This is a genomic window from Pseudonocardia adelaidensis (assembly GCF_039543345.1).
GTDB lineage: Bacteria > Actinomycetota > Actinomycetes > Mycobacteriales > Pseudonocardiaceae > Pseudonocardia > Pseudonocardia adelaidensis.
This window is the reverse complement of record NZ_BAABJO010000033.1, coordinates 1-54,269: the sequence shown is the minus strand read 5'-3', so window position 1 is coordinate 54,269 and position 54,269 is coordinate 1. Positions and strand designations below refer to the sequence as shown.

The window sequence follows — 54,269 nt, the reverse complement described above, 5'->3', positions numbered from 1 at the left end:
GCTGGGGCCCGGTCGTGCTGGGTCACCGCCACCCCGCCGTCACGACCGCGGTCCACGACCAGCTCGACCGCGGCGACTGCCTCGACGGCACCAGCCCCGTCGCGGTCGAGTTCGCCGAACTGCTGGTGGACACGATCCCGTCCGCGGACTGGGCGATGTTCTGCAAGAACGGCTCGGACGCCACCACCACCTGCGTCACGATCGCGCGGGCCGCGACCGGGAAGCGGAAGCTGCTGGTCGCCCACGGCGCCTACCACGGCGCGGTGCCGTGGTGCTCGCTGCGCGGTTCCGGCGTGACCGCCGAGGACCAGGCGCACCTGGTGCACTACGAGTACAACGACCTCGCATCGGCCGAGGCCGCCGCGGCCGAGGCGGGCGACGACCTGGCCGCGATCGTCGTCTGCCCCATGCGCCACGACATCAAGCGCGACCAGGAGCTCGTCGACCCCGCGTTCGCCCACGGCCTGCGCGCGCTCGCCGACCGCACCGGCGCCGTCCTCGTCCTCGACGACGTCCGCTGCGGGTTCCGCCTCGACCTCGGCGGCAGCTGGGAGCCCCTCGGCGTCCGGCCGGACCTGTCGGCCTGGTCGAAGGCGATCGCCAACGGGCAGGCGCTCGGCGCCGTCACCGGCGTCGACGCGCTGCGCGACGCCGTCCGGTCGATCTACGTCACCGGTTCGTTCTGGACGGCGGCGGTGCCGCTCGCCGCGGGCCTGGCGACCCTGACCGAGCTGCGCAAGGGTGTGGCGCTGCCGGACATGGCCCGCACCGGCGCCCGGCTGCGCGAGGGGCTCGCCGCGCAGGCCGCCGCGCACGGGTTCGAGATCAACCAGACCGGGCCGGTGCAGATGCCGATGCTCTCGTTCGCGGGCGACGAAGACTTCCGGCTGGTGACGGCGTTCGCCGAGTCCGCCGTCCAGCGGGGCGTCTACCTGCACCCCTGGCACAACTGGTTCCTGTCCGCCGCACACACCGATGAGGACATCGACGCGATCCTCGCGCGCACCGACGACGCGTTCGCCGCCGTGAGGGGATGACGCCGGGGCCGCGCGGCGCCGCCGGCCTCTGCGTCCGGACATCGACTGCAGTAGCGTCGGGGGCAGCGCGTGGTTGCGCCTAGGGTTCCGCTCGCCGCCCGCCCCGACGACCACAACCAGGGCGGCGAGGGCTGGACCGAGCGGCGCCAGCACCCCACCGGTTCCGGTGGGGCCCACACCTGACGGGACAAAAGCCCTGAGGGCTCCTGATCCGACGCGTCCGCATCCGCGGACCGGCCCCGGGGAGCCCGCCCATGATGTTGTCCGCGCCCGTCACCACACCGTCTCTCGGCCCGTTCATGATCGCCGCGGTGCTCGCGGCCGCCGTCCTGCACGCCGCCTGGAACTCGATCGCCCACGGTATCGGGGACCGGCTGACCGGGTTCGCCATGATCGGGGTCGTCGACGTCGTGGGCGGCGGCGCGGTCGCCGCGTTCGCGGGTCTGCCGCCCGCCGGCGCGTGGCCCTACATCGTCGCATCGGCCGTCGTGCACATCGGGTACAACCTCCTGCTGCTCGCCAGCTACCAGCTCGGCGAGTTCAGCCAGACCTACCCGCTCGCGCGGGGCACCGCGCCGTTGGTCGTCGCGCTGGCCTCCGTCCTGCTGCTCCACCGGCCGCTGGCCGCGCCGGACCTCGCCGGCATCCTCGCCGTCTCCACCGGGCTCATCGGGCTCGTGCTCGCCGGCGGCCTCCCCGGGCGCAAGGAGCTGCCCGCCGTGGCGGCGGCGGTCGGCACCGGCCTGCTGATCGCCCTCTACACCGTGATCGACGGCCTGGGCGTGGCGGAGGGCCCGGTGCCGGCCTACATCGGCTGGATGTTCTTCCTGCAGGGACCGGCGCTCCCCGTGCTTGCCGTGCTGCGCCGGGGCAGGAGGATGCCCGCGCTGCTGCGCCGCCACGCCGCGGCGGGACTCGCGGGCGGCGTGATCTCGCTCGCCGCCTATTCGATCGTGCTCTGGGCCCAGACCTCCGGGGCGCTCGCCCCGATCGCCGCGCTGCGCGAGAGCAGCATCGTGTTCGGGGCCCTCATCGGCGCGGTGTTCCTGCGCGAGCCGCTCGGGCACCGGCGCACGATGGCGGCGGTGGTCGTCCTGACCGGGGTGCTGCTGCTGAGCCTCTAGGCTAGGCCCCGTGCAGGCGGTCGACGGCACCCTCGCCGTAGCGCTCCAGCACGCGCCGCCGCATGACGGGGTCGGTGCGCGGCACGGGTTCGAGGAACACCTCCTGCAGGTCGGGGAACCGTTCGTGCAGCTCGGCGTCGATGGCGACGCAGGCGCGCTCCAGCTGGGCGACGCCGATCGCATCCGCGAAGTCGATGCGCGCGCACAGCAGCACCTGGTCGGTGCCGACGGTCATGGTGAGCAGGTCGACGACCTGGTCCACCTCCGGCCGGGCGGCGAGGGCGTCGCGCAGCGCGAGGACGGTGGCCCGGTCGGCCTGGCGCCCCACCAGCAGGCCCATGTTGGTGCGGCCGAGGATGTACGCGACGCCCGTGAGCAGCAGCCCCACCAGCAGCGACGCGAGCCCGTCCCAGAACGAGGAGCCGGTGAGCTGGTGCAGCCCGACGCCGCCGAACGCCAGCAACAACCCGACGAGCGCGGCGCTGTCCTCGAAGAACACGCTGCGCACCGTCGGGTCGTCGGTGGCGCGCAGCCAGCGCAGCGGTGTCGTGGACTCGGCCCGGGCCGCGTCGCGCACCTGCCGGACGGCCTGCATCCAGGAGATGCCCTCGAGCACGAAGGACACCGCCAGCACCGCATAGGCGACCCAGGCGAGCGTCTGCTCGACCTCCTCGCCGACGATCGTCCGGACGCCCTCGACGATCGCGAAGACCGCACCGGAGACGAAGATGCTCACGGCCGCGATCAGCGCCCAGAAGAACCGCTCCTTGCCGTACCCGAACGGGTGCCGGCGGTCCGGCCTGCGGGCGGAGCGCCGCAGCGCGGTGAGCAGGAGCAGCTCCGTTGCGGTGTCGGCGACGCTGTGCGCACCCTCGGCGTACATCGCCGCCGAGCCCGTGAAGATCGCGGCCGTGAACTTGAGAACGGCGATCGCCGCGTTCGCGCCGGTGGCCACCAGCACCGTGAGCGTGCTCTCCCCGGACTCCCGCTCCGCCACCCCGGCGAGGCTAGAACCAGTCGACCGGACGCGCCCGGCGGACACCCGCGAGATCGGGTGGCGCCGACCGGACGAGTCAGATCGAGGCCGCCCCCCGGGGGAGCACAGCGTCGCTGAACCCGGCCGGGACGATCACGTCCCCGCGGCCCAGCTCGGCCACCGAGCGGCGGCCCAGCCCGAGCAGGGCCGAGTCGATGCCGCCGCGCAGGATGTCGAGGACGTTCTCCACGCCCGCCTGCCCCGCGGCGGCGAGGCCCCACAGGTACGCGCGGCCGATCAGCACGGCGCGGGCGCCCAGCGCCAGCGCCTTCACCACGTCGCTGCCGCGGCGGATGCCACCGTCGAGCAGTACCTCGACCTGGTCGCCCACGGCGTCGGCGATCGCCGGGAGGGCCCGGATCGTGGCGGGCGTGCCGTCCAGGTTGTTGCCGCCGTGGTTGGACACCGAGATGGCGCTGACGCCCGCATCGACGGCGCGCTTGGCCTCGTCCGGCCGGAACACCCCCTTGAGCAGGAAGGGCCCGTCCCACTGCTCGCGCAGCCAGCGCACGTCCTCCCAGCTGGGCGGCGGGGTCTGCATCCACTGGCCGTACGCGCCGAAGAACGTGACCGGCGGGAAGCCGGGATCGGACATGTTCGGCACGGTGAGGTCCGGCAGCTGCCGGCGGCGGCCCCAGTCGAGCAGCCACCGCGGGTGCGTGATCCCCTCCGGCGCGAAGCGGAGCGCCTCCCGGAAGGACAGCCGCTCGGGGATGTGCGGGCTGCCCCAGTCGCGGCCGTGGGAGAACGACCAGTCGGGCGTGAGGATCAGCCCGACGGCACCCGCGGCGCGCGCCCGCTCGACGCGCCGCGCGATGTCGTCCCTGCTGCCGCACCAGTAGATCTGGAAGAGCGTCCGTGGGTTGGCCGCGACGACCTCCTCCACCGGCTTGCTCGCGAACGACGACAGCCCCATGGCGGTGCCCCGCGCCGCCGCCGCGCGCGCCACGGCGACCTCGCCGTCCGGGTGCACCGCCTGCACGCCCGTGGGCGAGATCAGGACCGGCAGGGACACCTGCTGCCCGAGCACGGTGGTGCCCAGCTCGCGCTCGCCCGAGAACCCGGCCGTGCGGGGGGCGAACCCCAGCTCGTCGAACGCGGCCTGGTTGTCCTGCAGGGTGAGGCCCTTCTCCGAGCCCGCCACCAGCGCGCCGTACACCGACGGCGGCAGCCGCTTCCGCGCGCGCCGCTGCGCCTCGGCCACCGTCTCGAACCACGCCCCGCCCATGACCAGCCCTTCGTCGGACTTTTCGACATGCAGTGTCGAATTTGGGGGGACGATAGCGTCGCACCGTGACGGGAACAAGACCGGCGCGTCGCGGCCGCCCCCGGGGCACGAGCACGCGCGAGCTCGAGCTGATCGCGCTGCGCCTGTTCACCGAGCAGGGCTTCCACGAGACCACGATCGAGCAGATCGCCGCGGCCGCGGGCGTCAGCACCCGCACCTTCTTCCGCTACTTCGACGCCAAGGCCAGCGTGCTGTGGCAGACGTTCGACACCGAGGTCGAGGCGATCCGCAGCGCCCTCGCCGACGCCCCCGACGACCTGCCCGTGATGGAGGCCGTCCGCCACGCCGTCCTCGCCGCCAACCACTACCGCGCCGCCGACGTGCCCGAGCTGCGCATGCGCATGACGCTCGTCGGCACCGTGCCCGAGATCGCCGCCAGCGCCAGCGTGCGGTACGACGCGTGGGAGCGCGCCATCAGCGAGTTCGTCGCACGGCGCGTCGGGCAGCCGGCCGACGCGCTGTTCCCGCACGTGGTCGGCCGCGCCACGCTCGCGGCCTGCCGCGCCGCCTACGAGCGGTGGGCCGCCCGGGCCGACGCCGACCTCACCGTCTACCTCGACGCCGCGCTGCGCGCGCTGGCCGGCGGGTTCCGCGAGCCGCTCACGGAGCCGGGCTCCGGCTAAGAGGCCGTGACGACGACGCCGTGGCTACGAGGCCGTGACGACGACGCCGTGACGACGGACGCAGCGACTACGACGCAGCGACTACGACGCGGAGATCGCGCGCTCCGGGCAGCTGTCCACGCCGAGCCGCGCGTCCGCCTCCAGCTCCGGCGGTACCGGGTCGGTCCGGACGATCGAGTGCCCGTCGTCCTCGGCGAGGTCGAAGACGTCGGGGGCGCTCATGTGGCAGATGCCGTGGCCCTGGCACGCCCCCAGGTCGACGTTGACGCGCATCGTTCTCCCTCCGGGCACCATTGACAGACGCAAACCAGGATCAGCATTATCACATCTAGGCCGTCCGAGAGAAAGTCGAGGAGACCGCATGAGCGCGGAGCAACGTTGCCCCGTCGTCCACTTCGACCACCACTCCCAAGCGCACGCCGAGGACACCGTCGGCGGCTACCGGGCGGTGCGCCGGACGCATCCCGTCGCGTGGACGGAGGCGCACGGCGGCTTCTGGGTGCTCTCGGACTACGACTCGGTCTTCGAGGCGGCCCGCGACGACGACGTCTTCTCCTCGCAGCGGCTCGACCAGTACGGCGGGCCGGGGCTGTCGGTCGTCATCCCGAAGACACCGATGCACGAGCACATCCCGATCGAGCTCGACCCGCCGCGGTTCCGCAGCTACCGCAAGATCGTCAACCCGATCGCGTCCCCCGCCGCGGTCGAGAAGGTCGCGGACCGGATCGAGAAGTGGACCACCTGGTTCATCGACGAGATCATCGAGTCCGGCCGCGCCGACCTCGCGCAGGTGATCGGCGTGCCGTCAATCGTCACCATCGACTGGCTCGGCCTGCCGGTCGAGGACTGGCACCGCTACTCGCGCGCCCACCACGCCACGCTCGCCGAGGAGACGACCAGCGCGGCCTACCAACAGGCCGTGCAGGTCGACCTGCCGTGGTGCACCGAGCAGATGCGCGAGGTGATCGCCGCGCGCGCGGAGCAGCCGCGCGACGACGTCATCAGCTACCTCCTGCAGCAGGAGGTGGACGGGCGGCCGATCACGCAGGCGGAGGTCTTCTCCATCGTCGAGCTGCTCATCGCCGGGGGCGTGGGCACCACGGCGTCGCTGGTGAGCCAGACCCTCGTCTGGCTCCACGAGCACCCGGACGTCCGCCGGGAGCTGATCGACGACCCGGCGCTCCTGCCCCGGGCCCTCGAGGAGTTCCTGCGCTACTTCTCCCCCACCCAGGCGCTCGCCCGCACCGTGCTCGAGGAGACCGAGTTCCACGGCTGCTCGCTCGAGGTGGGCGACCGCGCGTTGCTGGCGTGGTCGTCGGCCAACCGGGACGAGAAGGCGTTCGAGAACCCCGACGAGATCGACATCCACCGCTGGCCGAACCGGCACCTGGCCTTCGGGGTGGGCATCCACCGCTGCGCGGGCTCGCACCTGGGCAAGCGGATGGCCCTGTCCATGCTCGGCCAGGTGCTCGAGCGGATGCCCGACTACGTCGTGGACCTCGACGCCCTCGAGCGCTACCCGCGCCAGGGCGTGAACAAGGGGTGGCAGCGCATCCCCGCCACGTTCACCCCTGGCGAGCGCAGGCTTCCGCCCGGTGCCGTACCGGCCGGCGTCACCGCCGCGTCCCACGTCTGAGCGGGGGACGCCATGACCGGACGAATGGACGGCAAGGTCGCCTTCATCACCGGGGCCGCCCGCGGGCAGGGCCGCAGCCACGCGGTGCGCCTGGCCGAGGAGGGCGCCGACATCGTCGCCGTGGACATCTGCGCCGACATCGACACCGTCACGCCGTTCTACCCGCTGGCCACCGAGGAGGAGCTGGCCGAGACGGTGCGCGCGGTCGAGGCCCTCGACCGGCGGATCGTCGCCCGCCGCGCCGACGTGCGCGACCTCGACGGGCTGCAGTCCGCCTTCGACGAGGGGCTCGCCGAGCTGGGCCGGATCGACACCGTGGTGGCCAACGCCGGCATCGCCACCTACGGCCGGGCCTGGGAGCTCACGGCCGAGCAGTGGCGGGACATGATCGACGTCAACCTGACCGGCGTCTTCCACACGGCCAAGGTCGCGATCCCGGCCATGATCGATGCAGGCCGGGGTGGCTCGATCCTGTTCACCAGCTCGATCGGCGGGCTCAAGGGCATCCAGCACGTCGCCCACTACGTGGCCGCCAAGCACGGGATCGTCGGGCTGATGCGGACGCTGGCCAACGAGCTGGCCCCGTACTCGATCCGCGTCAACACGATCCACCCCACCAACGTCGACACGATCATGATCCAGAACCCGGGCACGTGGGGGATGTTCGCTCCCGGTGACCCGGAGCCGACGGTCGAGAAGGCCATGCCCGGGTTCCGGTCGCTGAACGGGCTGCCGGTGCCGTGGGTCGAGCCGCGCGACATCAGCAACGCGGTCCTGTTCCTCGCCAGCGACGAGGCCCGCTACGTCACCGGGGCGACCTTCCCGGTCGACGCAGGCGCGTACGTCAAGTGAATCCCCCCGTCCCCCAGGAGTCGCCGTGTCCGACCGAGGTGAGATCGAGAACGTCCTGAACCGCTACTCCATCGCCTACGACGACAACGACATGGCCGAGATGGCCGACACCTTCACCGACGACGCCGTGCTCACCATGCGGATCGCCGACGGCGACCTGATCGGCCCGTTCGAGGGCAAGGAGGCGATCATGAAGCTGATGGTCGACTCGCTCGCCTCGCAGACCGACCAGCGCCGCCACGTCACCACCAACCTCGCGGTGCGCCGCGAGGACGGGCGGTCCGCCGCCGTCAGCTCCTACCTCACGCTGATCTCGGTCGAGAACGGCGCGGCCCGGGTGCTGTCCACCGCCCGCTACGACGACGAGCTGCGCCGCGAGGACGACGGTGCCTGGCGGTTCACGAAGCGGCACATCCAGCTGGACCTCCCCTACTGAGATGAACCAGGGCCTCATCCCCGCCAAGTGGGCCGCGCTCACCCCGCGCGCCCAGGCGGTCTACGACGTGCCGAACGACCGCCGGGTGAACTGGGCGGACTTCGACGCCATGGTGCGCAGGGCGGCGAACGGGCTGCGCGGCCTCGGACTACAGGCGGGCGACCGGTTCGCGGTGCTGTCCCGCAACTGCGTCGAGTACCAGGCGCTGTACTTCGCCGCGGGCCGTGCCGGGCTGGTGCTGCAGCCGCTGAACTGGCGCCTCGCCGGGCCGGAGCTCGCCGCGATCGTCGCCGACGCGGCGCCGCGGGCCGTGATCAGCAGCGCCGAGTGGTCCGAGACGGTGGAGCAGCTGCAGCGCGACGTGGAGGTCGAGCACTGGCTGCAGTTCGGCGAGAAGGGCGACGGGAGCCTCGAGCGCCTGCTGGGGTCGGCACCGGACGAGGAGCCGGTGTGGGCGGGGCAGGTGCACGACGACGACCCGTTCTTCATCCTCTACACCGGCGGCACGACGGGCCGCTCCAAGGGAGCGGTGCACTCGCACCGCAGCGCGGCGGCCGGGATGCTGAACCAGACGGTGGCCGAGCGGGTCGTGCCGACCGACGTCTACATGCTCACCGGGCAGATGTACCACATCCCGATCGTGCTCGCGATGAACTACATGAAGCACGGCTGCCCGCTCGTGCTGGTCAACTTCGAGGCGATGCAGGCCCTCGAGATCATCGAGGCCGAGCGGGTGTCGGCCTTCCTCGGCATCACCACGATGCTCAACTGGATGATGGCCGTGCCGGGCTTCTCCTCGTTCGACCTGTCGAGCCTGCGCAACATCCAGTACGGCGGCGGTCCGATGCCGTCGTCGGTGGTGCGGGCGGCGCTGGACTCGTTCCCGTGCACGCTGATCCAGGGCTACGGGCAGACCGAGGGCACCACGATGACCTTCCTGTCCCAGGAGGACCACGCGAAGGCCGTGCGCGGGATCGACGCGCAGCGGCTGCGCTCCTGCGGCCGAGAGGGCTTCGTGACGTCGGTGCGGGTGGTCGACCCGGACGGTCACGACGTGCCCCGCGACGCGCGCACGCCGGGGCAGATCATCGTGCGGTCCGAGGCGAACATGCTCGGCTACCTCAACCAGCCCGAGCTCACGGCGCAGACGCTGCGCGACGGCTGGATGTGGACCGGTGACATCGCCACCTGGGACGAGGACCGCTACGTGTTCATCGTCGACCGCGCCAAGGACATGATCATCTCCGGCGGGGAGAACATCTACAGCGTGCAGGTCGAGGAGGCGATCAACCAGCACCCCGCGGTTCTGGAGTGCGCGGTGATCGGCGTGCCCGACGAGGAGTGGGGCGAGTCGGTGAAGGCCGTCGTGGTGCTCAAGCCCGGCCGCACCGCCACCGAGCAGGAGATCATCGACGAGGCGCGCGAGCACCTGGCTGGCTACCAGAAGCCGCGGTCGGTCGACTTCGTCGCCGCACTCCCGAAGGCGCCGACCGGGAAGATCCTCAAGCGGGAGCTGCGCGCGCCCTACTGGGCGGACGCGGAGCGGAACGTCTGAATGCCCTTCACGGAGGACGAGCTGGCGGCGCAGGTGGGCCGGGAGTTCCCGGGCGGCACCTACACGATCGAGCCGTGGCGGGCCTGGCTGGTCGCCGACGCCGTGCTGGCGGAGCCGCCGTCGCTGAAGGATGCGGACGGCCGGGTGGCGCACCCGCTGTTCGCCTGGCTCGCGGCCACGGGCGCGATGGGGATCACCTGGGACGAGCTGTTCTCCTGGTTCGGGGCCACGGCGGCGGACGGGCCGGTGTTCGGCGAGCACGAGACCACGCTGCACCGGCCGCTCCGGATCGGCGCCACGTACCGGGTGAGCGGCCGGATCGTCTCGGCCGAGCGCAAGGTGGGCCGGCGCACCGGCCCGTTCGACGTCGTCGGGTACGCGCTGGACCTGCACGACGCGGATGGCGCCGTCGCGACCTGCTGGAACTCGATCGTCCTCCCGCGGAGGGAGCCATGAGGGTGGGTAGCGAGCTGCCGGTGTGGGAGGTGGAGTCGGTGAGCGCCGAGAAGATGAAGACGACGGCGGCGCTGCTGGCCGATCCCACCCCGATCCACTTCGACACCGAGACCGTGCGCGGGCTCGGGTTGGGCGACCGCCCGGTCAACCAGGGCCCGCTGAACATGGGCTACGTGATGAACGCGGTGACGGCCTGGGCGGGCGGGCCGGAGCGGCTGCGCCGGCTGCGGGTGCGCTTCCGCGGGCCGGTGCTGGCCGGTGACCACGTGCGGGTGCGCGGCAGCGTCACCGCGCTGCGGGAGGAGGACGGCGTGCGGCTCGCGGACTGCGAGGTGGTGCTCGAGGTGGTCGGCGGCGAGCCGGCCGTCACGGGGACGGCGACGGTGGTGGTCCCGTGAGAGAGCTGTCGTTCCGGCTGTCCTACGGCGACTGCGATGCGGTGGGCATCGCCTACTTCGCCATCTACTACCGCTGGATGGAGCGCGCGTACAGCGGCTGGCTCTACGATCACGGCCTGCGCTCGGGCGAGCTGCAGGAGTCGCTCGGCGTCCTGACGGTCGGGGTGCACTCGGAGTGCACCTACCAGCGGATGGTGCGGGTGTTCGACGAGCTGACGATCCGGCTCGTGCTGGACCGCATCGGCACGACCTCCTACACCGTCGGGTTCGACTTCGTCCGCGACGGGGAGGTGGTCACGCACGGCGCCATGACGTTCGGCTGCCGCGACCCGGAGAGCGGCGGCAAGGCCGGGATCCCCGAGCGCCTGCTCACCGTGCTGCGCACGCTGCCGGAGCAGGCGCGGGCATGACGCTCGACCTGCCCGCGGTGACCGCCGCGCTCACCACCGTGCCCGCGCTGCCCGACGGGGACACCGCGGCGCTCGCGGCCGCCGTGCGCACCCAGGCCGACCGGCAGGCGATCCAGGACCTCTGCGCGCTCTACGCCCGCGCCGTGGACGACCACGACATCGACGCCCTCGTCGCCATGTACGCCGCCGACGGCGTGTTCGAGCGGCGCGGGGTGCCCGCCGCCGGGTCGGACGCGATCCGCGCCGCGTACGTCGCGAGCTTCGACAGCTACCGCACGATGCTGCACACCCCGCACCCCGGCGTGGTGGCGCTGCACGGGGACGGCACGGCGAGCGGCTGGTCGCACGGGCACGCCGAGCTCGCCACCCGCAGCACGCTGGTGCTGGCCTCCTACCGGTACGAGGACGCCTACCGGTGCGCGGAAGGGCGCTGGCGCTTCGCGCGGCGCTCGATCACGTTCATGTACGCGGTACCCGCCGACCGGCTCGCCACCAGCTTCGGCGGCACCGACCGGATCCGCTGGCCCCGCACGTCCCCCGAGCCCGCCGACTACCCCGAAACCGCCCCCACCTGGGACAGCTACCACCGCTGAAGGAGATCCACATGTACCGGCTCGTCGTCAACTACCACCACCCCGCCGACCCCGACGCGTTCATGGAGCACTACCGGTCGGTGCACGCCCCGCTCGCGAAGCGGATGCCCGACCTGGCCGCGTACACCTACGGCGTCTGCGAGAGCCTCGACGGCTCGAAGCCCGAGTACTTCCTCACCGCCGTGCTCGACTGGCCCACCAAGGAGGCCGCGCTCGCCTCCCTCGGCTCGCCGCAGGGCCAGGAGGGCACCGGGGACCTGGCGAACTTCGCCCAGGCCGGGGTCGCGATCGTCACCTACGAGACCGAGACCGTGATCTGACCGTCCCGCCGGTCCGCCGGTTCAGGACGCCGGTTCACGCGACCGTGGACAGGTAGGCCTCGGCCTTCTCCGGATCCATGAACCAGTGCCGGAAGTCGGACGGGTCGCTGAAGCCGTTGACGAACCGGCGGGCCACGGTCTCGTTGCCCTGCGCCACCCCGAGGATCTTCACCACGTGTTCCGGGGGCGGCTGGAGGAGCGCGTTGGTCCAGTTCGTCACGTGCTGTGCGTAGTCCCAGTACCGCTCGAAGGTCGAGGTCATCCACTCGCGGTCGAACGGCCCGTCACCGTGGTCCAGGATGCTGTGGAGGTACATCTCCGCGCACTTGGCCGCGTTGTTCGAGCCCTGGCCCGTGATCGGGTCGTTGGCCACCACGACGTCGGCCATGCCCAGCACCGCACCGCCCGAGGGCAGCTCCCCGACGGGCAGCCGCACCACGGGGGTGTACCCGCCGCTCAGGGTGGCGCGCGGGTCGGTCAGCTCCACCGCCCCCGCCCGCTCGTACTCCCAGGGCACGAACCGCTGCATCAGCCCGAGCATCCGCTCGAGGAACTCCTCCGGGCCGGGCCGGTCGGTCCAGCAGTCCAGCGGCCCGCCCGGGATCCCCTCGAAGAAGAGGATCTCGCAGTTGCCGCTCAGCGTGTACGCGGGGATCACGAAGAGCTCGCCGACCCCCGGGATGATGTTGAACCGCACCGCGGAGAACTCCGGGTGCTCCGGCCGCGGCGCGAGCCCGTGCACGTAGGCCACCGAGAGGGCGCGCTGCGGCCGGGTGAACGGGGACCGCTCGGGGTTGCGGTCGAACAGCTGCACCAGCTCGCCCTTGCCGGCGGCGACGATGACCAGGTCGTAGAGGTCGGTGAGCTTGTCGAGATCGGCGGTGGTGACGCCGTGGATGACGACCTTGCCACCGCGCTGCTCGAGCAGCTCCAGCCAGCCCGCCATCTTCACCCGCTGGTCCACCGACTGGGCGTGGTGGTCGAGCCGGCACACCCAGTCCAGCGCCCTGCTCGAGTCGGGGGCCGCGATCGAGACGCCGAGCCCCTCGATGCGGACCGCGTCGGCCTCCCACAGGTTCAGCCCGTGTTCGCGTTCGATCTGCAGCGCGTCCTGGAACATGCCCTGCGTGGACATCACCCAGCCGCGGCGGATCTCGTCCGGGGTGCGCGCGGACATGAGGGTGACGTCGTAGTCGTGCTCCCGCAAGGTCAGCGCGAGCTGGAGGCCGGACTGACCCGCGCCGACGATGAGGACCTTAGGCATGTGCGCGCACCCTTCCTGGCGGTGAGAGCTCCCCGAGTGACATGACGTGCGTGACGAGCCGCCGCAGGGTCTCGACCGTCGACGACCGCTCACGGGCGTCGCAGGTGATCAGCGGGACGTCGGCGGGCAGGGCGAGCGCGTCGCGCACCTCGTCGAGGTCGTGGTGCAGCTCCCCGTGGAACTTGTTGACCGCCACCACGAACGGCAGGTCCGAGTCGTTCTCGAAGTAGTTGATCGCGGCGAACGACTGGTCCAGCTTGCGGGTGTCGACGAGCACGACGGCCCCGAGGGCACCCCGCGTCAGGTCGTCCCAGAGGAACCAGAACCGCGGCTGCCCGGGCGTGCCGAACAGGTAGAGCAGCAGGTCGGGGTGCAGCGTGATGCGCCCGAAGTCCATCGCCACCGTCGTGGTCGACTTGCCGACGTCGACGGGTTCGTCCACACCGGTGCCGGCCTCGGTCATCCACGCCTCGGTGTTCAGCGGCGGGACCTCCGACACCGATCCTACGAAGGTCGTCTTGCCGACGCCGAAACCCCCGGCGACGACGATCTTCGCCGAGACCGTGAGCAGCCCGTCGGGCTCGCGTACCTCCTCGGACGTCACGGCCCGCGGCTCAGATCCGTAGCCGCTCGAGTCCATCGAGGATCCTCCCGAGCATCTCGCGGTCGTGGTGGTGGGCGTGCGCAGTGGGGTGGATGTACACCGCCCCCTGGGCGGCGAGGTCGCTGATCAGGACCCGCACGACGCCGAGCGGCATCGAGAGCGCCACGGACAGCTCGGCGATCGACACGCGGGTGCGGGCCCGCTCGTAGAGCGCGCGCGACTCGGGCATCAACGAGTCGGGCAGGCCCGGGTCGTACCGCGGCACCGAGACCAGGGCCTCGACCAGCAGCTCGTGGCGGGGCCGGGTCCGGCCACCGGTGAGCGCGTAGGGCCGGATCCGCTTGCTGCGCATCTTCCGGTTCTCCCCGGGCTCTCCCGACATGGTGGTCACCTCCGAGGGACTCCTCACGCGGGTGCCCGCCGCGCGGAGAGCACCCGGCGCAGGTCGGCGCGAACCTGCGGCGTCAGCGCGTGGCCCGTGTTGCGCACGAACTGGGTCATCTCGTAGGCCACGACCTTCATGTCGCAGTCCGGCCCGGTCAGCACCGCGAGGCCGGCACCGGAGCCGATGCCCATGAACAGGAACCAGCCGTACGTCATGCGGATCATGATCTGCTCGCACGTGCCCTTGTCGAACAGCGAGGCGCTGTTGCGGGCCAGGCTCAGCAGCCCGCTCGCGATCGCGGCGAGCTGCTCGGCGTCGTCCCGCGCGACGCTGTGCGACGCGGTCAGCGGGAACCCGTCGGACGACATGATCAGCGCGTGCGTGACGCCGTGCACGCGGCCGACGAAGTCGTTCACCAACCAGCCGAAGTCCTGGGGTGATCCTCGGCCCTCCGTCGTCACTTCGGCTCCCCGTCGGCGTTCCCATCAGCGTCCCCGTCGGCGTGCTCGGCACGCGCGGCCTGCTCCCCGTCGGTGAAGTCGCCCAGGTCGGCCAGGAACTTGTCGTGGTCGTCGGGATCGGCAGCGCCCTCCGGCTCGTCGACCGCGGTGGCGTCCTTGATGCTGCGCGACACGCGGCGAGGCAGCCCGCTGGCCGTGGTGCCGCTGATCGTCGGCGCCGGCGGGCGGGGTGCGGGTGAGGGCGGAGACGCGGGCGGGCTGCGCCGGGGCAGGCCGGACGGCGGTGTGGCCGTGGGCGCGTCCGCTCCTCCGCCGGTGGCCGGCACGGGGGCGGCCTCGCGGGGCTCCGGCACCGGGTGCCACTGGCCGTTGCCGTTGGCCGGGACGGTCCGGGCGCCCGTCCACCCCTCCTCCGGCAGCTCCGTCACCAGCGCAGGCGGGACGAGCACGGTGGCGGTGGTGCCGTTCGGCAGCCTGCGGTGCAATGCCACGCGCAGGTCGTGCCGCTCGGCGAGCCGTCCGACGACCGACAGGCCCATGTGGCGCACGGCGTCGTCGTCGAGCCGCAGCGCCTGGGAGAGCCGGCGGTTGAGGTCGGCGAGGCGGTCCGCGGGGAGCCCGATGCCGCCGTCCTCGATCCGGATCAGCACGCTGCCCTGCTCGGTGAGGTGGGCGCTGACCCGGACCGGCTCGCTCGGCGGGGAGTGGTTGGCGGCGTTGTCGAGCAGCTCCGCGAGCACCCGGGAGAGGTCGTCGGCGGCGAAGCCCACCACGCCCAGCGACACCATGCGGCCGATCCCGATCCGGGCGTACTGGTCGATCGAGGACATCGCCCCGCGGACGGTGTCGAGGATCGAGGTGGTCTCCCCACCGCTCGCCCCTGCGTCCCGGTCGGCGAGCACCCGCAGGTTCTCGGCGTTGCGGCGCAGGCGGGCGGCCAGGTGGTCCAGCCGGTAGAGCTGGCCCAGCCGCGTGCTGTCGTCCTCCTTGCGCTCCATCTCCTCGAGCTCGGCCAGGAGCGTGTCGATCAGGTTGAGATCGCGCAGCGCGATGCTCGCGCAGGCGTCGACGAGCGACTCGTTGCGCGCGGCCTCGGCCCACGCGCTCGGCGCGGCCTCGATGGCCCTCGGCGCGGGATGCCGGGGCGGGTCCAGCAGCTGCGCCGCCACCACGCGCGAGCGGTCGAGCAGTACACGTGATCGATCGAATATCTCACGAGCGCGCGCCCGCGTCGCCATGCGGTCCACCTCGGCATTCGGTGCGACTTTCGGTGACGGTCGGTTCCGGATCGGTCACTCTCCCGGGACCGCGGGCTATGCAAGCAGAGTCGGCCGAGCTTGTCGACTGCCCCGTCCAGATGATCCGGATGGCCTGCACGGACCAACAGCGCGTTCGCGCAGCTCCGCCTCGCGCGCCCACCGAAACGATCACGTTCCGTGAGTCGCGATGTCATCCGAATGGGCGCGGCGCGCCCGGAAGGCCCTGACGGCGGCGCGGTGTTCCGGGGTGCCGAACAACAGCGCGGTGGCCTCCACGGACTCGGCGAACCCGCCGACCGCGTCCCGGTTGACGAACGCCTTGCCCACCTGCACGGCCAGCGGCGGGAGGGCGGCGATCTCGGCGGCCAGCGCCACGGCGGCCGGCAGCAGGTCGGGGTCGGGGTGCACCTCCTGCACCAGGCCTGCCCGCTCGGCCCGGGAGGGGTCGATCTCGCGGCCCGTGAGTGCGAGGTAGCGCGTCCAGTGCCTGCCGAGCACCTCGGGGCCGCGCACGATCCCGTAGCCCGGGCTCAGCCCGACCGTCGGCTCCTTGAACGCGAACCGCGCCGACTCACCGGCCAGCACGATGTCGCAGGCGAGCGCCAGCTCGGTGCCGCCGCCGTAGGCCAGCCCGTTCACGGCGGCGATCACCGGGACGGCGCAGCGCTCCACCGCGTGGAACGCGTCGTAGACCCGTCGCAGGTGCGGGCGGACGCGGACGACGTCGCCGTCGAGGTCGGCGAACATGTCGATGTCCCCACCCGCGGAGAACGCCCGGCCCTCGCCCGTGAGCACGACGGCGCGCACCCCGTCCTCGACCCCGAGCGCGGCCATGAGCTCGGTCAGCTCGGCGAACCAGAGCCGGTCCATCGCGTTCAGCTTCTGCGGACGGCACATGGTCAGCAGGACGACGCCCGGCGCCGGCTCGGCGCGCGCGAACCGGGTCATGCCGGTGCCTCCCGGTCCCACGTGTCCGGGGTCAGCCCCTCGGCGCGCAGCTCGTACTTCTCCACGCGCTGGCTCGGCGTGAGCGGCAGCGCGTCCAGCGCGCGGACGTAGCGGGGCACGGCGAAGGCGGTGAGGCCCCGCGGCAGTGCTCGACGAGCTCGGCGGGATCGATCTGCCTGCCCGCCGCCGGGACCACGGCAACCGCAACCTCCTCCTCGGACAGCTCCGACGGCACCCCGTGCCGGACCGGGTTGTCCGCGTCATCCGGCCGCGGCGGGCGCTTGTGGAGGATCGACATCATCGCGCCCTGGTAGTTGAACGCGGTGATCCGGTGCCGGCGGCAGGTGTCCCAGAACCCGCTCGCCGAGAACGTGCGGTCGAGCACGAGGTCGGCGGCTGCCTCGGCCGCGGCCATCACGCTGCAGCAGCGGGCGTTCGAGTGGAACAGCGGCAAGACGCTGTGGAGCCGGTCGTCGGGTGTGTAACCGAGCAGGGCGGCGGTGTGCCGCGCGATGTCCCGATCGACGGCGCCGCCATGCACTCATTCCTACCGGATCCCTGCATAAGATGACAAGCTTTTCTCCATGAGGGACCCCCGGCTCGGCGTCGAGGACATCGAGGACCTGCGCGGCACCGGCCTGGCCGCGGCCGACCTGGCCGAGCTCTACGAGCTCGCCACCGAGTGCACGGTGGCCTACCACTCGCGCACCGGCTGGCCCTTCGGCGTGCGCATGAGCTACCTGCGCCACGACGGCCGTTTCTGGCTGACCGCCGTGTCCGGGCGCGAGCACGTCGAGTCGCTGCGCGCCGACCCGCGACTCACGCTCGTGGTCGACAACAGCGGCACGGGCCTGCCCGGCCGCCGGATGGTGGCGGTACGGGCCAGGACCACGCTGCACGCGGACCGCGACGTGAAGGACTGGTTCTACCCGGCGTTCGCCGCGCGCCTGGGGGTGGCCGACCCCGCCGCGTTCGTCCGCCTGCTCGACAGCCCGGGCCGGGTGGTGCTCGAGGCCGTCCCCACCGGGCGGCAGGTCAGCCACGACAGCAGGCGCATCGGCGGCGACGGACGCGGCGGCTCCTGAGAAACCCTTGTCAGGTTTAACACGATGCACCTATTTTCGACACGACTCTCCCGACACCGCGGTCGGAAAGGCGGATCATGGCCCTGGATGAGGCGACGACAGCCCTGATGGCACAGCTGGCCGAGAGCGGCGGCAAGCCCATCCACGAGATGACCCCGGCGGAGGCGCGCGACCTGACCGCGGCGCTCGCCGAGATGTACGGGACCGGACCGGAGGTGCACCGGGCCACCGACACGAGCGCACCGGCCCCGGACGGGCACGCGATCCCGCTGCGCGTCCTCGTCCCGGACGAGCGCCCGCGCGGCGTGGTCGTCTACTACCACGGCGGTGGCTGGGTGATCGGCGCCCTCCCCGAGTTCGAGACGCTCGCGCGCACCCTCGCCGTCCGCACCGGGTGCGCCGTGGTGCTGGTCGACTACCGGATGGCCCCGGAGAACCGCTACCCCGCCGCGGCCGACGACTCGTGGACCGCACTGCGGTGGGTCGACGCCCACCTGGAGGAGATCGCCGGGGCGCGGGTGCCGCTCGTCGTCGCCGGGGACAGCGCGGGCGGCAACCTCGCCACGATCATGGCGCTCAAGGCGCGCGAAGCCGGCGGCCCGGCGATCGCGATGCAGGTCCTCGTCTACCCCGTCACCGACTGCGACCTGGACAACGCCACCTACGTCGACCCGGCCAACCAGCTGCTGCTCAGCCGCGACTCGATGATCTGGTTCTGGAACCACTACGCACCCGAGCCCGCCTCCCGGCAGAACCTCGACGCCTGCCCGGCGAAGGCCACCGACCTGTCGGGTCTGCCGCCCGCTGTCGTCCTCACCGCCGAGCACGACGTGCTGCGCCAGGAGGGCGAGGCCTACGCCGACGCGCTGCGCGCAGCGGGGGTGGAGGTGCGCTCCCGGCGCTTCGAGGGGCAGATGCACGGCTTCTTCACCATGGTCAACGTCCTGCCCGGCAGCGCGGCCGGGATCGACTACGTCGCCGAGGCGGTCGACCGCCTGCTCACCGTCCAGCCGGCCTGAGGGGCTCCCGAGATGAGCAGGACGGTGGACGCGGTCGTCGTCGGCGCCGGGATGTCCGGGATGTACATGCTGCACAAGCTGCGCGGCATGGGCCTCACGGTGCAGGTCTTCGAGGCCGGCGACGGCGTGGGCGGCACCTGGTACTGGAACCGGTACCCCGGCGCCCGCGTCGACGTGAAGAGCATGGACTACAGCTTCTCCTTCGACCCCGAGCTCGAGCAGGAATGGGAGTGGACGGAGAAGTACCCGCCGCAGGAGGAGCTGCGCCGCTACCTGAACCACGTCGCCGACCGCTTCGACCTGCGCCGCGACATCCAGCTCGAGACGCGGGTGACCGAGGCCGGCTACCAGGAGGACGCGCAGCGCTGGCTGGTGCGCACCGACCGGGGTGACGAGGTGTCCGCGCAGTACGTCGTGATGGCCACCGGATGCCTGTCGGCGTCGAAGGTGCCGGAGGTGCCGGGCCTGGAGGACTTCCAGGGGGACTGGTACCACACCGGGCACTGGCCCGAGGAGGGCGTGGACTTCACCGGGCAGCGCCTCGGCGTGGTCGGCACCGGGTCGAGTGGGGTGCAGGCCATCCCGCTGCTCGCGCATCAGGCCGCCGACCTCACGGTCTTCCAGCGCACGCCGAACTTCGTCGTCCCCGCGCACAACCACCCGATCGACCCCGAGCACCAGCGGTCGGTCAAGGCGAACTACGCGGAGCACCGCAGGGCCAACCGGGAGTCGGCGTTCGGGATCGCGGTGCCGCCGCCGACGAAGTCGGCGCTGGAGGCCAGCGAGGAGGAGCGCAACGCCTACTACGCGCGCGGCTGGTACGACAAGGACAACCAGCTCGTCAGCCTCCTCGCCGGGTACACGGACATGATCACGAGCAAGGAGGCGAACGACACCGCGGCGCAGTACGTGCGGGACCGGATCGCCGAGATCGTCAAGGACCCCGAGGTGGCCGCGATGCTGCAGCCCACCGACCACCCCTTCGGCACCAAGCGGCCGTGCCTCGGCACCGACTACTACGAGACGTTCAACCTGCCGCACGTGCACCTGGTGAACGTCCGGAAGACGCCGATCGTCGAGATCACGCCGACGGGGATCCGCACCTCGGAGCGCGAGTACGAGTTCGACTCGATCGTGTTCGCCACCGGGTTCGACGCGATGACCGGCGCGCTCACCCGCATCGACATCCGGGGCCGGGACGGGGTGGCGCTGGCCGACAAGTGGAAGGAGGGCCCGCGCACGTACCTCGGGGTCGCGGTGGCCGGGTTCCCCAACCTGTTCACGATCACCGGGCCGGGCAGCCCCTCGGTGCTGTCCAACATGATCGTGTCGATCGAGCAGCACGTGGACTGGGTGGCCGACGCGATCGGCGCGCTGCGCACCGGCGGCAAGGCCACGATGGAGGCCTCCGCGGAGGCCGAGGACGCCTGGACCCGGCACGTCGACGAGGTGGGCCGCACCACCCTCTACCCCACCGCCAACTCCTGGTACATGGGCTCGAACGTCCCCGGCAAGCCCCGGGTCTTCCTCCCCTACATCGGCGGGGTCGGCCCGTACCGGCAGAAGTGCGACGAGGTGGCGGCGAACGGTTACGAAGGCTTCGTGCTGAGCGCCTGAGGCCCGCCCAGCAGCATCTGCGGGAGCTCGGTGATCGCGCGGCGGAACGCGGTGGGGTCGCCGCGCAGCCGGGCCAGCACCAGGCTGCCCTCGATCCGGACGAACGCGTCCTCGGCCGCGGCCCGCGCCGCGTCCGGGGAGGCGCCGCCGCGTCCGCCGGCCGCGGCCATCGCGTCGATCCAGGCCGCGGTGATCTCGGCGGCGCTCGCGCGGACGCTCTCGGGGGCACCGGACAGCGTGAGCGTGTCCAGCACGCACGGCAGGGTGCCGTCGGCGTAGATCGCGGAGATCCGCCTGCCCGACTCGACGACGCCGGCCGTGACGTCGGGGTCGCTCGTCATCGGCTCGAGGGCGCGGGTGAAGCGCTCACGCACCCGGCCCATCACGGCCTCCGCCATCTGCACCTTGCCGTCGGGGAAGCGGTGGTACAGGCTCGCCCGCTGGAGCCGGGCACCGTCGGCGAGCGCGCCGAGCGAGGCACCTTCGAATCCCGCCACGCGGAAGACCTCGGCGAGGCGGTCGAAGAGCTCGTCGTCGGGGACCGTCTGGGGGCGAGGCATGGTTCGACATTACCGAACGAACGGTAAAGCTGCCGCATTGCGCTCGTCACGTTGTATTACCGATCGTTCGGTAATAACTTCGGCCCGGTCAACAACCCACACCGGAAGGAAGTCGCGACCATGGCGACGATCACCGTCGGACACGAGAACAGCACCGACATCGTCCTGAACTGCACCGACCGGGGCACCGGGCAGCCGGTCGTCCTGATCCACGGCTACCCGCTCAGCGGGGCGTCGTGGGAGAAGCAGGAGGAGCGGCTGCTGGAGGCCGGCTACCGGGTCATCACCTACGACCGCCGCGGGTTCGGCGACTCCAGCAAGCCATCGGCCGGCTACGACTACGACACCTTCGCCGACGACCTCGACAAGGTCATCACCACCCTGGACCTCAGCGACGCGGTGCTCGTCGGCTTCTCGATGGGTACCGGCGAGGTCGCGCGGTACCTGGCCCGGCACGGGTCGGGGCGCGTGGCGAAGGCGGTGTTCCTGGCCTCGCTGGAGCCGTACCTGATCAAGACGGCCGACAACCCGACCGGCGTCGACCAGGGCGTCTTCGACGGCATCCTCGCCACCGCCAAGGCCGACCGGTACGCCTGGTTCACCCAGTTCTACGAGAACTTCTACAACCTCGACGAGAACCTGGGCTCGCGGATCAGCGAGGAGGCCGTGCGCAACAGCTGGAACGTGGCCGCCGCTGCCGGCGCCCGCGCATCCTGGGCGGTGGTGCCGACGTGGGGCACGGACTTCCGCGCCGACATCCAGAAGGTCGACGTGCCCACGCTCATCGTGCACGGCACGCACGACCGCATCCTGCCGATCGACGCCACGGGCCGGGAGTTCACGAAGCGCCTGCCCAGCGCCCGCTACGTCGAGATCGAGGGTGCGCCGCACGGGATGCTGTGGACGCACGCCGACGAGATCAGCGACCTGCTGGTGGAGTTCCTCGGCGCCTAGCTCGCTGGGGCGGGGTCGTAGCCGGCGAGGGCGAGGTGCCCGGAATCGACGACGACCGTCTGCCCGGTGACCGCGGCCGCCTCCTCCGACGCGAGGTAGGCGGCCGCGTGCGCGACCACCTCCGGCGACAGGGCGCCCTGAGCACGCCGAGGTGCCGGGTGGACGCCTCGTAGTCCGCCCGGTCCGCGCCGGTGCGGCCGGCCGTCTTGGCGCAGATGCCCGGCCAGTTGGTCATCGGCGTGTCGATCAGCACGACCTCCCCCTCCGGCCGGGTCACGGGGCCTCCTCAGGCGTCGGGATCGGGGAACCGGGGCCTGCGCTTCTCCAGGAAGGCCTGCGCGCCCTCGGCCATGTCCGGGCTGCCGATCGCCTGCACCAGCATGCCGAGGCCGTTCGTGAACGAGTCGCGCGCGGCGTTCCACCAGATGTTCGAGCTGACCTTGGCGATCTCCAGGTACCGCGGGGAGAGCGCGGCGAGCTCGGCGACCACCGCGTCGACGGCGGCCTCCAGCTCCTCGTCCGGCACGACGGCGTTGACCAGGCCCAGCTCCAGGGCCTGCGCGGCGGTGTAGCGGCGGCAGAGCAGCGCCATCTCCTTGGCCCGCTTCTCGCCGATCTGCACGCCCAGCACGTTGGTGGCACCGGTGACGGGCGCGCTGCCGACCCGGGGCCCGGTCTGCCCGAACGTCGCCGACTCGGCGGCGATCGCGAGGTCGCAGGCGACGACCAGCTCGTTGCCGCCGCCCGCCGCGGCCCCGTTGACGGCGGCGATCACGGGGCGCGGGTGGTTGCGCACCGCGTCGAAGAGCCGCAGGGAGCCGCGGTAGAGCCCACGCATCGAGGTCACGTCCGGCGCGGACAGGTTGCCGAGCGCGCCGCCGGCGCAGAACGCCCCGGGCGCCCCGGTGATGACGACGGCGCGGCTGCGGGTCGAGCCGTCCAGTGCCGCAACGACCGCGTCGGCCATCTCCGGGTCGTAGGCGTTGCGCCGCTCCGGGCGGTTGAGCGTGATCCAGGTGGCGTCGCCGCGCCGCGCGACGAGAACGCTGTCCTCACCCATCGGCCAGCCCCATGAACCGGGCGAAGTTGCCGCCGAGGATCCCGGCGGTGTCGTCGTCGGAGAGGCCGAGCCCGCGGATCGCGGCGATCTCGGCAGCCGGGTCGGCCATCGGCCAGTCCGAGCCGAAGACGATCCGGTCGGCGCCGTGCCTGCCGATGATCTCCCGCACCTTCTCGGGCGCGAGCTGGGCCATGGTCGGTGGCCAGGAGGTCTCCAGGAAGACGTTCTCGCCGAGCAGCTCGGCCTCGGCCTCCTCCAGGCGGTGGTAGCCGCCGAAGTGGCACGCGACCAGCTCGAGGTCGGGGAACCGGCGGACGATGGCGCGGATCATCCCGGGCGTGGCGCGCTCGTTGCTCTCCCGGTCGCCGCCCGCGCCGACGTGCGCGATCACGGCGATCTCCGAGCCGAACGCCTCGAGGAGGTCCCACACCCGCGGGTCGTCGTAGGCGAAGCCCTGGAACAGCGAGTGCAGCTTGACGCCGCGGATGCCGTGGCGGCGCAGGCTCGCCAGGTTCTCCTCGACCGGAAGGTCGGGGTGCACCGTGCCGAACCCCAGGAGTTGGCCGCCGCGGCTGCGCGCGACGAACGCGTTCACGCGGTCGACGTACCTCGCGCTGTCGGCGATGCCGAGCAGCACCCCGCGGTCGACCCCCGAGCGGTCGAGCACGCCGTGCAGGCTGGAGAGCTTGCCGTCGCCGACCCGCGGCAGCTGCGGCACCCGCGGCCCGAGCGCCTTCTCCGCGATCGCGTCCGGCCAGGCGTGGCAGTGGACATCGATGATCACGGCTGGCCCCCATCGACGGTGAGCACGGCGCCGGTGGTGTAGGAGGACCAGTCGCCTGCCAGGTACAGCGCGGTCCCGACGATCTCGGAGGGGCGCCCGCCGCGGCCGAGTGCGAAGGTCGCGGCCCGCCGGGCGAACGTGTCCACGTCCCATGCTGCGCTGATGTCGGTGAGGAAGGTGCCGCACATGATCGCGTTGACCCGCACCGTCGGGCCGAACGCGTGCGCGAGCCCGGCCGTCACCGCGTTCAGCCCGGCCTTCGCGGCCGCGTACGGCACGATGTCGGCCCGCGGGCGGACGGCGCCGGTGCTGCTGATGTTGATGATCGACCCGCCGTCCCCGGCCGCCATCCGGGTTCCGACCAGGGCGGCGAGCCGGAACGGCCCCTTGAGGTTCACGCCGATCACCTTGTCGAAGAGCTCCTCGGAGACCTCGGCCACCGTGTCGTAGCGCGGCGACATCCCCGCGTTGTTCACGAGCACGTCGACGTGCCCGAACTCGCCGTAGGCGCGCTCGGCGAGGTCGTCGAGGGCGTCCCAGCGACCGACGTGTGCGGCCACGGGGAGCGCTCGACGCCCGGTCCGCTCCCGTACCTCGGCGGCGGTCTTCTCGCAGTTCGCGAGCGTCCGGCTGGCGATCACGACGTCGGCGCCCGCGGCGGCCAGCCCGTGCGCGATCTCCCGGCCGAGCCCGCGGCTGCCGCCGGTGACCAGCGCGACCTTGCCGGTCAGGTCGACCCCCGTCATGCCGCGCCGACCGGGCTCGAGCGGACGACGTCGGCGCGGTCGAGAGCGGCGAGCTCCGGGCCGGAGAGCCCGAGCACCTCACCCAGCACGGGCGCGGTGTGCTCCCCGATCTCCGGCACGCCGTCGTAGACCGGCCCGGCGTAGCCGCCGAGGTGCAGCACCGGCCCCGGGACGAGCGCCCGGCCCAGCACGCTGCCGGCGAGGTCGACGAGGGTGCGCTCCCGGAAGTGCGGGTCGGCGACGATGTCGGCGGCGTCGTTGACGGGCGCGGCCACCACCTCGTGCGCGTCGAGGTCGGCGAGCACCTCGTCGCGGGGCCGGGCCACCACCCAGGCCCGCACGAGCTCCTGCAGCTCCTCGTTGTGGCGCATGCGGGCGCGGTTCGTGGAGAACCGCGGGTCGTCCCGGTACTCCGGGCGGCCCATCGCGTCGAACAGGCGCATCGCGATCGTCTGGTTGGACGCGGCGATCGCGAGCCAGTGCCCGTCGCCGGCCTGGTAGATGCCCCGCGGCGATGCCGAGCCCGAGCCGTTGCCCACCCGCTGCTGGACGTGCCCGGTGGCGCTGTAGTTCAGGATGACGTCGCCCATGATGAACATCAGCGGCTCGTAGAGGGCCACGTCGACGACGTCACCGCACCCGGTGGCGGTGCGGCGCAGCAGGCTCGTGGTGGTCCCGAACGCGGCGGCGAGGCCGGCGATCGAGTCCGCGAACCCGAACGGCGGCGACGTCGGCGGGGTGTCGGGCCAGCCGTTGACGTACGCGTACCCGCTCGCGGTCTCCGCCACCGTGCCGAAGCCGGGCCGCTCGCGGTACGGGCCGGTCTGCCCGAACCCGGAGACGCGGGTGAGCACCAGTCCGGGGTTCTCGGCCGACAGGACGTCGTAGCCGAGCCCCCACTCCTCCAGGCGGCCGGGCCGGAACGACTCGATGACGACGTCGACCCGTGCGGCGAGGCGGCGCACGAGGTCGCGGCCCTCGGTGCGCCGCAGGTCGATGCCCACCGACTCCTTGCCGGCGTTCAGCCGGGCGAAGCCGATCGACAGGCCCTCGTGCTGCGGTGTCCACTGCCGGGCGTAGTCGCCGACCCGCGGGTCCTCGACCTTGATCACCCGGGCGCCGAAGTCGCGCAGCATCCGGCCCGTGGTGGGCGCGGCGTACATGGTGCCCAGCTCGAGCACAGTGATCCCGCGAAGCGGCGGGGTCCCCGACGATGTGCTCATCGACGCCTTCACACCCTCCACTGCACGTGCTGCACCTCGAGGTACTCCCGGATGCCCCACTCCCCGATCTCACGGCCGACGCCGGAGCGGCCGAAGCCGCCGAACGGTGCGTCCGGGCGCATGTTCCCGCCGCCGTTGACCCACACGGTGCCGGAGCGCAGCCGGGCGGCGAGGGCCCGTCCGTGCGCGACGTCCGGGGTGAAGACGTTGGCGGCGAGGCCGTAGGCGGTGTCGTTGGCCAGCCGGACCGCCTCGTCCTCGTCCGCGAACGGGACGAGCACCGCGACCGGGCCGAAGATCTCCTCCTGCACGGCCCGAGCGGAGTGCGGGAGGCCGCCGATCACCACCGGGTTGACGAAGTACCCGCGGTCGGGCACCGGGGTGTCCAGGGACAGCACGATCTCGCCGCCGTCCGCGAGCGCGCCGTCGATGTAGGACTGCACCCGTGCCCGGTGGTCGGGGCGGATCATCGGGCCGATGTTCACGCTGCGGTCCCACGGATCGCCGACCTTGAGCGCCGTGAACGCCTCCTTCGAGGCGCCGAGGAACTCGTCGACCAGGCTCTCGTGCACCAGCAGCCGCGCCAGCGCCGCGCAGCCCTGGCCGCCGTTGCGGGCCCAGCGCAGGTGGATGTCCTTGGCGAGGCCAGCCGCGTCGACGCCGGGCAGGAGGATGTTCGGCGACTTGCCGCCCAGCTCCAGCGTCACGCCCTTCAACCCGGCCGCGGCCTGCTTCATGATCTTCGCGCCGATGGCGTCGGACCCGGTGAACGAGACGCGGTCCACCAGCGGGTGGCTGGTGAGGTGCTGGCCGACCTCCGGGCCGCCGAGCACCACGTTGATCACCCCGGCGGGGATCTCGGCCTCCCGGAACAGCTCCCCGAGCCACAGCGTCGTGAGCGGGGTGCGCGGCGAGGGCAGCAGCACGACCGTGCAGCCCGCTGCGAGCGCGGCGCCGAACTTGAAGATCGCCAGGTTGAGCGGGTAGTTGTAGCCCGTGATGCACGCGACCACACCGGCCGGCCGGTAGGCCACCTCGGAGCGGGTGGGCACCGGGTCGGGCCACTCCCCCAGGTCCACCGTGCGGTCGTGCAGCGCCGCCTCGGCCTGCCAGCGCAGGTGCGAGATCCCCAGCCTCACCTGCATGATCTCGGCGAACGCGATGGGCGTGCCCACCTCGTTGACGATCGCCGCCGCCAGGCGCTCGGAGTGGCGTTCCATCAGGTCGGCGAGCCGGTTCAGGGCGGCGCTGCGCTCGGCCGGGGACGCGGCGGCCCATGCCGGGAAGGCGCGGCGGGCCGCGGCGACGGCCTCGTCCACCTGCGCGACGCTCGCCGCCGCGACGGTGGCGGTGACCTGCTCGGTGGCCGGGTTGACCGCCTCGATCTCCGAACCCGCGCCGGGCACCGCGTTCCCGTCGATCGTCAGATCGCGGACGCCGGGCACCCAGTGCCGCAGATCCGTGTCGGTCGTGGTCGTCATGCCCCCACCTCCGGGTTGCTTCCGCCGTTCTCGGGCCGCTTCGCCATCAGCCCCGCCCGGGTGCACACCATGATCAGCTCGTCGTGCTGGTTGTAGCCGCGGTGCTCGAACCACACGATCCCGCTGTCGGTGCGGCTCCTGCTCTCCCGCTTGTCGAGGATCGTGGTCTCGCCGCGCAGGGTGTCGCCGTGGAACACCGGGTGCGGGAACTTGACCGAGTCGTACCCGAGGTTGCCCAGCGTCGTGCCGAACGTCAGCTCCATGACGTGGAAGCCGCCCACCAGCGCGAGCGTGAAGAGGCTGTTGAACAGCGGCCGCCCGTGGATGGTGCCCTTGGCGAACTCGTGGTCGAGGTGCAGCGGCTGCGGGTTCATCGTCAGCGACGTGAACAGCACGTTGTCGGACTCGGTGACGGTCCGGGTGAACGGGTGCCGGTAGACCCGCCCCACCTCGAACTCCTCGAAGTACAGCCCTCTCACCCCGCACCTCCCGGAAGCGAACGCGCGTGGGCGAGCCACTCGCGCGCGGTGTCGGCGTGGGCCTTGTCGATGTGGACGCCGCGGTAGCGCACGGCGCCGTCGCCGGCCGCGGCGGCCTGCTCGTACGCGGCGAGCAGGCCCTCGTGGAACGCGATGTCCTCCGGCGTCGGCGAGAACGCCTCGTTGACGACCGGCACGTGGCTCGGGTGAATCGCGATCATGCCGCGGAACCCGAGCCTGCGGCCGTGCTCCGCGAACGCCTTCAGCCCGGCGAGGTCGTCGAGCCGCTCCCAGAGCCCGGTGAGCGGGTGGATCCCGGCCTCCCGGCAGGCGAGCAGGATGCGGCTGCGCAGGTAGAGCGTCTCCTCGCCGCCGGGCGTCCACTGGTAGCCGACCGCGCGGGCGATGTCGGCGTGCTCGGCGGTGGGCCCGATCATGGCGCCCACCCTGGGTGAAGCCGTGGCGATCGCGCGGGCGTCCTGGATCGCGCCGATCATCTCGACGGGCACGATGTACTCCAGGCCCCTCACCCCGTTGCGTTCCTCGAAGTGGTCGAGCAGCGCGTCGTAGCGCAGCACGTCGGTGGCCGCGCCGATCTTCGGCGCGAACACTCCGGTGAGCCCGGGGACGACGACCGCCTCCAGGTCGGCGCCCGTGGTGCGGGTGTCCAGGGGGTTGACGCGCACGAACACGCCGACGCGCTCGTCGCGCTCCCGGATCGCGCGGATCGACTCGGCGACGGTGGCCCGCGCGCCCGCCTTGAGCTCGGCGGGCACGGAGTCCTCGAGGTCGAGCACCACGCAGTCGGCGCCGGAGGCGAGCGCCTTGCCGACCCAGGCGGGCTTGTGCCCGGGGACGAAGAGGATCGAGCGGTAGGGCTGCATCAGTAGCTCCGGGGCAGGCCCAGCACGTGCTCGGCCGTGTAGTTGAGCACCATCTCCTGGCTGATCGGCGCGATCCGCATGAGCCGCGCCTCGCGGAAGTAGCGCTCGACGTGGAACTCCTTGCCGTAGCCGAACCCGCCGTGCACCTGCAGCGCGACGTCCGCGGCGAAGAACCCGGCCTCGGCGCACAGGTACTTCGCGGCGTTGGCCTCCCGCCCGCACGGCACCCCCTTGTCGACCAGCCACGCGGCGCGCTCCACGACCTGTTCGGCGGCGTCGAGCCGGATCCGCGCCTCGGCGAGCGGGAACGCGATGCCCTGGTTCTGCCCGATCGCCCGGCCGAACACCGCACGCTGCTTCGCGTACGCGACGCCGCGGCGCACCGCGGCCTCGCCGATGCCGAGCGCGGCGTTCGCGCTGATCACGCGCTCGGCGTTGAGCCCGCCGAGGATCGTGCGGAAGCCGCGGTCCACCTCGCCGACCACGTCCTCGTCGGCGACGAAGAGCTCGTCGATGAACAGCTCGTTGGTGTCGACGGCGTTGCGGCCCATCTTGGGGATCTCCCGGACCTGCACCTTCTCCCGGTCGATCTCGGCGAAGAACAGCGTGAGCCCGTGGGTCTTCCGGTTCGGGTCCTTCGGCGAGGTTCGGGCCAGCAGCAGCATCCGCCCGCTCTCCTGCGCCTTCGTGATCCAGACCTTCTTGCCGGTGACGATCCAGCCGCCGTCGACCTTGCGCGCCGCGGTCGAGATGTTGGTCGTGTCGGTGCCCGCGTCGGGCTCGGTCACCGCGAACGAGACGTGCAGCTCCCCGCTGACGGCCTGCGGCAGGAACCGGCGCTTCAACGACTCCGAGCCGTGCTCGATGATCGGGTGGAAGCCGAAGATGCCGATGTGCACGGCGCTGCAGCCGCCCATCCCCGCGCCGGACGCCGCGATCTCGCGCTCGACGATCCCCGCCTCCGTGACGCCGAGCCCGCCGCCGCCGTACTCCTCGGGGATGGTGAGGCCGAGCCACCCGGCGTCGCGCACCGCGTCGTAGAACCCCCACGGGAACTCGTGCGAGGTGTCGTGCTCCATCCAGTACTCGTCCGGGAACCGCTTGCACAGCGCCCGGACCGCCTCGCGGATCTCGCGGTGGGTGGGGTCCTCGGTGTAGTCCACAGCGCTATACCCCTACCCCGGCGAGCCGGTCGTGGGTGTCCTCGGTGACGCCCAGCGCCCGCAGCTGCGCCTTCTGCACCCGCTCGGACGGCGTCTTGGGCAGCGCGTCGACGACGCGGACGAACCGGGGCACCGCGAAGGCGGGCACCCGGCCCGTGCACCAGTCCCAGATCTCCCGCGGGTCGACCTCGCGGTTGGTGACGAGGTAGGCCATCACCTCGTCCTCGCCGGCCTCGGACTCGGCGGCCACGCCGATCACCGCGCACTCGACCACGGCGTCGTGTCCGAGCAGGGCCTGCTCGACCTCGTAGGAGCTGATGTTCTCGCCGCGGCGGCGCAGCGCGTCCTTGTACCGGTCGACGAAGTAGAACCAGCCGTCGGCGTCCTTGCGCAGGGCGTCGCCGGTGTGGAACCACAGGTTGCGCCACGCCTCGGCGGTCTTCTCCGGCATCCCGTAGTAGCCGAGCGAGCACGTCCACGGATGCCGGGGGCGCACCACCAGCTCGCCGATCTCCCCGACCGGCACCTCGCGGTCGGTCTCCGGGTCGACGAGCCGGACGTCGAACCAGTCGGCGGCCTGCAGCCCGGCCGCGCCCGCGGGCCGGTCCTCACCGTAGGGGGCCAGGATCGGCGCGCTCGTCTCGGTGAGCCCGAAGACCTCGACGAACGCCTCGATCCCGAACCGCTCCTTGAAGCCGGCGAGGATGGAGCTGGCGGTCGGCGCGGCGAACACCGAGCGCAGCCGGTTGTCCGCGTCGTCCGGGCGCGGCGGCTGCTTCCAGATGAAGTCCATCATCACGCCGATGAGGTTCGTGACGGTGACCCCCGAGACGCGCAGGTGCTCGGCCCACCGGCTCGCCGAGAACCGGGGCCGGCACACCACCCGGGCGCCCGCGATCAGCGCCGGGTAGACCGCCATGAACTGGGCGTTGCCGTGGAAGAGCGGCGTGCAGGTGAAGTAGACGTCCTCGGCGGTGAGCCGCTGCAGGCTCACGACCTCCTCACCGAAGAAGAACATCTGCCCGTGCGGCATCGCCACGCCCTTCGACGGGCCGGTCGTGCCGGAGGTGAAGAAGATCGAGGCCAGGTGGTGCGGCCGCACGTCCGGGAACCGCGCGCCCGGCCGGGCGCCCCGCGCCAGGTCCTCCCACGGGCCGGCCGCCCAGCCCGCCGTGCGCAGCACGTCGATCGCGTGGTCGCGGGAACCGGTGTCGATCACCCAGAAGTGCTCGACGACGCGGGCGGCATCGGCCACGGCCAGGAACTTCATCGCGTGCACGTCGTCGATCACGGCCCAGCGCGGGCCCGCGACCTGCAGCTGGTGGGAGAGGAACACGCCCTCGTACGCGGTGTTGACCGGCACCTCGACGGTGCCGCCGACGCCGGTGCCGAGCCAGGTGCGCAGGAACTGCGAGGAGTTCGCGGCCATCACCAGCACCCGGTCGCCGGGGGCCGCGCCGGCCTCGGCCAGCCGGTCGGCCACCGACTCCGCCTGCGCGAGCGCCTCGGCGTAGGCGAACCTGGCCCCTTCCTCGGGAAGGTCGAACAGGATCGCGTCGGGCCGCCGGGCGGCGTGGTGGCGCAGGGCGGTCGCGAGGGTCCAGTCCTCCTGGTCCGGGAAGACCGGCACGAGATCGGTGTAGGTCCGCATGTCACCTCCGTCCAAATAATCTAATCATGATTAGAGTTTATTGGCCAGGGCCGCCTCACCGAGGAACACCCGCAGGACGGAGGCGTGCGAGCGCGCCAGGTCGGCGGCGCCGCGGAACACGACCTCGCCCCGCGCCATCGCCACCACCTCGTCGGCCACCGCGAGACCCGCCTCGGCGTTCTGCTCCACGAGCAGCACCGCGAGACCCGAGTCGGCCATCTCGCGGACGGCGCCGAGCACGGACGCGACCATCGCCGGCGCCAGCCCCATCGACGGCTCGTCGAGCAGCACCACCCGCGGCTGCGCCATCAGCGCCCGCCCGAACGCGAGCATCTGCTGCTCGCCACCGGACAGCAGGCCCGCCGGCCCGCGGCGGCGCTCCCGCAGGATCGGGAACAGCGCGAACACCCGCTCCATGAGCTCCCGCGACCGGGCCTTCGGCACCGTGTAGCCGCCCAGCACCAGGTTCTCCTCCACCGTGAGCGGTGCGAACACGCGCCTGCCCTCGGGCACGAGCACCATCCCCGCGCGCACCACGGCGTGCGGCGGGTGCCCGGTGACGTCGTTGCCGTCCAGCACGACCGTCCCGCGGTGGGCGGGCACCAGCCCGGCGGCGGCCCGCAGCGTGCTCGTCTTGCCGGCACCGTTCGCGCCGAGGACGAGCGTGACCCGGCCCGGGGTCGCGGTGAGGTCCACGCCGCGGACGGCCTCGGCGGTGGCGTAGCGGACGTGCAGGTCAGCGATCTGCAGCACGGCCTGCCTCCCGTTCCCGGGTCGCAGCAAGGTGGCTTTGCTGCGGCTCAACCGGAGCAAAGCCACCTTGCTGCGGTCCGGAAGGGCGCCCCAGGTAGGCCGACTGCACTCCGGCGTCCTCGACGACGTCCGTGGGCGCACCCTCGGCGATGCGCACGCCCTGGTTCATCGCGAGCAGGCGGTCGCAGGTGTCGACCATCATCTGCACGTCGTGCTCCACGAGCAGCTGCGCGAGGCCCTCGTCGCGCAGCCGCCGCAGCAGCCCGGCCACCTCCCGCCGCTCGGGCTGGTTCATCCCGGCCGTGGGCTCGTCGAGCAGCAGCACCCGCGGCCCTGCGGCCAGCGCCCGCGCGATCTCCACCCGCCGCGCGGTGCCGTAGGACAGCTCGCCGGGGCGCCGGTCGAGCGCGTCGCCGATCCCGGTGCGTTCCACGGCCTCGGCCACCTCGGGGACGGCGCCGCGCCGCAGCAGCTCGCGCAGCCGGGAGGCGCGCGGGAGGTGCAGGTCCGCGCCCAGCTGGACGTTCTCCAGCACGGTCAGGTCCGGCAGCAGGCGCACGGTCTGGAAGGTCCGCGCGATCCCCCGCCGCGCCAGCCGGTACGCCGGGCTGCCGGTGTAGTCGGTGCCGTCGAGCGAGAGCCGGCCCCTGGTGAGCGGCACGAGCCGGGTGACGGCGGCGAGCAGGGTGCTCTTGCCGGAGCCGTTCGGGCCGAGGATCCCGAGGATCTCGCCGGGCGCGATGCCCAGGTCGACCCCGTCGACGGCCTTGATCCCGCCGAAGTGGACGGCCACGTCGCTCGTCGTGAGCACGGCCGTGCGCGCGGGTGCGGTCGTCACGGCCGCACCTCCTGCAGCGCGGCCAGCGCCCGCTCCGGGTCGTCGCCGTCCGGACGCTCCCGATCGTCGGCGGGCAGGGGGCGGCGGCGGGCCCGCCGCCACGCCGACTGCGCGACCCCGAGCAGCCCGGTCGGCATGTAGATCGCCGCGAGCGCCACGAGCACCCCGTAGACCACCGGCTGCCAGTCGCCGACGACCTGCAGCACGCTGGGCAGCCAGGTGAAGATCACGGCCCCGATCGCCGCGCCCGCCCAGGACAGCGCCCCGCCCACGATGATCATCGTGAGCGCGGTGACCACGAGCTGGAACCCGATCGTCTCCGGGGAGACCGTGGTGCGCAGGAGGCTGTTCATGCCGCCGGCGCAGGCGCCGAGCGCGCCGCTCACGACGAACACCCGCCGCCGCACCCGGCCCACGTCGACGCCGAGCGAGACCGCGAGCTGCGGGTCCTCGCGCACCGCGTCGATCCGGCGTCCGAACGCCCCGCGCTCGTTCACCACGAGCAGCAGGACGACGACCACGGTGATCGCGACGACGTGTCCCGTGGTGAGCGTGCTGATCGCCCCGTACAGGCCGGTGGCGCCGCCGGTGAGCTCGCCGCCGTTGACCGCCACCACGCCGAGGAACAGGGCGAACGCGATCGTGGCCATGCCCAGGTACAGGCCCGAGAGCCGCGCGACCAGCAGCGCCAGCAGGTATCCGGCCACGGCGGCGATCACGACGCCGGCGCCGATCGCGAACACCGGCGCCACCTGCAACCGGATCGTCACGATCGCGGCGGCGTAGGCGCCGATCGCGTAGCTGCCGATCCCGGCGAACGAGAACACCCCGGCCCGCAGCGGCACCTGGATCGACAGCGCGAGCAGCAGGCTGATCAGCGTCGACTGGACGAGCACCTGGTGGGAGACGAACCACGCGTTCACGTCCGGCGCACCTCCTGGCGGCCCAGGAGGCCGCGCGGCCGCACCAGCAGCATCAGGAACAGCACCCCGAACGCGATGGCCGGCGCCCACGTGCCGGACGTCGTGACCAGCACGAGCGTCTCGACCCCCGCGAGCACCATCGCACCGATCGCGACACCGGCGATGCTGCCGACCCCGCCGAGGATGATCGCCGCGAACGCCTTCAGCAGGAACGCGTCGCCGGTCTCCGGGGCGATGGAGCCGAGGTGGTAGGTGAGCAGCACCCCGGCGAGACCGGCCAGCCCGCCGGCCACCGCCATCGTGAGCAGCGCGAGCCTGCGGCGGTCGACGCCCATCATCGCGGCGACCTCCGGCTCGACGCCGATCGCGCGGAGCGCGAGGCCGGGCCGCGCCGCCCGCAGCCACCACGCGATCAGCGCCGCGAGCCCGAGCGCGGCCACCAGGATCACGACCTGGACGTCGGTCACCCGCACCGCTCCGAACTCGTGCACCGTTACCTGGAACGTCCCCGCGGAGTAGCCGAACGGCACGCTGCGCGTCACGTACTGGGCGATGGCGAGCGGGATACCGGCGATCCCGATCCCGGCCACGATGATCTGGAGCTGGGCCTGGTGCGGGTCCCTCGCCCGGCGCTGGATCGGCTCGAACGCCAGCACCTGCACGGCGAGCGACAGCACCGCGCCGATGCCGACCCCGAGCGCGATCATCGACGGCATCGAGAGGGGCACCACCTGTACCGCGAGGTGGGCGCCGAACGCGGCGAACATGAAGATCGAGCCGTGGGCGAAGTTCAGCACCCCGACCGTGCCCCACGCCAGGCTCATCCCCAGCGCGAACAGCAGGTAGAGCGAGCCGAGCGTCAGCGCGTTCAGCACGTCCTGGGCCATCTCAGGAGGTGCCGTCCGCCAGCACGGCCTCGGCTGCGCCGTCCCAGCGCACCAGGACGCCGGGCACCCGCGCGTCGTGACCGTCGAAGGTGAGCTCGCCCTGCGCCCCGGCGAACCCGTCCTTCGCGACCGCGTCGAGGCCATGCTGCACGGCGGCGCGATCGGTGCTGTTCGCCTTCGCGATGCCCCGGGCGAGGAACCACACGGCGTCGTAGGCCTCCGCCGCGTAGTTGTTCGGCGCCTCGCCGCCGTACTTCGCCTGGTAGGCCCGCACGAACTCCTGCGAGCTCGGCGCCGACTGCGTGGCCGTGAAGTTGGACGGCCAGACCGCCCCGGCGGCCTGCGCGCCCGCCGGGGCGAGGTTGCCCGCGCCCATCGCGCTCATCCCGACGATCTCACCGGTGAACCCCGCCTGGCGCAGCTGCGTGATCGCGACCGGGCTCTGCGGCCCGGTCAGCATCAGGAACGCCACGTCCGGCGCCTGTCCGGCGATCTGGGACGCGGCGGTGGTGAAGTCCTGCGCGGTGACCTCCACCCCCGCCGACCCGACGATCCGGAAGCCGCGTTGCGCGCCGAGCTGCGGCACGACGGTCTGCCCGAGCTCGGCGAGCGTCGGGTTGCCGCTGTTGAACAACACCGACGCGGTCCGCACGTCCTCCCGGGAGAGGTGGTCGCCGACGACCCCGAAGTACGACTGCGCAGGCGGCGTCACCCGGAACGTGTAGTCGCCGACGAGGACGCCCCCGCTGCCCGCCTGCACGTAGGCGACGGGCATCCCGGAGCTCTGCGCGATCGGCGAGACCGCCGCGGCCTGTGCGCTGGCCTCCGGGCCGAGGATCGCCGCGTAGGACGGGTCGGCGATGGCCTGGCTCGCGGCGCTCGCCGCCTCCTGGGTGCTCGCGCCGACGTCCTTCGTCTCGATCTCGAGGGTGCTGCCGCCGAGCAGCCCGTCCTTCGCGACCTGCTCGACCGCGAGGTCGATCCCCTTCTGGGCGTTGATCCCGGCGAACGACACCGGCCCCGTCAACGCCCGGATGGAGAGGATCGTGATCGTGGGTGGCAGGCCCTGCCCGCCACCTCCGGCCCCGCTCGGGGTGGTGCCGGTGTCCCCGCCGGGTGCGGTGCACGCGGCGAGACCCGCCGCCAGCACGAGCGCTCCCGTCGCCCGGAGCAGTCTCCGGCGGTCCCAGTGCGCGTCAGGCATCGATGCCCTCCATCTCGGGCGGGGTCAGCGGCGAGATGCGGCAGGACGCGACGTGGTCGGTGGTGATGTGGAACCGGTCGGCGATCGCCTGCGCGTGACGCTCGGTCATCGCGGCCTCAGTCGTCGTAGACGATGACGCCGCGGAGGTTCCTGCCGTCCCGCAGGTCGGCGAACGCCTCGTTGATGTCCTCGAGCCGGTAGGTCCTCGTGATCAGCTCGTCGAGCTCGAGCTGGCCCCGCTTGTACAGGTCCGCGATCAGCGGGATGTCGTTGCGCGACTGGGTGGTGCCGTAGAGCGAGCCCTGCAGCCGCTTGCCCGACATCGCGAACGTGAACAGGTCGAACTGGACGTCGCGCTGCAGCACCGGCGCGGCGGCAGTGAGCACGATGACCCCGCCGCGCCGGGTGAGCTGGTTGGCCTGCTCGACGATCTCGCCGCGCGCCACGTCCACCGTGATGATCACGCGGTCGGCGCCCTGCCCGTTCGTCATCTGCTCGACGAGGCCCGCCGCCTCGGCGTGCGTGGCGACGGCGTGCGTGGCACCGAACTCCTTCGCCTTGTCCCGTTTGAACTCCACCGGGTCGACGGCCACGATGTTCTTCGCCCCGCGATGGACCGCGCCCTGCACGGCGTTCATGCCGACCCCGCCCGTCCCGAAGATCACCACGGTGTCGCCGAGCTGCATGTCCGCCGCGTAGACCGACGAGCCCCAGCCGGTCGGGACCCCGCAGCCGATGAGCGACGCCGGCATCAGCGGGATCTCCGGGTCGATCTTCACGACCGCGGCCGCCGGGGCCACGACGTACGGCGCGAACGTGCCGAGGTAGCTCATCGCGCCGACACCCTTGCCGCGCGCGTGGATCCGGTGCGTGCCGTCCGGCGCCCGGCCCGCGAGCACCCCGGCGCCGAGGTCGCACATGTTCGCCCGCCCCGACACGCACATCCGGCACCTGCCGCAGGACGGGAGGAACGACAGGACGACGTGGTCGCCCTCCGCGAGGTCGTGCACCTCCGGCCCGACCTCGGTCACCACCCCCGCGCCCTCGTGCCCGCCGAGGATCGGCGCCCACGGCAGCGGGATGTCCCCGGTGTCGAGGTGGTCGTCGCTGTGGCAGATGCCCGAGGAGGTCAGCTTGACCAGCACCTCGCCGGCCTCGGGCGGGTCGAGCTCGATCTCCTCGACGCTCCACCCCGAGCGGGTCCCCGGCTCCCAGAGCAGCGCTCCCACGGTCTGCACGGCATCAACCTCCGTCCCGGCGGGCGCCCCGTCGCGCCCGCGAAGACCGTAGCCATCCGCACCCTTATCACGCTAGTCATCATGCGCATATTTTTAGGTGGCCCATCAGCGGTGATGTGGCCTGGACGATGCGGGTGCCGCGGTCCGGGCATGCCTACGTACGCCCCAGCCGGAGGACGTCGCCGCCCGTCCGGCCACCGGTCACCGGGCCGCGTATCCGCCGTCCACCAGGTGGTAGCTGCCGGTGACGAAGGTGGACGCGTCCCCGGCGAGGTAGGCGACCAGCGTCGCCACCTCCTCCGGGCCACCCATGCGCCCGAGGGCGTGCTGAGCGTCCAGGAACGCGATCTCCTCGGGCCCGAGGTTGGCCTCCAGCAGCGGCGTGGTGATGAAGCCGGGCCCGACGGCGTTCACCCGCACCCCGGCCGCCGCGTACTCGAGCGCCGCCGTCTTCGTGAGCCCCACGACGCCGTGCTTCGCCGCCACGTACGCGGCCGAGTTCGCGAAGCCGACCCCGCCGAGGACGGAGGCCATGTTGACGATCGACCCGCCGCCCGCGGCGATCATGGCAGGCACCTCGGCGCGGGTGCAGTAGAAGACGGAGTTGAGGTTCACCTCGATCACCCGCCGCCAGTCGTCGAGGGGCACCTCGGCGACCGGGTTCGACTCCCCCGCGATCCCGGCGTTGTTCACGGCGATGCGCAGCGGGCCGAGCTCGCCCGCAGCGGCCACCATCGCGGCCACCGCGTCCGGGTCGGCGACGTCCGCGGCGAACGCCCGCGCCGTGCCACCTCCCGCGATGATCTCGGTCGTGACGCGCTCCGCCGCCTCCGGGACGACGTCCGCCACGAGCACGGCCGCGCCGCCCCGGGCCAGGGTGTGCGCGACCGCCCGCCCGATGCCCGACCCGCCGCCGGTCACGATCGCGGCACGCCCTCCCACCTCGAAGTCCGCCACTGAAGTCCCTCCTCGTCGCTACCCACCGCTACGGTCGCCCCATGGCTCTGCGCGCCCGTGATGTCATGACCACCCGCGTCGTCACGGTCGGCCCGGACGACCCCGTCTCCGTGGCCGTGCACAAGATGACGGAGCTCCGGTACAGCGCCCTCCCCGTCATCGACCGGAGGTTCCGGCTGGTCGGGATGATCAGCCTCATCGACGTGCTGCGGCACCGCGAGGACGGTGGCGCCGACACCACCCGGGTCGGGGCCGTGATGAACCCCGACGTGCTGTCCGTGCCGCCACGGGCCAACCTCAGCCTGCTGGCCCACCGCCTGCGCTCGTACGGCGAGCTGCGCGTCATGCCGGTGGTCGACGGGGCCACGCTCGTCGGGGTCGTCACCCGCAGCGACCTGCTGCGCGTCCGGTCCCGGCCGGGACCGCTCGGGCGGCTCGTCCAGCGCGTCAAGGGCGACGACCTCGACAGCCTGGCCACCCCACCTCCCGTCCGCCGCAAGGGGCCCTTGCCCGCCACGGGCCTGGTCCGCGAGGCCATGACGACGGCGGTCGTCACCGCCCGCGCGGTCGACCCGATCGACACGATCGCCGAGCGCCTCGTCGAGCGCAGGCACAAGTCGCTCCCGGTGGTCGACGACCAGGGCAAGCTGGTCGGGCTCGTCAGCGAGGCCGACATCCTGGGCAAGGAACCGCTGTCCGGGCGCACGAACGGCCGCACGGTCGGGTCGGTCATGACCAAGGACGTCATCACGCTCTCACCGGAGGACCCGATCTCCAGCGCCCGCCTCCTCGTCGCCGAGCACGGCCTGCGGATGGTGCCCGTGGTCGAGAGCGGGCGGCTCGTCGGCGTGCTGTCCCGCAGCGACCTGGTGTGAGCATCCCGGCTACTTCGCGGTCAGCCCACCGTCCACGGGCAGGGTCGTGCCGGTGACGTAGCTGGAGAGGTCGCTGGCGAGGAACAACGCCACCTTCGCGATCTCCGCCGGCTGCGCCGCCCGGCCCATCGGGATCGTCGCCACGAACGCGGCCTTGCGCCGCTCCGTCTCCTCCGGGCTCGCGCGGAAGAACGCGGGCAGCCCCGGCGTCTCGACGGTGCCCGGCGCGATCGCGTTCACCCGCACGCCGTCGGCGGCGAACGCCAGCGCCATGGAACGCACGAGTGCGATGAGGCCGCCCTTGGTGAACGAGTAGAGCGGGCTGAACGGCGAGCCCACGAGCCCCGACGTTGAGCTGGTGAAGATCACCGAGGCCCCGCCGGCGGCCTTGAGCGCGTCGGTGAGGTAGCCGGTGAGGAAGAAGGCCGCCCGGGCGTTGATCTCGAGCGCGGTGTCCCACTCCTCGGGCGTGATGTCGAGGGTGGCGGCGCCGGGGATGCCGACGTTGTTGTGCAGCACGTGCAGGGCACCGTGGTCCCGGGTCACCTGGGTGGCCAGGGCCTTCAGCGCGTCGAGGTCGCGCACGTCCGCCACGGCAGCCGTGGCGGACCCGCCCGCGGCCACGATCCCGTCGACCGTGTCCTTCGCCGCGGCCTCGGCCACGTCCACCACCACGACGTGGGCGCCCTCGCGGGCGAATAGCTCGGCCGAGGCGCGGCCCATGCCCGAGGCGCCTGCGGTGACGAGTGCGGTCTTCCCGGCGAGCAGCGTCATCGGGCTCCTCCTTCAGGTCGGTCGGGTGAGTGTTTTCGCGAGCTGCCCGAGGAGCACCTCGTTACCGCCCTCGTAGATGCGCATGGGGCGGGCGTTGCGGTACAGGCGCTCGATGGTGGATCCGGTGACGATCCCGAACCGGCCCATCATCTGCACGCAGCGGTCGACGACGCGGGCGGCCGCCTCGGTGGCGGCGACCTTCGCCATCGACGACCAGTGCAGGGCGCCGACCGGGTCGGCGCCCGCCCGGGTCGCGGCCGCGTACGTCAGCAGCCGGGCCTGCTCGATCTCGGTCCAGCAGGTGCCGAGCATCTGCGGGAGCGGTCCGAGGCGCGCGAGCGTGGTGCCGAACTGCTCGCGCGAGGTCGTGTGCGCCACCGCCTCGTCCAGCGCGGCCTGCGCGAGCCCGACGGCCGAGCCGGCGACGGAGACGCGGAACGTGGCGAGCGTCTGCAGCACCAGCGGGAACGCCTGCCCCGGCTCGCCGACCCGCGCGTCGGCCGGCACCCGGACGCCGTCGAGCACCACGTCCCCGATGACGTGCGGGGCGATGAGGTCCGGCCCGGACTCGACCGTCACGCCCGGGATGCCGGTGGGCACGAGGACGAGCGAGTAGCCATCCCCCTCCTTCGCGAGGACCGTGACGAACGCGGCGGCCGGGGCGTTCGTGATGAACGACTTGCGCCCGTCGACCACGAGCTCCCCGCCCTCCGCGCGGACGGTCGTCGTGATCGCCTTGAGGTCGGAGCCGACGCCCGGTTCGGTGAGGCCCAGCGCGGCGATCGCGTCGAGGGCGACGACCCGCGGCAGCCACTCCCGCTGCGCGCGGGCGCCCCCGGCGACGGCGAGGGCATAGCTGCCGATCCCCTGCATCGCGAAGAGCGAGTCGAGATGGGCCGAGACGCCGCCGAACGCCTCCCGGACCACCGTGACGGCGAGCGGGTCCACGACCTCGTCCGCGCCGGTCCGGACCGCGAGCTCGACGAGCCCGCTCGCGCGCAGCGCGTCCCGCATCACGGGGTCGACGTCGGTGGCGGCGTCGGCCACACCGGCCCGCCAGCGCACGTCGTCGGCGACCTTGCGCGCGCGCTCACGCAGCTCCTGGTGCCGGGCGGGCAGGTCGAAGGTCACAGTTTCCATGTTATTGGTGCGCATGGTTATGGTGTCAACCATGCCCGCCGCCGTGCTCGTCGACGCCGTCCGCAGCCCCATGGGCCGGGGGAAGCCCGGCGGAGCGCTGTCCCAGGTCCACCCGGTCGACCTGCTCGCGCAGGTGCTCCAGGCGCTCGTGGCCCGCACCGGCATCGACCCGGGAACGATCGACGACGTCCTCGTCGGCTGCGTGGGCCAGAACGGGGAGCAGTCGGCGACGCCCGGGCGGCAGGCGGTACTGGCCGCGGGCTGGCCGGAGCACGTGCCGTCGGTGACGATCGAGCGCAAGTGCGGGTCGGGCCAGCAGGCCCTCGACTTCGCGGTGCAGGGCGTGGTCGCGGGCGCGTACGACATCGTCGTCGCGGCCGGCGTGGAGTCGATGAGCCGGGTGCCGATGGGGTCGGCACGCGGCGACGCGGACCCGTACGGCCCGCTCGTCGCGCGGCGCTACGCGCCCGGGCTCGTCCCGCAGGGGATCTCGGCCGAGCTGGTGGCGCACAAGTGGGGCATCCCGCGGGCGCGGCTGGACGCGTACGCAGCGCGCTCCCACCGGCGGGCCGCCGCCGCGGCGGCCGACGGCTCGTTCGACCGCGAGATCGTGCCGATCGAGACGCCGGCCGGCCCGGTGCGCGCCGACGAGAGCATCCGCCCCGGCACCACGGAGGAGAGGCTCGCCGCGCTTCCGCCTGCGTTCGCCCGGAGCCGGCACGCGGCGCGCTTCCCCGACCTGGACTGGAAGATCACGGCGGGCAACGCCTCGCAGATCACGGACGGGGCGGCCGCGATCCTCGTCACGAGCGAGGACCGCGCGGCGGCGCTGGGCCTCACCCCGCGGGCCCGCGTCGTCGCCAGCACCGTGACCGCGGACGACCCGCTGCTGATGCTCACCGGGCCGATCCCGGCCACGCACAAGCTGCTCACCCGCTCCGGCCTGCGCCTGGACGACATCGGCGCGGTCGAGGTCAACGAGGCGTTCGCGCCCGTGCCGCTGGCGTGGCAGGCGGAGTTCGGGGTGCCGGACGAGGTGCTGAACCCGCGCGGCGGCGCGATCGCGCTCGGCCACCCGCTCGGCGCGTCCGGGGTGCGGTTGACCACCACGATGCTCGGGTTCCTGGAGGACACCGGGCGCCGCTACGGGCTGCAGACGATGTGCGAGGCGGGCGGCATGGCCAACGCGATGGTGCTGGAGAACCTGAACCGGGGAGGGAGCTGAGGCATGGAGGTCACGAGCGGGTCGGCCGTGGTCACCGGGGGAGCCTCCGGGCTGGGCCTGGCGACGGCGCGCCGGCTGGTCGAGCGCGGGGTCCCCACCGTGATCGTGGACCTGCCGTCGTCGGCGGGCGCGGATGTCGCCCGGGAGCTCGGCGGGAAGACCCGGTTCGCCGCGGCCGACGTCACCGACCCCGAGGCCGTCGCGGCTGCGGTGGCCGCGGCCGACGAGCTCGGCCCGCTGCGCACGCTGGTGCACTGCGCCGGGCGCGGCGGCGCGATGCGCGTGGTCGACAAGGAGGGGAAGCCCGGCTCGCTCGAGCTCTACGAGTCCGTGGTGCGCGTCAACCTGATCGGCACGTTCAACGTGCTCAGCCAGGCGGCGGCCCGGATGGCCGCGCACGAGCCGGTCGAGGGCGAGCGCGGGGTCTGCGTGCTCACCGCGTCGGTGGCGGCCTGGGAGGGTCAGATCGGGCAGCTGCCCTACGCGTCGGCGAAGGCCGGCATCGTCGGGCTCACGCTGGTGGCCGCCCGCGACCTGGCGAGCCGGCAGATCCGCGTGGCCACCATCGCGCCCGGCACGTTCGACACCCCGATCCTCGCCCGGCTGCCCGAGAACGTGAAGGACTCCCTCGCACAGGCGGTGCCGCACCCGCGCCGTCTCGGCGTGCCCGACGAGTTCGCCCGCCTCGCGCTCGCGATCGTCGACAACCCGATGCTCAACGGCGAGACGATCCGGCTCGACGGCGCGATCCGAATGCCCCCGAAATGAGCCCCGATATGAGCGAGGTGACCGTCGAGCGCCGGGACGCGGTGCTCGTCGTGACGATCGACCGGCCCGCGGTCAGGAACGCGATCAACACCGCCGCCGCGCGGCTCATCGGGGCGGCGATGGACGAGCTGGACGAGGACCCGTCCCTGTTCGTCGGCGTGCTCACCGGCGCGGGCGGGGTGTTCAGCGCGGGGATGGACCTGAAGGCGTTCCTCGCCGGCGAGAAGCCGCACGTGCCCGGCCGCGGCTTCGCCGGGCTCGTCGAGCGGCCGCCGTCGACCCCGCTGATCGCCGCGGTGGAGGGCCCCGCGCTGGCGGGTGGCTTCGAGATCGCGCTGGCCTGCGACCTCATCGTCGCCGGTCAGGGGGCCTCCTTCGGGCTCCCCGAGGTGAAGCGTGGGCTCATCGCGGGAGGGGGCGGGCTGCTGCGGCTGCCCCGCAAGGCCGGCCTGGCGAAGGCCACCGAGTGGGCGCTCACCGGCGACCGCATCGGGGCGGCCGAGGCACACGCCGCAGGCGTGGTCAACCGGCTCGTGCCCGACGGGCAGGTGCTACCCGCCGCGCTCGAGCTGGCCGAGCGGATCGCCGCGAACGCGCCGCTCGCCGTGCAGGCCACCAGGAGGATCCTCACCGAGGGCCAGGAGTGGCCTGCGGCGGAGGCGTTCGGGAGGCAGTGGGAGATCTACGCGCCGGTGCGGGAGTCCGAGGACGCGCAGGAGGGCGCGCGGGCGTTCGCGGAGAAGCGGGCGCCGGTGTGGCGGGGACGATGAGCTCCGGCGACGACGTCACCGCCAGCCGGCGTCACCGCCAGTCGATGACCTCCTCCATCAGTTCGGGGCGGCGCCTGCGGACCCAGTCGGCGTACTCCTGCATGTGCTCGCGCATGAGTCGCTCGGCCTCCTCGGCCCGCCCGGCGGCGATCGCCTCGGCGATGGCGATGTGGACCTCCAGGACGTGCGTGCGCTCGTCCTTCGGGGACAGGGCGCCGCTCACCTGGTCGCGGAAGATGTCCTCCAGCGACACGCTGATCAGGTTGAGCACCGGGTTGCCCGACATGGCGGCGACCGTGCGGTGGAACTCGTTGGTGGCCTCGTAGTAGACGCGGTCGTCGTCCACCTGCGTGGACCCCGGGTCGGCGAGCTGTCCCACCAGCTCCTGCCCACGCCGCTCCGCCGCCAGGCGCGCCATCATCGGCTCGAGGATGAGCCGCGCCTCGACGAGCTGCTGGAAGGTCATGCCACCGAGGTGGAAGAAGAGGGTGGACATCCGCCCGTAGTCGCGGGTGCCGACCTCGATCACCATCGGGCCGCCGTTGCGGCCCGGCTTCATCGTGATGAGGCCGTGCACCTCCAGGATCCGCAGTGCCTCCCGGAGCGACCCGCGGCCGACGCCGTAGTCCTCGAGCATCTGCGCTTCGGAGGACAGCAGGGTGCCCGGCGGCAGCTTGCGCGAGACGATCTCGTGCACGATCTCCTGCGCGAGGGCCTCTGCCACCTTGGCCCCGCGCTTGATCGACCGCGGCGCCGGGCCGATGGCACGGGCGCGCGCTACTGCTTCCATGCGTGCAGGGTATCCGGACCGCCAGGCAAACCCTGATATTGGTACGCCTCTTGTGTCCGGCGCGAGCGCACCCCTAGATTGATGCGCATCAATAGCATGGAAAGTGCCGCGCAACGTCGAGGAGGACCCGTGGCCCTGGACGCGAGCACGGCCCGGCAAGGCAGGACTCGCGGCAGGACCCGCACCGGCACTCTCGTCGCGGTCATCTGCGGCTGCGCCGTCATGTTCGACGGCTACGACCTCTCGGTGTTCGGCACCACCATCCCCGCGCTGCTCGCGTACGAGCCGTGGGGCCTCGACGCCGTGCGCGTCGGGCTGATCGCGAGCTACGCGCTCATGGGCATGCTGGTCGGCACGCTGGTGTGCGGGGTGGCGACCGACCTGCTCGGCCGCCGCCGGATGCTGCTCACCAGCATGAGCGTCTTCTCGGTCTTCATGGTCGGGTGCGCGCTGGCCCCCTCGGCCGAGCTCTTCGGCCTGTTCCGCTTCCTCGCAGGCGTCGGGCTCGGCGGCCTGCTCCCGACGGCGATCGCGCTCACCGTGGAGTTCGCCCCGCCGCACCGGCGCAACCTCGCCAGCGCGCTCGTGAGCTCGTGCTTCTCGGTCGGCACGATCGGGGCCGCCGTGCTGGGCATCTGGGTCCTGCCCGCGTACGGGTTCCGGCCGATGTACCTCGTCGGCGCGCTGCCCCTGCTCGTCCTCGCGCCCGTGGCGTACCGCATGCTCCCGGAGTCCGTGAGCTACCTCGCGGGCCAGGGCCGGACCGACGAGGCGCGCCGCGTCGCGCGGGAGTACGGCCTGCCCGAGCCGGCCGAGCCGTCCGGGCCTCCCGCCGGGGACGGCGGGCGCCCGAACCCCCGCGCCGCCCTGAAGGTCCTGCTCCGGCGGCCCCTGCTGGGCACGGCGGTCGTGTTCGCCGTTGCCACCCTCATCGGCCAGCTCTTCATCTACGGGCTGAGCACCTGGCTCCCGCAGATCATGCGCTCCGCCGGGTACCCACTCGGTTCGGCGCTGAGCTTCCTCGCGACCATGAGCGTCGGCGCGATCGCCGGCGCGTCCGTACTGGCCTGGCTCGCCGACCGCGTCGGCCCGCGCCGGATGGCCCTCGCCGGGTTCGGCATCGGCGTCCTCGCGCTGGTGACGCTCAGCCTCGGCCCGCCGACGGCCGTGCTGTACGTCGCGGTGTTCCTCGCCGGCGTCGGGGCCAACGGCACGGCGGTCGTCCTCAACGGGTTCATCGCGACGTGGTTCCCCGCCGCCGTGCGGGCCACGGCGCTGGGCTCGATCATGACGGTGGCCCGCCTGGGTGGGATCTTCGGACCGATCCTCGGCGGCCTCATCGCGGCGGCCGGTGTGCCGGTGGCATGGAACTTCTACGCCTTCCTCGTCCCGGCCGCGATCGGGGTGCTGGTGGTGCTCCTGCTGCCCTCCCGGCACCTCGACGGCCGCCCGCTGGGCACGCACTGAAGGGGTATCCACATGGTCCAGGTCGGCATGCTGCTCAGCGACGTCCCCAGGTCGGTCCCACCGGACCAGCAGTTCCAGGACGTGCTGCGGATCGTCGGGGAGGCCGAGCAGAACGGGTTCTCCCACATCGCGATCGGGCAGCACTTCCTCTACGGCGACCTGCGGTGGATGCAGCCGGTGCCCTGGCTCGCCCGGCTCGCGGCGCACGTCTCGCCCGGCACGAAGCTCGTCACGCAGGTCATGATCGGGCCGCTGTACCACCCCGTCCTGCTCGCCGAGGAGATCGCGACGCTCGACGTCGTCACCGAGGGCCGGCTCGTCTTCGGCGTCGGGCTCGGCTACCGCGCCGAGGAGTTCGACCACCTCGGCGTGCCGTACGAGGAGCGGGCGGCGCGGCTGGACGAGATCCTCGAGCTCCTGCCCCGGCTGTGGACGGAGGACGAGGTCACCCACCACGGCCGCCACTTCCGGCTCGACGGGGTGCGCCCGCACATCCGGCCGGTGCAGCAGCCGCACCCGCCGATCTGGATCGGCGCGTTCGCCAAGGCCGGTGCCCGCCGCGCCGGCCGGTACGCCACCGGGTACGCGGTGCCGCCCGAGCTCCCGCCGCCCGCGGTGGCCGAACGGTACGAGCTCGTGCGTACGGGAATGGCCGAGCGGGGCCTCCCGTTCGGGCCGCAGCCGCTGCGCCGCAACGTGCTGGTGGCCGACTCCGCGGAGGCCGCCGTGGCCGAGTACGCGCGCGTGGCGAAGGGCCGCTACGTCACCTACGCGCAGCGCGGCCTCGACGTGTTCGACGCCGGGAAGCTCGAGCGGGAGTTCGCCGAGGCCGTGCAGGGACACGTCGTGCTCGGCACCCCCGACCAGGTCGTGGCGCAGCTGACCGACCTGGTGACCACCCTCCCCGTCGACCCGCTGCTCGTGCGCCCGCAGTGGCCCACGATGGATGCCGACGAGACGGTGGCCGCGATCCGCCGGCTGGGCCGCGACGTGCTGCCCTCGATCCTGCCGCTCCCGAGCCACAGCAACATCCCGCTGCTGGACGCCCGGTGAGCGCGCCGGGCGAAGAGGCGGTCCGCCGCGTCCTGCACACCTACGCGCTCGCCGTCGACACCCGCGACCTCGACGTGCTGGGCTCGGTCTTCACCGCGGACGTCGTGCTGCACCGCGTGGACGGGGCGCGCACCGGCCGCGCCGCGGTGCTGGAGTTCTACCGGTCGGTGTTCGACGGCGACGTCGCCTGGACCGTCCACCTCGTCACGAACGTGCTGGTCGACCGGGCCGACGACGGCGGCCTGGAGTCGCGCGCGGCCTTCCACTCGGCCCAGCTGGCCGGGGGCGCGGTCGTCGACATCTACGGCCGCTACCGGCACCGCTTCGCCACGGAGGGCGAGCGGCTGTGCATCGCGGAGAAGTGGATCGACGTGCAGCAGGTGTTCCGGCGAGCCGCGTCATGACCGGGGGTGTCGTCGTCACGGGCGCGGGCCGCGGTATCGGGGCGGCGATCGCGGCCCGGTTCGCCGCGGCCGGGCACCGGGTCGTCGGCCTCGACCTCGACGGCGAACTGGTCGCGGCCACGGCGGCGCGGTGGGACGGCGACGGGCACGCGGCCGTCGCCGGTGACGCGGCCGACCCCACCGCGGTCGGCGAGGCCTGCGAGCGCGCCACGGCGGCACCGGGCGGGCTGCGCACCTTCGTGGCGAACGCCGGGCACGCCACGGCAGGCGAGTCGGCCGGCTACCCGGCCGCCGACTGGGACGCGATGCTCCGCGTGCACCTCACCGGGGCGATGGTCGGCGCGCAGCAGGCCGCACAGCGGATGCCCGGCGGCGGCGCGCTCGTGATGATGTCCTCCCTCAACGGCCTGCTCGGGTTCCCGGGCCGCACGGCGTACGGCGCGGCCAAGGCCGGGATCGCCGGCCTCGTGCGGGGCCTGGCCGTCGAGTGGGCGCCCCGCGGCGTGCGGGTCAACGCGATCGCCCCCGGGTCGATCACCACCGAGCTGAGCGCCGACTTCGTGCGCCGCGGGGTGATCGACGAGCGGCAGTTCCTCGAGCGGATCCCGATCGGGCGGTTCGGGCGGGTCGAGGAGGTGGCCGAGCTCGCCTTCTTCCTCGGCACGCCGCTGTCGAGCTACGTCACCGGCGTCGTGGTGCCGATCGACGGCGGGTGGAGCGCCCAGGGCATCACGGCGTGAGCGGCGTGAGGTCCGCGAGCAGCACCTCCGCGAGCACGATCCCCCGCCGCTGCCAGGTGTAGCTCACGAACAGGCGGTCGCCGTCGAGCACCGCCGTCGGGTACGAGTACTCCCCCGCGCCACTGGTCACCACGCCGCCGTCACCGGGGGCGAAGCCGCCCGCCGCGTCCGCCCCGTCGTCGAGGACCAGCACCTGCCGCCAGGTCCACCCGTCGTCGTCGGACACCGAGACGACGAGCGGGCACCGCGGCCCCCAGTCGCGGTCGGACGGGTTGTGCACGCAGGCCACCTGCCCCGACGGCAGCGCCACGGCCGACAGCCCCGAGTTGCCGTTCGGCAGGCCGGTCGGCACGGCCGGGGTCCAGGTGCGGCCGCCGTCCGGCGAACCAGACCGGTGGGCGCGGCCCTCGGTGCTGCGCATCAGCGCCACCGGCCCGGTGGCGCCCCACCACAGGGCGGGCTGGATGTGGCCGGCGCCGCGCAGCGCCGACCGGTCCACCGCGATCGGCGCCCGCTCCCAGGTGCGCCCGCTGTCGGCGGAGACGTCGACGAACGGGCTCCAGCGGGGTCGCGTGCCCCACTCCTCCACCGAGGCGGGCGCGAGCCAGAGGCCGCCCGGCGTCGAGAGCGGCGGGTTCTTCACCGGGCCGCGGCCGCCCGAGCGGTCGCCGGGGACCAGCTCCCGCACCGGCTCCCAGCACGCGCCGCCGTCCGGAGAACGGGTGACGAGCGTCATCCACTCCGAGATCCGCGCGCCCACCTTGCAGAACAGCCACAGCAGGCCGTCGGGGCCCGGGGCGAGCACGGGGTTCCAGTGGGCCACGTCCCGCCCGGTGTCGAGCACCCGCGTGCCGGCCGGCCCGGCGACGTGGATGCGGTTGTCCGGCGTGCCCTCCCGGGTGCCGGCGAACCACGCGACGACCGGGCGCCCGCCCGCGACGGCGACGGTGGAGCCGTGGCACTGCCTCCCCTCGTCGAGGGTCACGAACGAGCGCGTGATCACGAGACCGGGACAGGCCCCGCCAGCCGGGCGATCCGCTCCAGCGCCGCGGGCGGGACCTCCGGGGCCGGCATGCGCAGCGCGCCGGTGCCGAAGCCGAGGTGGTGCAGCGCCGCCTTGATCCCCTCGACCGTGCCGGCCAGCGCGTCGAGCACGGCGTCCGCACGGGCCTGCGCGGCACGCTCGGCCTCGGCGTCGCCCGCGGCCACGGCGTCGGCGAGCGCGGTGAACGGCTCCGGGAACGCCGCCGAGAGCCCGGACACGATCCCCGCGCCGCCTGCCCGCACCACCGCCGGGAGGGTGGTGTCCGCACCCGACCACAGGTCGGTGCCCGCGGGCAGCGCCGCGACGTACTCGGTGAGCCGCTCGTTCGCCGCCCCCGACAGCTTCGCGCCCGCCAGCCCGGCCTCGGCGGCGATCGAGCCGAACTCGGCCGGGTCCAGGACCACGCCGGTGCGCTCGGTGAACAGGTAGCCGTACACCCGGGCGGGGCCGGCCGCGTCGACCACCGCGGCCAGGTGCCGGATGACGGCGACGGTGTCGACGGGGAGGTAGTAGGGGGTGAGCGCCGCGATGCGGCGGGCGCCGAGCGCCACGGCGTCGCGGGTGAGCGCCACCGCCTCCCGGGTGCTCGCCGCACCCACGTGCACGACCACCCGGTCCGGGCCGTACGCGCCGAGGGCGAGCTCGGTGAGCGTGTGCCGCTCGGCGCGGTCGAGCGCGGGGAACTCGCCGGTCGTCCCGGCCACGAACACGCCGTCGACGCGCCCGGCCAGCGCGGCGTGGTGCGCGACCGTCGTCTCCCGGTCGAGCTCGCCGTCGGCGTCGAAGAAGGTCGGGACGGCGGCCAGCACCTCGGCGCGTGCCTGTTCGGGCATGGATCTCCCTCGGGTCTCGGTGTTCGGGCGGCTCAGGAGGCGCGCCGCGCGCGCCCGGCGAGCACCGTGCGCATGCGGCCGCAGGATCCGGCGAGGTGCTCGTCGAGCGCGTCGAGCGCGGGCCCGGGCTCGCCGGTGCGGACGATGCCCGCGAGGTCGGCGTGGTCCTGCGCGATCGGGGTGAGGTCGCGGTCCGTGGTGTTGGTGACGGCGAGCATCGCGGCGAAGAGCGGCCGGTGCAGGGCCCAGGTGGCGGCGAGCCTGCGGTTGCCGCCGAGGTCGTAGAAGGCGCTGTGGAAGTCCAGGTCGGCGGCGGCGAACGCGGGCGGGTCGGCGGCGGCGGCGGCCGCGCGCATCCGGGCCACGGCGCCGTCGATCGGCCCCCAGTCGACGCTCTCCCGCCGGGCGATCACGTCCCGGACCGCGCGACCTTCCAGGGCCCCGCGCACGGCGTACAGCTCGACGATGTCGTCCTCGGTGAGCCCGCGGACGTGGACGCCGCGCCTGCGGGTCTCCACGAGACCCTCCAGCTCCAGCTGCCGCAGTGCGTCCCGGACCGGGCCGCGCGACACCCCGAACCGCTCCGCCATCCACCCCTCGACGAGGTGGGTGCCCGGCTCCAGCTCGCCGCGCACGATGAGCGCGCGCACCTGGGCGAGCAGCTGCTCCCCCAGCGGCGGCCGGGAGACCGGGCTGACGATCATCGACGCTCCTCGTTCGGATGCGGTCACCCTAGGCGCCGGCATGGTCGACGGTCAACGTCAACCGTTGACGGTTAACCGTAGACGAGTCATAGTGCCCGGACCACCCGCACTCGAGAGGGGCGCTCGCATGGCCGCGACCGTCGCAAGGCCCGATCGTCGCTACACCTGGAAGGTCACGGCGTCGAGCTTCCTGGGCAACACGCTGGAGTACTACGACTTCCTCGTCTACGGCACGGCCGCCGCCGTCGTGTTCCCCCAGGTGTTCTTCCCCGACAGCAGCGGCTTCGTGGCCACCCTCGCCGCGTTCGGCACGTTCGCCGTCGGGTTCCTGGCCCGCCCGCTCGGCGGGCTGTACTTCGGCCGCCGCGGCGACCGGCACGGCCGCAAGTCGACCCTCCTCGTGACGCTCACCCTGATGGGCCTCTCCACGATCCTCATCGGCCTGCTCCCCGGGCACGCCACGATCGGCATCTGGGCGCCGCTGCTGCTCGTGGTGCTGCGCCTCGTGCAGGGCTTCGCCGTCGGCGGCGAGTGGGGCGGCTCGATGATCATCGTGCTGGAGTCGGCACCGCCGCACCGGCGCGGGTTCTTCAGCGCGTGGCCGAACACCGGCGGCTTCTCCGCGCAGATCCTCATCACGCTCTCGTTCGCCTGGGTCTACACGCTGCCCGAGGCCGACCTCATGTCCTGGGGCTGGCGGGTGCCGTTCCTGCTCTCGGCCGTGATCCTGGTCGTCACGTTCTGGATGCGGCGCAGCCTCTCCGAGACCCCGGTCTTCACCGAGTCCGTCGCCCCGACCGGGGACACCGGCACGCCGGCCGGCGCGGGCACGATCGTCGCGACGTTCCGCGACGACTGGCGCAACCTGCTGCTGATCCTCGGCCTGCGCTTCGCCGAGTCGCTGCCCTACTTCCTGCTCACCGTGTTCGTCCTGTCCTACGGCAGCAAGGCACTCGGGATCGACCGCGGAACCCTCAACAACGCGATACTCGTCGTCTCCGTGCTGGCGTTCGTCGCGCACGGCGTGTTCGCCGCCATCTCCGACCGCGTCGGCCGCCGCCCGGTCTACTTCTTCGGCTCGGTGGTCGTGTGCGTGATGGCATTCCCGTTCTTCGGGCTGCTGCACACCGGGTCGTTCCTGCTGATCACGCTCGGCTACATCCTGGTGCTCAACCTCGGGCACAACGCGATCAACGCGGTGCAGCCCGCCTTCTTCGCCGAGCTGTTCCCGGCCGACCGGCGCTACACCGGAGCCGCAGCGGGCCGCGAGATCGCCTCGATCCTCGCGGGCGGGCTCACCCCGTTCATCGCCACCGCGCTCGCCGGGCCCGACGGCACGCGCTGGCCGCTCGTGGCCGGGTACGTGATGGTCGGCGCCGTGCTGTCCATGCTCGCGGTGTGGAAGGCGCCGGAGACGTTCCGGCGCGACCTGCGGGCGACGAGCACCGCGGCGACGGCGATCAGGGCCTGACCCCGACCGGCCGTCAGCTGGGGATCGGCTCGGGGCGGCGGAACACCCGGGCCGCCGCCACCCGGCCGCTGCCGTCGGGCGGGTCCAGCTCGGCCAGCTGCCGGGCGACCCGGTCCTCGACGGACAGGTACTTGCGGCCCGCGCGCAGGTCGGCGTCGTTGCGCAGCCGGATGATCAGCGGGAAGGCCGACAGCGCGCCCGCGTCGAACAGGCCGGTGGTGTAGACCAGCTGGACGCCCAGCGCCCTGGCCACCCCGAACTGCAGTTCGAGGAGGTAGCCCGCCGACGCGCGCCCGATCGGGTTGTCCAGGAACAGCACGCCCGCGTGCGCGCGCCTGCCCTGCCCGCGCTGGTGGGCGCGCAGGGCGGCCATCGTGCAGTACAGGACGATCGCGGCCGTCAGCTGCTGCCCGCCGGAGAACACGTCGCGGATCTCCGACACCCGCAGCCGCTCGGTGCGCAGCACCGCGTCCGGCTTGAGCATCTCGACCCGCACGCCCTTCGGCATCGCGGCGCGCACGCCCCGCAGCAGCAGCGACATGCCGTCGCGGCGGTCCCGGGCGTTCCCGGCGCGCTCCCCCGCGGTGCGGTCCACCACCTCGCCGAGCTCGTGCAGCAGCGCGGCGTCGTGGACCTCGTCGAAGCGGATGCGCAGGAACTGCTGGCCCGACCAGTCCGAGAGGCCCTCGGGCAGCTCGGAGAGCCGCTGCGCGAGCCGCAGCGTGCGCAGCGCCTCGCCCACCATGCCGTGCAGGCGCGTCACGATGCCGGAGCGGTGCCGGCCGATGGTGGCCAGGTCGTCCTCCAGCGAGCGCAGCCGCGGGCGCAGCGCCTGCACCCACTCGGCCGCGAGCCCGGGCATCTCGGCCCGGGCCACGCCGAGCAGGTGGCTGCGTACCGGGCTCGCCACCGAGGAGAAGCGGGCCTCCTGCGCAAACTGGGCCACCGCGTCGACGGCGCCGCGCACCCCGCGCTCGGCCGCGGCCCGGTCCCTGGCGGCGTCCCGCACCGCCGCGCGCAGCTCCTTCCAGCGCGCCAGCGCGGCGTCGACGTCGCCGGCGAACGGTGCGGCGCCCGGCTCCGCCGCCTCCCCGGCCCCGTCGTCGAGACCCGCGACGACGTGCCGGAATCCCTCCGCCGACGTCTCGGCGGCGCGGCGGGCGGACTCCGCGGCCGCAGCCGCGTCCCGGGCGGCACCCGCCTCGGCGGCGGCCGCGCGCCGGTCGTGCTCGGCCCGCTCGACCAGCCAACGGCCGTGCTCCACGTCGGCGGGTTCCCCGTACGGTTCGACGGAGTCCGGGCCCGCGGGGAAGCGCCCGGCCTCCCGCTTCGCCACCGCGAGCTCCGCGCCGGCCTCGCGCAGCGCCTCCGCGCAGCGGGCGAGCGCCGACTGCGCCTGGGCCGTGACGGCCCGGCGCGTGGCGGGGTCGGCGGCATCGGGTGAACGCAGCAGGGCGTCGGCGGCCGCGCGTACCTCGCCCGGCAGCTCGTCGAACGCGGCCTGCGCCGACCGCGCCTCCCGCTCGGCGTCACCGAGCCGCGACCGCAGGTCGGCGTCGACCTCGGCCGCCGAGTAGGCGGCCGCGGCGTTGCGGTACTCCGCCCGCAGCACCTCCAGGGCCACGTCCGCCACGTCGACGGCCGGCTCGGCCGGATCGTCGAGCAGCAGCTCCGCGAGCTCGGTGCGGCTGGAGTCGGCCACCGCCCGCTGGCGGTCGCGGCTTCGGCGGGCCTCGTCGGCGTCACGGCGCGCATCGGCCGCCGCGGCGCGCGCGGTCGCCGCCGCCGCCGCCGCCCGGTCGGCGGCGGCGGTCGCGGCCCGCCCCCGCACCCCGAGCTCCGGCCGCCGCCGCACCTCGGCCACCAGCGCGGCGAGCGCCGACGCGCGGGCCCTGGCCGCCTCGACCGCGGCGTCCGGCAGGGGCGTGTCCTGCTCCAGCCGGTCCGCCCGCTCGTCGAGCACGGCGACCTCGCCGTCGGCCAGCTCGGCCTCGCGGGCGGCGACGGCGAGGGCCGAGC

At 73.2% G+C, this 54,269-nt stretch carries 59 protein-coding genes and 2 pseudogenes (1 of these 61 running past the window's edge); 25 read left to right on the top strand and 36 right to left on the bottom strand.

The annotated features are described in order from the left end of the window. Together ABEA81_RS33020 and ABEA81_RS33015 are read left to right on the top strand one after the other, a co-directional pair. Positions 1–1,037, top strand: the 3' portion of a protein-coding gene (locus tag ABEA81_RS33020; RefSeq protein WP_345610608.1) for an aminotransferase class III-fold pyridoxal phosphate-dependent enzyme. It extends 196 nt beyond the left edge of the window; 1,037 of the gene's 1,233 nt are visible here — the last part of the coding sequence; its start codon lies off the left edge, out of view; its stop codon occupies positions 1,035–1,037. 254 nt (positions 1,038–1,291) lie between these two features. Beyond that, positions 1,292–2,161: a DMT family transporter gene (locus tag ABEA81_RS33015; RefSeq protein WP_345610606.1), complete on the top strand. Its 870-nt coding sequence runs from the start codon at positions 1,292–1,294 to the stop codon at positions 2,159–2,161. A gap of 1 nt (position 2,162) precedes the next feature. On the opposite strand, the gene ABEA81_RS33010 is transcribed toward ABEA81_RS33015, so the two are convergent. After that, positions 2,163–3,158, bottom strand: coding sequence for a cation diffusion facilitator family transporter (locus ABEA81_RS33010; RefSeq protein ID WP_345610604.1), 996 nt, complete (start codon positions 3,156–3,158; stop codon positions 2,163–2,165). 76 nt (positions 3,159–3,234) lie between these two features. Next, on the bottom strand, positions 3,235–4,425 hold the full coding sequence (gene mftD / locus ABEA81_RS33005; protein ID WP_345610602.1) for a pre-mycofactocin synthase MftD: 1,191 nt from the start codon (positions 4,423–4,425) through the stop codon (positions 3,235–3,237). A gap of 65 nt (positions 4,426–4,490) precedes the next feature. Between mftD and mftR the strand changes: the two genes are divergently transcribed. Continuing rightward, positions 4,491–5,108, top strand: a complete 618-nt coding sequence (gene mftR / locus ABEA81_RS33000; protein ID WP_345610600.1) for a mycofactocin system transcriptional regulator — start codon at positions 4,491–4,493, stop codon at positions 5,106–5,108. 81 nt (positions 5,109–5,189) lie between these two features. Here the strand turns inward: mftR and ABEA81_RS32995 are convergent, their stop codons facing one another. Further along, positions 5,190–5,381: a ferredoxin gene (locus ABEA81_RS32995; protein ID WP_345610599.1), complete on the bottom strand. Its 192-nt coding sequence runs from the start codon at positions 5,379–5,381 to the stop codon at positions 5,190–5,192. An 88-nt stretch (positions 5,382–5,469) separates the two neighbouring features. Between ABEA81_RS32995 and ABEA81_RS32990 the strand changes: the two genes are divergently transcribed. Genes ABEA81_RS32990 through ABEA81_RS32950 form a run of 9 tightly spaced genes read left to right on the top strand, consistent with a single transcriptional unit; the run spans position 5,470 to position 11,764 of the window. After that, the gene (locus tag ABEA81_RS32990; protein ID WP_345610598.1) at positions 5,470–6,744 is read left to right on the top strand and encodes a cytochrome P450; all 1,275 of its coding nucleotides are present in this window, start codon (positions 5,470–5,472) and stop codon (positions 6,742–6,744) included. A gap of 12 nt (positions 6,745–6,756) precedes the next feature. Next, a complete protein-coding gene (locus ABEA81_RS32985) occupies positions 6,757–7,596 on the top strand; it encodes a mycofactocin-coupled SDR family oxidoreductase (RefSeq protein WP_345610597.1) in 840 nt (279 codons plus the stop codon). A gap of 25 nt (positions 7,597–7,621) precedes the next feature. Next, entirely contained in the window at positions 7,622–8,032 is a 411-nt protein-coding gene (locus ABEA81_RS32980) for a nuclear transport factor 2 family protein (RefSeq protein ID WP_345610596.1), read from the top strand. Between the two features lies 1 nt (position 8,033). Beyond that, positions 8,034–9,587, top strand: coding sequence for an AMP-binding protein (locus tag ABEA81_RS32975; RefSeq protein WP_345610595.1), 1,554 nt, complete (start codon positions 8,034–8,036; stop codon positions 9,585–9,587). After that, entirely contained in the window at positions 9,588–10,043 is a 456-nt protein-coding gene (locus ABEA81_RS32970) for a hypothetical protein (protein WP_345610593.1), read from the top strand. It abuts the gene before it with no gap. Beyond that, entirely contained in the window at positions 10,040–10,441 is a 402-nt protein-coding gene (locus tag ABEA81_RS32965) for a MaoC family dehydratase (RefSeq protein WP_345610591.1), read from the top strand. The genes ABEA81_RS32970 and ABEA81_RS32965 overlap by 4 nt, the downstream gene beginning before the upstream one ends. After that, positions 10,438–10,851, top strand: a complete 414-nt coding sequence (locus ABEA81_RS32960) for an acyl-CoA thioesterase (RefSeq protein WP_345610589.1) — start codon at positions 10,438–10,440, stop codon at positions 10,849–10,851. The genes ABEA81_RS32965 and ABEA81_RS32960 overlap by 4 nt, the downstream gene beginning before the upstream one ends. Beyond that, positions 10,848–11,444 (top strand): nuclear transport factor 2 family protein, encoded by a 597-nt coding sequence (locus tag ABEA81_RS32955; protein WP_345610587.1) that lies wholly within the window; start codon positions 10,848–10,850, stop codon positions 11,442–11,444. Before ABEA81_RS32960 ends, ABEA81_RS32955 begins: the two co-directional genes overlap by 4 nt. Positions 11,445–11,455: 11 nt before the next feature. Continuing rightward, positions 11,456–11,764, top strand: a complete 309-nt coding sequence (locus ABEA81_RS32950; protein WP_345610584.1) for an EthD family reductase — start codon at positions 11,456–11,458, stop codon at positions 11,762–11,764. A gap of 34 nt (positions 11,765–11,798) precedes the next feature. Here ABEA81_RS32950 and ABEA81_RS32945 read toward each other — a convergent pair whose 3' ends face one another. The 8 genes and pseudogenes from ABEA81_RS32945 to ABEA81_RS42815 all read right to left on the bottom strand — a co-directional run. Continuing rightward, positions 11,799–13,028 (bottom strand): styrene monooxygenase/indole monooxygenase family protein, encoded by a 1,230-nt coding sequence (locus ABEA81_RS32945; RefSeq protein WP_345610582.1) that lies wholly within the window; start codon positions 13,026–13,028, stop codon positions 11,799–11,801. Continuing rightward, the gene (locus ABEA81_RS32940; protein WP_345610580.1) at positions 13,021–13,668 is read right to left on the bottom strand and encodes a GTP-binding protein; all 648 of its coding nucleotides are present in this window, start codon (positions 13,666–13,668) and stop codon (positions 13,021–13,023) included. Before ABEA81_RS32940 ends, ABEA81_RS32945 begins: the two co-directional genes overlap by 8 nt. Further along, a complete protein-coding gene (locus ABEA81_RS32935; RefSeq protein WP_345610578.1) occupies positions 13,643–14,014 on the bottom strand; it encodes a DUF742 domain-containing protein in 372 nt (123 codons plus the stop codon). Before ABEA81_RS32935 ends, ABEA81_RS32940 begins: the two co-directional genes overlap by 26 nt. Before the next feature lie 23 nt (positions 14,015–14,037). Further along, a complete protein-coding gene (locus ABEA81_RS32930) occupies positions 14,038–14,478 on the bottom strand; it encodes a roadblock/LC7 domain-containing protein (RefSeq protein WP_345610577.1) in 441 nt (146 codons plus the stop codon). Next, positions 14,475–15,716: a sensor histidine kinase gene (locus ABEA81_RS32925; RefSeq protein WP_345610575.1), complete on the bottom strand. Its 1,242-nt coding sequence runs from the start codon at positions 15,714–15,716 to the stop codon at positions 14,475–14,477. The genes ABEA81_RS32930 and ABEA81_RS32925 overlap by 4 nt, the downstream gene beginning before the upstream one ends. A gap of 189 nt (positions 15,717–15,905) precedes the next feature. After that, complete coding sequence (locus ABEA81_RS32920) at positions 15,906–16,685, bottom strand: enoyl-CoA hydratase/isomerase family protein (protein ID WP_345610573.1); 780 nt, start codon at positions 16,683–16,685, stop codon at positions 15,906–15,908. After that, a complete protein-coding gene (locus ABEA81_RS32915; protein WP_345610571.1) occupies positions 16,682–16,804 on the bottom strand; it encodes a hypothetical protein in 123 nt (40 codons plus the stop codon). Before ABEA81_RS32915 ends, ABEA81_RS32920 begins: the two co-directional genes overlap by 4 nt. Before the next feature lie 179 nt (positions 16,805–16,983). Then, positions 16,984–17,226: pseudogene (locus ABEA81_RS42815) on the bottom strand (AMP-binding protein); the annotation flags it as partial. A 43-nt stretch (positions 17,227–17,269) separates the two neighbouring features. Here ABEA81_RS42815 and ABEA81_RS32905 point away from each other — a divergent pair. The 3 genes from ABEA81_RS32905 (at position 17,270) to ABEA81_RS32895 (ending at position 20,406) form a co-directional block, all read left to right on the top strand. Next, positions 17,270–17,770, top strand: a complete 501-nt coding sequence (locus tag ABEA81_RS32905; RefSeq protein WP_345610568.1) for a pyridoxamine 5'-phosphate oxidase family protein — start codon at positions 17,270–17,272, stop codon at positions 17,768–17,770. A gap of 107 nt (positions 17,771–17,877) precedes the next feature. Then, positions 17,878–18,789 carry an alpha/beta hydrolase gene (locus tag ABEA81_RS32900; protein ID WP_345610566.1) on the top strand — a complete coding sequence of 304 codons (912 nt, stop codon included), beginning with the start codon at positions 17,878–17,880 and terminating at the stop codon, positions 18,787–18,789. Between the two features lie 12 nt (positions 18,790–18,801). Continuing rightward, positions 18,802–20,406 (top strand): flavin-containing monooxygenase, encoded by a 1,605-nt coding sequence (locus ABEA81_RS32895; protein ID WP_345610565.1) that lies wholly within the window; start codon positions 18,802–18,804, stop codon positions 20,404–20,406. Here the strand turns inward: ABEA81_RS32895 and ABEA81_RS32890 are convergent. After that, positions 20,379–20,966, bottom strand: coding sequence for a TetR/AcrR family transcriptional regulator (locus ABEA81_RS32890; RefSeq protein ID WP_345610564.1), 588 nt, complete (start codon positions 20,964–20,966; stop codon positions 20,379–20,381). The genes ABEA81_RS32895 and ABEA81_RS32890 overlap by 28 nt on opposite strands. Before the next feature lie 120 nt (positions 20,967–21,086). Between ABEA81_RS32890 and ABEA81_RS32885 the strand changes: the two genes are divergently transcribed. Continuing rightward, positions 21,087–21,920 carry an alpha/beta fold hydrolase gene (locus ABEA81_RS32885; protein ID WP_345610562.1) on the top strand — a complete coding sequence of 278 codons (834 nt, stop codon included), beginning with the start codon at positions 21,087–21,089 and terminating at the stop codon, positions 21,918–21,920. Here the strand turns inward: ABEA81_RS32885 and ABEA81_RS32880 are convergent. From ABEA81_RS32880 to ABEA81_RS32800, 17 genes are all read right to left on the bottom strand, one after another. Further along, positions 21,917–22,051, bottom strand: a complete 135-nt coding sequence (locus tag ABEA81_RS32880) for an SDR family oxidoreductase (RefSeq protein WP_345610673.1) — start codon at positions 22,049–22,051, stop codon at positions 21,917–21,919. The two genes, ABEA81_RS32885 and ABEA81_RS32880, sit on opposite strands and share 4 nt — an antisense overlap. Before the next feature lie 155 nt (positions 22,052–22,206). Further along, positions 22,207–22,980 (bottom strand): enoyl-CoA hydratase/isomerase family protein, encoded by a 774-nt coding sequence (locus tag ABEA81_RS32875; RefSeq protein WP_345610561.1) that lies wholly within the window; start codon positions 22,978–22,980, stop codon positions 22,207–22,209. Then, complete coding sequence (locus tag ABEA81_RS32870; protein ID WP_345610559.1) at positions 22,973–23,764, bottom strand: amidohydrolase family protein; 792 nt, start codon at positions 23,762–23,764, stop codon at positions 22,973–22,975. Before ABEA81_RS32870 ends, ABEA81_RS32875 begins: the two co-directional genes overlap by 8 nt. Continuing rightward, positions 23,761–24,510 (bottom strand): SDR family NAD(P)-dependent oxidoreductase, encoded by a 750-nt coding sequence (locus ABEA81_RS32865; RefSeq protein WP_345610558.1) that lies wholly within the window; start codon positions 24,508–24,510, stop codon positions 23,761–23,763. Before ABEA81_RS32865 ends, ABEA81_RS32870 begins: the two co-directional genes overlap by 4 nt. After that, complete coding sequence (locus ABEA81_RS32860) at positions 24,507–25,733, bottom strand: CaiB/BaiF CoA transferase family protein (protein WP_345610556.1); 1,227 nt, start codon at positions 25,731–25,733, stop codon at positions 24,507–24,509. Before ABEA81_RS32860 ends, ABEA81_RS32865 begins: the two co-directional genes overlap by 4 nt. A gap of 8 nt (positions 25,734–25,741) precedes the next feature. After that, positions 25,742–27,214, bottom strand: coding sequence for an aldehyde dehydrogenase family protein (locus tag ABEA81_RS32855; protein WP_345610555.1), 1,473 nt, complete (start codon positions 27,212–27,214; stop codon positions 25,742–25,744). Next, positions 27,211–27,693 (bottom strand): MaoC family dehydratase, encoded by a 483-nt coding sequence (locus ABEA81_RS32850; RefSeq protein ID WP_345610554.1) that lies wholly within the window; start codon positions 27,691–27,693, stop codon positions 27,211–27,213. The genes ABEA81_RS32855 and ABEA81_RS32850 overlap by 4 nt, the downstream gene beginning before the upstream one ends. After that, the gene (locus ABEA81_RS32845; RefSeq protein WP_345610553.1) at positions 27,690–28,577 is read right to left on the bottom strand and encodes an HpcH/HpaI aldolase/citrate lyase family protein; all 888 of its coding nucleotides are present in this window, start codon (positions 28,575–28,577) and stop codon (positions 27,690–27,692) included. Before ABEA81_RS32845 ends, ABEA81_RS32850 begins: the two co-directional genes overlap by 4 nt. Then, positions 28,577–29,740 (bottom strand): acyl-CoA dehydrogenase family protein, encoded by a 1,164-nt coding sequence (locus ABEA81_RS32840; protein ID WP_345610552.1) that lies wholly within the window; start codon positions 29,738–29,740, stop codon positions 28,577–28,579. Before ABEA81_RS32840 ends, ABEA81_RS32845 begins: the two co-directional genes overlap by 1 nt. 4 nt (positions 29,741–29,744) lie before the next feature. Continuing rightward, a complete protein-coding gene (locus ABEA81_RS32835) occupies positions 29,745–31,391 on the bottom strand; it encodes an AMP-binding protein (RefSeq protein WP_345610551.1) in 1,647 nt (548 codons plus the stop codon). 30 nt (positions 31,392–31,421) lie between these two features. Further along, positions 31,422–32,144, bottom strand: a complete 723-nt coding sequence (locus ABEA81_RS32830) for an ABC transporter ATP-binding protein (protein ID WP_345610550.1) — start codon at positions 32,142–32,144, stop codon at positions 31,422–31,424. Further along, the gene (locus ABEA81_RS32825; RefSeq protein ID WP_345610549.1) at positions 32,128–32,982 is read right to left on the bottom strand and encodes an ABC transporter ATP-binding protein; all 855 of its coding nucleotides are present in this window, start codon (positions 32,980–32,982) and stop codon (positions 32,128–32,130) included. Before ABEA81_RS32825 ends, ABEA81_RS32830 begins: the two co-directional genes overlap by 17 nt. Next, positions 32,979–33,905, bottom strand: a complete 927-nt coding sequence (locus ABEA81_RS32820; RefSeq protein ID WP_345610548.1) for a branched-chain amino acid ABC transporter permease — start codon at positions 33,903–33,905, stop codon at positions 32,979–32,981. The genes ABEA81_RS32825 and ABEA81_RS32820 overlap by 4 nt, the downstream gene beginning before the upstream one ends. After that, complete coding sequence (locus ABEA81_RS32815; protein ID WP_345610547.1) at positions 33,902–34,792, bottom strand: branched-chain amino acid ABC transporter permease; 891 nt, start codon at positions 34,790–34,792, stop codon at positions 33,902–33,904. The genes ABEA81_RS32820 and ABEA81_RS32815 overlap by 4 nt, the downstream gene beginning before the upstream one ends. Before the next feature lies 1 nt (position 34,793). Continuing rightward, positions 34,794–35,996 carry an ABC transporter substrate-binding protein gene (locus tag ABEA81_RS32810; protein WP_345610546.1) on the bottom strand — a complete coding sequence of 401 codons (1,203 nt, stop codon included), beginning with the start codon at positions 35,994–35,996 and terminating at the stop codon, positions 34,794–34,796. A 116-nt stretch (positions 35,997–36,112) separates the two neighbouring features. Next, a complete protein-coding gene (locus tag ABEA81_RS32805; RefSeq protein ID WP_345610544.1) occupies positions 36,113–37,234 on the bottom strand; it encodes an NDMA-dependent alcohol dehydrogenase in 1,122 nt (373 codons plus the stop codon). A gap of 201 nt (positions 37,235–37,435) precedes the next feature. Further along, positions 37,436–38,191 carry an SDR family NAD(P)-dependent oxidoreductase gene (locus ABEA81_RS32800; RefSeq protein ID WP_345610543.1) on the bottom strand — a complete coding sequence of 252 codons (756 nt, stop codon included), beginning with the start codon at positions 38,189–38,191 and terminating at the stop codon, positions 37,436–37,438. 41 nt (positions 38,192–38,232) lie between these two features. Between ABEA81_RS32800 and ABEA81_RS32795 the strand changes: the two genes are divergently transcribed. Continuing rightward, positions 38,233–39,066, top strand: a complete 834-nt coding sequence (locus ABEA81_RS32795) for a CBS domain-containing protein (RefSeq protein WP_345610542.1) — start codon at positions 38,233–38,235, stop codon at positions 39,064–39,066. Between the two features lie 9 nt (positions 39,067–39,075). Here the strand turns inward: ABEA81_RS32795 and ABEA81_RS32790 are convergent, their stop codons facing one another. Then, a complete protein-coding gene (locus ABEA81_RS32790; RefSeq protein WP_345610540.1) occupies positions 39,076–39,840 on the bottom strand; it encodes an SDR family NAD(P)-dependent oxidoreductase in 765 nt (254 codons plus the stop codon). 12 nt (positions 39,841–39,852) lie between these two features. Beyond that, positions 39,853–40,980: an acyl-CoA dehydrogenase family protein gene (locus ABEA81_RS32785; RefSeq protein WP_425570774.1), complete on the bottom strand. Its 1,128-nt coding sequence runs from the start codon at positions 40,978–40,980 to the stop codon at positions 39,853–39,855. Between the two features lie 31 nt (positions 40,981–41,011). Here ABEA81_RS32785 and ABEA81_RS32780 point away from each other — a divergent pair, with 31 nt between their 5' ends. The 3 genes from ABEA81_RS32780 to ABEA81_RS32770 are packed head-to-tail and all read left to right on the top strand — an operon-like array spanning position 41,012 to position 43,743. Continuing rightward, positions 41,012–42,205: a thiolase family protein gene (locus tag ABEA81_RS32780; protein ID WP_345610538.1), complete on the top strand. Its 1,194-nt coding sequence runs from the start codon at positions 41,012–41,014 to the stop codon at positions 42,203–42,205. A gap of 3 nt (positions 42,206–42,208) precedes the next feature. After that, the gene (locus tag ABEA81_RS32775) at positions 42,209–42,973 is read left to right on the top strand and encodes an SDR family NAD(P)-dependent oxidoreductase (RefSeq protein WP_345610536.1); all 765 of its coding nucleotides are present in this window, start codon (positions 42,209–42,211) and stop codon (positions 42,971–42,973) included. Between the two features lie 8 nt (positions 42,974–42,981). Then, positions 42,982–43,743 (top strand): crotonase/enoyl-CoA hydratase family protein, encoded by a 762-nt coding sequence (locus tag ABEA81_RS32770; protein WP_345610535.1) that lies wholly within the window; start codon positions 42,982–42,984, stop codon positions 43,741–43,743. A 31-nt stretch (positions 43,744–43,774) separates the two neighbouring features. On the opposite strand, the gene ABEA81_RS32765 is transcribed toward ABEA81_RS32770, so the two are convergent. Further along, positions 43,775–44,533: a FadR/GntR family transcriptional regulator gene (locus ABEA81_RS32765; protein ID WP_345610533.1), complete on the bottom strand. Its 759-nt coding sequence runs from the start codon at positions 44,531–44,533 to the stop codon at positions 43,775–43,777. A gap of 129 nt (positions 44,534–44,662) precedes the next feature. On the opposite strand from ABEA81_RS32765, the gene ABEA81_RS32760 reads away from it, so the two are divergent. Genes ABEA81_RS32760 through ABEA81_RS32745 form a run of 4 tightly spaced genes read left to right on the top strand, consistent with a single transcriptional unit; the run spans position 44,663 to position 48,197 of the window. Beyond that, positions 44,663–46,000 carry an MFS transporter gene (locus ABEA81_RS32760; RefSeq protein WP_345610532.1) on the top strand — a complete coding sequence of 446 codons (1,338 nt, stop codon included), beginning with the start codon at positions 44,663–44,665 and terminating at the stop codon, positions 45,998–46,000. Between the two features lie 12 nt (positions 46,001–46,012). Next, the gene (locus ABEA81_RS32755) at positions 46,013–47,053 is read left to right on the top strand and encodes an LLM class flavin-dependent oxidoreductase (RefSeq protein ID WP_345610530.1); all 1,041 of its coding nucleotides are present in this window, start codon (positions 46,013–46,015) and stop codon (positions 47,051–47,053) included. After that, positions 47,050–47,457 (top strand): nuclear transport factor 2 family protein, encoded by a 408-nt coding sequence (locus ABEA81_RS32750; RefSeq protein ID WP_345610529.1) that lies wholly within the window; start codon positions 47,050–47,052, stop codon positions 47,455–47,457. Before ABEA81_RS32755 ends, ABEA81_RS32750 begins: the two co-directional genes overlap by 4 nt. After that, on the top strand, positions 47,454–48,197 hold the full coding sequence (locus ABEA81_RS32745; protein ID WP_345610527.1) for an SDR family NAD(P)-dependent oxidoreductase: 744 nt from the start codon (positions 47,454–47,456) through the stop codon (positions 48,195–48,197). Before ABEA81_RS32750 ends, ABEA81_RS32745 begins: the two co-directional genes overlap by 4 nt. On the opposite strand, the gene ABEA81_RS32740 is transcribed toward ABEA81_RS32745, so the two are convergent. The 3 genes from ABEA81_RS32740 to ABEA81_RS32730 are packed head-to-tail and all read right to left on the bottom strand — an operon-like array spanning position 48,187 to position 50,779. After that, the gene (locus tag ABEA81_RS32740; protein WP_345610525.1) at positions 48,187–49,182 is read right to left on the bottom strand and encodes a sialidase family protein; all 996 of its coding nucleotides are present in this window, start codon (positions 49,180–49,182) and stop codon (positions 48,187–48,189) included. The genes ABEA81_RS32745 and ABEA81_RS32740 overlap by 11 nt on opposite strands. Positions 49,183–49,196: 14 nt before the next feature. Then, positions 49,197–50,075 (bottom strand): dihydrodipicolinate synthase family protein, encoded by an 879-nt coding sequence (locus ABEA81_RS32735; RefSeq protein WP_345610523.1) that lies wholly within the window; start codon positions 50,073–50,075, stop codon positions 49,197–49,199. 32 nt (positions 50,076–50,107) lie between these two features. Then, a complete protein-coding gene (locus ABEA81_RS32730) occupies positions 50,108–50,779 on the bottom strand; it encodes a GntR family transcriptional regulator (RefSeq protein ID WP_345610522.1) in 672 nt (223 codons plus the stop codon). A gap of 127 nt (positions 50,780–50,906) precedes the next feature. Between ABEA81_RS32730 and ABEA81_RS32725 the strand changes: the two genes are divergently transcribed. After that, positions 50,907–52,250 (top strand): MFS transporter, encoded by a 1,344-nt coding sequence (locus ABEA81_RS32725; protein ID WP_345610521.1) that lies wholly within the window; start codon positions 50,907–50,909, stop codon positions 52,248–52,250. A gap of 13 nt (positions 52,251–52,263) precedes the next feature. On the opposite strand, the pseudogene ABEA81_RS32720 reads toward ABEA81_RS32725, so the two are convergent. Further along, positions 52,264–54,269 (bottom strand): annotated as a pseudogene (locus tag ABEA81_RS32720) (hypothetical protein); the annotation flags it as partial.

Coding starts and splice junctions, on each gene's coding strand:
- ABEA81_RS33015 (WP_345610606.1), top strand. CDS start 1,292: ATGATGTTGTCCGCGCCCGTCACCACACCGTCTCTCGGCCCGTTCATG.
- mftD (WP_345610602.1), bottom strand. CDS start 4,425: ATGGGCGGGGCGTGGTTCGAGACGGTGGCCGAGGCGCAGCGGCGCGCG.
- ABEA81_RS32995 (WP_345610599.1), bottom strand. CDS start 5,381: ATGCGCGTCAACGTCGACCTGGGGGCGTGCCAGGGCCACGGCATCTGC.
- ABEA81_RS32990 (WP_345610598.1), top strand. CDS start 5,470: ATGAGCGCGGAGCAACGTTGCCCCGTCGTCCACTTCGACCACCACTCC.
- ABEA81_RS32985 (WP_345610597.1), top strand. CDS start 6,757: ATGACCGGACGAATGGACGGCAAGGTCGCCTTCATCACCGGGGCCGCC.
- ABEA81_RS32975 (WP_345610595.1), top strand. CDS start 8,034: ATGAACCAGGGCCTCATCCCCGCCAAGTGGGCCGCGCTCACCCCGCGC.
- ABEA81_RS32970 (WP_345610593.1), top strand. CDS start 9,588: ATGCCCTTCACGGAGGACGAGCTGGCGGCGCAGGTGGGCCGGGAGTTC.
- ABEA81_RS32965 (WP_345610591.1), top strand. CDS start 10,040: ATGAGGGTGGGTAGCGAGCTGCCGGTGTGGGAGGTGGAGTCGGTGAGC.
- ABEA81_RS32955 (WP_345610587.1), top strand. CDS start 10,848: ATGACGCTCGACCTGCCCGCGGTGACCGCCGCGCTCACCACCGTGCCC.
- ABEA81_RS32950 (WP_345610584.1), top strand. CDS start 11,456: ATGTACCGGCTCGTCGTCAACTACCACCACCCCGCCGACCCCGACGCG.
- ABEA81_RS32945 (WP_345610582.1), bottom strand. CDS start 13,028: ATGCCTAAGGTCCTCATCGTCGGCGCGGGTCAGTCCGGCCTCCAGCTC.
- ABEA81_RS32940 (WP_345610580.1), bottom strand. CDS start 13,668: ATGGACTCGAGCGGCTACGGATCTGAGCCGCGGGCCGTGACGTCCGAG.
- ABEA81_RS32935 (WP_345610578.1), bottom strand. CDS start 14,014: ATGTCGGGAGAGCCCGGGGAGAACCGGAAGATGCGCAGCAAGCGGATC.
- ABEA81_RS32925 (WP_345610575.1), bottom strand. CDS start 15,716: ATGGCGACGCGGGCGCGCGCTCGTGAGATATTCGATCGATCACGTGTA.
- ABEA81_RS32920 (WP_345610573.1), bottom strand. CDS start 16,685: ATGACCCGGTTCGCGCGCGCCGAGCCGGCGCCGGGCGTCGTCCTGCTG.
- ABEA81_RS32905 (WP_345610568.1), top strand. CDS start 17,270: ATGAGGGACCCCCGGCTCGGCGTCGAGGACATCGAGGACCTGCGCGGC.
- ABEA81_RS32900 (WP_345610566.1), top strand. CDS start 17,878: ATGGCACAGCTGGCCGAGAGCGGCGGCAAGCCCATCCACGAGATGACC.
- ABEA81_RS32895 (WP_345610565.1), top strand. CDS start 18,802: ATGAGCAGGACGGTGGACGCGGTCGTCGTCGGCGCCGGGATGTCCGGG.
- ABEA81_RS32890 (WP_345610564.1), bottom strand. CDS start 20,966: ATGCCTCGCCCCCAGACGGTCCCCGACGACGAGCTCTTCGACCGCCTC.
- ABEA81_RS32885 (WP_345610562.1), top strand. CDS start 21,087: ATGGCGACGATCACCGTCGGACACGAGAACAGCACCGACATCGTCCTG.
- ABEA81_RS32875 (WP_345610561.1), bottom strand. CDS start 22,980: ATGGGTGAGGACAGCGTTCTCGTCGCGCGGCGCGGCGACGCCACCTGG.
- ABEA81_RS32865 (WP_345610558.1), bottom strand. CDS start 24,510: ATGACGGGGGTCGACCTGACCGGCAAGGTCGCGCTGGTCACCGGCGGC.
- ABEA81_RS32860 (WP_345610556.1), bottom strand. CDS start 25,733: ATGAGCACATCGTCGGGGACCCCGCCGCTTCGCGGGATCACTGTGCTC.
- ABEA81_RS32855 (WP_345610555.1), bottom strand. CDS start 27,214: ATGACGACCACGACCGACACGGATCTGCGGCACTGGGTGCCCGGCGTC.
- ABEA81_RS32845 (WP_345610553.1), bottom strand. CDS start 28,577: ATGCAGCCCTACCGCTCGATCCTCTTCGTCCCCGGGCACAAGCCCGCC.
- ABEA81_RS32835 (WP_345610551.1), bottom strand. CDS start 31,391: ATGCGGACCTACACCGATCTCGTGCCGGTCTTCCCGGACCAGGAGGAC.
- ABEA81_RS32815 (WP_345610547.1), bottom strand. CDS start 34,792: ATGGCCCAGGACGTGCTGAACGCGCTGACGCTCGGCTCGCTCTACCTG.
- ABEA81_RS32810 (WP_345610546.1), bottom strand. CDS start 35,996: ATGCCTGACGCGCACTGGGACCGCCGGAGACTGCTCCGGGCGACGGGA.
- ABEA81_RS32795 (WP_345610542.1), top strand. CDS start 38,233: ATGGCTCTGCGCGCCCGTGATGTCATGACCACCCGCGTCGTCACGGTC.
- ABEA81_RS32790 (WP_345610540.1), bottom strand. CDS start 39,840: ATGACGCTGCTCGCCGGGAAGACCGCACTCGTCACCGCAGGCGCCTCG.
- ABEA81_RS32785 (WP_425570774.1), bottom strand. CDS start 40,980: ATGGAAACTGTGACCTTCGACCTGCCCGCCCGGCACCAGGAGCTGCGT.
- ABEA81_RS32780 (WP_345610538.1), top strand. CDS start 41,012: ATGCCCGCCGCCGTGCTCGTCGACGCCGTCCGCAGCCCCATGGGCCGG.
- ABEA81_RS32775 (WP_345610536.1), top strand. CDS start 42,209: ATGGAGGTCACGAGCGGGTCGGCCGTGGTCACCGGGGGAGCCTCCGGG.
- ABEA81_RS32770 (WP_345610535.1), top strand. CDS start 42,982: ATGAGCGAGGTGACCGTCGAGCGCCGGGACGCGGTGCTCGTCGTGACG.
- ABEA81_RS32765 (WP_345610533.1), bottom strand. CDS start 44,533: ATGGAAGCAGTAGCGCGCGCCCGTGCCATCGGCCCGGCGCCGCGGTCG.
- ABEA81_RS32755 (WP_345610530.1), top strand. CDS start 46,013: ATGGTCCAGGTCGGCATGCTGCTCAGCGACGTCCCCAGGTCGGTCCCA.
- ABEA81_RS32745 (WP_345610527.1), top strand. CDS start 47,454: ATGACCGGGGGTGTCGTCGTCACGGGCGCGGGCCGCGGTATCGGGGCG.
- ABEA81_RS32735 (WP_345610523.1), bottom strand. CDS start 50,075: ATGCCCGAACAGGCACGCGCCGAGGTGCTGGCCGCCGTCCCGACCTTC.
- ABEA81_RS32730 (WP_345610522.1), bottom strand. CDS start 50,779: ATGATCGTCAGCCCGGTCTCCCGGCCGCCGCTGGGGGAGCAGCTGCTC.
- ABEA81_RS32725 (WP_345610521.1), top strand. CDS start 50,907: ATGGCCGCGACCGTCGCAAGGCCCGATCGTCGCTACACCTGGAAGGTC.